Below are 57,671 nucleotides of genomic sequence, written 5' to 3' on the forward strand. Positions count from 1 at the left end.
GTTTGACTGTATTCTTAAGTCCGTGAAGGCCTCCTTGCCTACCTTCAAGGTAGGCAAGGAGGCCTTCACGGACTTCCCGCACCTCGTCGGCGGCCGGCTGTCGCTCGCATCGGGCCTTCACGCGCTTCCCCCGCGAGCCAGGGCCCGCAGGTGACGAGTAGGTACCTGAGAGAGGGTTCGCTCTAGCCCGCATCGCCACTCGAAATCACATTCGACACGCCACCTTTGCCTTACCCCTCACTGATTGCTGGGCCACAGGCGGGTTTTGGGCAGGGGACGGGCGTAGGAGCCGGCCCGGCTGGTCTTGAGGCCGAGGGTCACCAGGGATTCCGCCAGGCGGACGGCGGCCGCGACACCGTCGATCACCGGGATGTCCAGCATCGCGGAGATCCGCCGGTCCAGTCCCGTCATCCCGGCGCAGCCGAGGACGAGCACCTCCGCCCCGGCGTCGCGCGCCCGGCGTCCGGCGGTCAGCAGTGCCGACTCCGTCCGGCGTTCGTCGGTCAGTTCGAGTACACCGAGTCCGGCGCCCAAGACGCCGACGCAGTTCTGCGCGACTCCCGAGGCGTGCAGGCTGTCTTCGATGAGTCCGCACGTCCGGTCCAATGTGGTCACGACGCCGTACCGTCTGCCCAGCAGGCAGGCCAGATGCGCGGCCGCTTCGGTGATGTCGACGACCGGGACGTCGAGCAGTTCACGGGCCCCTTCCCGGCCGTGTTCGCCGAAACCGGCCATCACGAGCGCGTCGAAGGGTTCGTCCATGCCGTTGAGCAGGTCGAGGACGGCCGCCGCGCTCAAGAAGCTGTCCAGCCAGCCTTCCGCGGATTCCGGGCCCCACAGGGGCGTTCTGGCGAGGATCTCGGTGCCGGGACTCGCCGCGAGGCGGGCGCCCGCCTCGATCTCCTTCGTCATCGCCTCGGTGGTGTTGCAGTTGGTGACCAGGATCCGCATCAGGCGACCCGCTGCTTCCGTGACATCACCAGATAGAGCGCGGCGGCCGTCGCGGTGCCGATGAACCACGAGTACGGCGCCGCCGGGGCGAAATACGGCACGAGGGCGATGACCGCGGAAAGAGCCGCCGTGGGCAGGAAGGTGATCATCGCCAGCGGGTTCACGCCGTGTTTGTAGTGATAGGGCGAATCCGCGCCTGCCACGAACAGCTTGCCGACGTCGATCCGGCCCCGTTTCACGAGGTAGTAGTCGACGATCATGATCCCGAACAGCGGGCCGAGGAAGGCGCCGAGGCCGCCGAGGAAGTAGTTGACCACCGCGGGGGAGGAGTACAGCTTCCACGGCAGTACGCACAGCGCCGCGACCGCGCTGATCATCCCGCCGATGGTGAAGGTGATCCGTTTCGGCCAGATGTTGGCCAGGTCGTAGGCGGGGGAGACGAAGTTCGCGACGATGTTCACGCCCATGGTGGCGATGGCGAAGGTCAGCGCGCCGATGATCAGCACCGGGGTGTTGTCGATGCGGGCGAGCAGTTCCGCCGGGTCGGTGATGGCCTCGCCGAACACCTGCAGGCTGCCCGCGGTCACCAGGACCGACAGCAGCGCGAACGCCGTCGAGTTGATCGGCAGGCCCCAGAAGTTGCCGCGCCGCACCGTTTTCTGGTTCGGGGCGAACCGCGAGAAGTCGCAGAAGTTGAGCATCAGCGTGCCGTAGATGGACAGGATGAGACCGACGGCGCCGAACCACTGCCGCACCTGCTCCCCGGTGGACAACGACTTCGGGTTGCTCGTCAGCGAGATGTTCCAGTCCGCCGCGGCCAGGATCCACACCGCGAGCGCGATCATCACGACCCAGATGCCGGGGCCGCACCAGTCCTGGAATTTGCGCACCGCCTCCATCCCGCGCGTGAGCACCAGCGCCTGCGCCAGCCACAGCGCGATGAAACAGATCCAGCCGAGGGCGTGCAGACCGAGGAAACCGACCTCTGTCAACGGTTTCAGGCCTGGATCGATCGCGAGCACCAGCAGCGTGATGGCCACCGAGGCGAGATAGGTCTGAATGCCGTACCAGAAGATCGCGATGATCGCGCGGATCAGCGCCGGCAGGTTCGCGCCGAAGGTGCCGAAACTGATCCGGGCGACGACGGGGAAGGGGACGCCCGTCTTCTGCCCGATCCGGCCCATCAGGTTCATGCCGAAGTAGATGAGCACGAAGCCGGTCAGCAGCGCGGTGAACACCTGCCAGGCCGAGAGCCCGAGCACGAACAGGCCCGCCGCGAACGTGTAGTTGCCGAGGTTGTGCACGTCCGACATCCACAGTGCGAAGATGTCGTAGACCTTCCAGCGACGGTCTTTCGCCGGGGCGAGGTCGGAGTTCCAGAGCCGGGGATCGGGCTCGGCCGCGATGGACTTCGCGGACCGGGTGTCTGGGGCGGCGGTCATGCTGGCCTCCGGATCGACGTGTGACGACAAGCGCTGGTCGATTTGGTATCCCAAAATTTGGTATCCCAAATATCACCCCGCAGTGCCCCGTCGTCAAGGTTTCTGCCGATAAACTCGGGTTACGAGCTGTTACGGCTGTGTTGAGCGAGGGGGACGGAGTGGCCGAGGAAGGACCGCGGCAGCCGCTGGCCGCGACCCGGCAACGGGTCCGGGACGAGCTGCGCGAACGGATCCTCACCGGACGGTTGAAGCCGGGGGACAGGCTCGTCGAGCGGGAACTCGCCGAGGACCTCGGCGTCTCGCGGGTCCCGGTGCGCGAGGCCATCCGCAGCCTGGAGGCCGAAGGCTTCCTCGTCGTCCAATCGCCCCGGCGCATCGTCGTGCGCCAGCTTGCCAGGGCCGACGTCGAGGAGCTGTTCGACGTCAGGGAGGCGCTCGAAGGCCTCGCCGCGGGCCTGGCCGCCGAGCGGGCGGGCAAACCGGGACTCCGGGCGCTCGAACGTCTGCTCGTCGACGCCGCGCGCGCCACCGAAAGCGGCGACCCGGCCCGGATCACCCTGCTCAACACGCGGTTCCACGACGAGATCGTCGCGCTGGCAGGCAACGGCCTCCTGCACGAGATCCTGCGGCCGCTCGAAGGCAGACTGCGCTGGCTCACCAGCCAGAACGAGCACTGGGGCGAACTGCTCGACGAGCACCGCCGCCTCTACGACGCGATCGCTTCGGGCGACGCGGACCGCGCGCGGGCCCACGCCGTCGAACACGTGCGGGTGAATCGCGAAGTCACGCTACGGGCGTTGTTCCCCGAGGACGACGGCGAACGCTCCGCGGGCTGACTCGGACACGGCCTAAAGCATCGCGGTCCAGGCTTCGGCGAACCCGGGGTAGGTCTTCCCGACCGTTTCCGGGTTCTCCACCTCGATCCCTTCCACACGCAGACCCAGTACGGCGGCCGCCATCACCAGCCGGTGGTCGTCGTAGGTGCGGAACTTCCCGCCGTGCAGCGGGGCCGGGGTGATCCGCAGCCCGTCTTCGGTCTCGCGGACGTCGGCGCCGAGCGACGACAGCTCGGTGGCCAGCGCGGTCAGCCTGTCGGTCTCGTGGCCCCGCAGATGCGCCACCCCGGAGATGATCGACGGGCCCTCGGCGAAGCACAGCAGCGCCGCGATCACCGGGGTCAGCTCGCCGACGTCGTGCAGATCCAGTTCGACGCCGGGGATCGTGCCGCTGCCGGTGACCGTCAGCCCTGCCGCGTCGAGTTCGGCTGTCGCGCCGAGGACGGGCAGCAGGCTGCGGAGCCAGTCACCGGGCTGCGTGGTCTGCCGCGGCCAGCCCGCGATCCGCACCGTGCCGCCGGTCACGACCGCCGCGGCGACGAACGGGGCGGCCGTCGAGAGGTCCGGCTCGACGATGTATTCGGGGCAGGAAAGCCGCGTCGGCGCGACGTGGAACTCGGTGCCCTCGCGATCAACGGTGGCCCCGAACCGGCGCAGCATCTCCACGGTCATCGCGATATGCGGTTCGCTCGGCACCGCGCCGCCGACCAGGCGCACGGTGACCCCTTGCTGGAACGACGGCCCGGCGAGCAGCAGCGCGGACAGGAACTGGCTCGACGCCGAAGAGTCCAGATCGACCTTGCCGCCCCTCAGGCCGCCTTCGCCGTGGACGGTGAACGGCGGCGCCTCGCGGCGGTCGTCCTCGATCCGGGCGCCGAGACCGCGCAGTGCCTTCAGCAGCGGCCCGATCGGACGGCGGCGGATGGCCTCGTCGCCGTCGAACAGTGCCGGGCCGGTGCCCAGCGCGGCGAGGGCGGGCGTGAACCGGGCGACCGTGCCCGCGTTGCCCAGTTCCACCCGGACGGTCTCGTCGGGATGCACCCGGCCGTGGCCGAGCGGATGCACGAGGTAGCCGCCGATGCTGCCCTGCGAATGGGCGCCGAGGGTGGAGATGGCGCCGAGCATGAGTCGCGCGTCACGGGAGTCGAGCGGGGTCCGCACCCGCGTCGGCGCGCTGGCGAGCGCGGCGAGCACGTAGGCCCGGTTGGTGATCGACTTCGAGCCGGGGACGCGGATGTCCGCGTCGAGCGGGCCTTCCGCGACCGGTGCGGTCCAGGTGTCGTGCGCGTCTGTCACGTCGCGAGAGTAGCGGTTTTCCACTCCATCGGACGCTTGCGGCGTGGCCACTGAGCGCCCCGGCGGGCGTGCGATAAGGTGGAAGCCCGTGGGACTTCAGTCGCGGGCTACCAAGTATGTCTTTGTCACCGGAGGCGTTGCCTCCTCTCTGGGTAAGGGACTCACGGCTTCCAGCCTGGGTCAGCTCCTTACCGCACGTGGGCTCCGGGTCACGATGCAGAAGCTGGATCCGTACCTCAACGTCGATCCAGGCACGATGAACCCGTTCCAGCACGGTGAGGTGTTCGTCACCGACGACGGCGCCGAAACCGATCTGGACATCGGGCACTACGAGCGTTTTCTCGACCGGTCCCTCGACGGCAAGGCCAACGTCACCACCGGCCAGGTCTACTCCGAGGTCATCGCCAAGGAACGCCGTGGTGAGTACCTCGGCGACACCGTGCAGGTCATCCCGCACATCACCGACGAGATCAAGGCCAGGATCACCGCCGCCGCCGGCGCTGACGAGGACGGGAACAGCCCGGACGTCGTGATCACCGAGGTCGGCGGCACCGTCGGCGACATCGAGTCGCTGCCGTTCCTGGAGGCCTGCCGTCAGGTCCGCCACGACGTCGGCCGCGATCAGTGCTTCTTCCTCCACGTCTCGCTGGTGCCTTACCTCGCCCCTTCGGGTGAGTTGAAGACCAAGCCGACCCAGCACTCGGTCGCCGCGCTGCGCAACATCGGTATCCAGCCCGACGCGCTCGTCTGCCGCGCCGACCGCGAGCTGCCGGAGGATCTCAAGCGCAAGATCGGCCTGATGTGCGACGTCGACACCGAGGCCGTCATCGCCTGCCCCGACGCGCCGTCGATCTACGACATCCCGAAGGTGCTGCACCGTGAGGCGCTCGACGCCTACGTGGTGCGCCGCCTCGGGCTGCCGTTCCGCGACGTCGACTGGACCGTGTGGGGCGACCTGCTCGACCGCGTGCACAACCCGTCGGAGACGGTGCGGGTCGCGGTCGTCGGCAAGTACATCGACCTGCCGGACGCGTACCTGTCGGTGACCGAGGCGCTGCGCGCGGGCGGGTTCGCCCACCGCGCCAAGGTCCAGATCGTCTGGGTCGCCTCCGACAGCTGCGAGACCCCGGCCGGTGCCGCGTCCGCCCTGTCCGATGTGGACGGTGTGCTGATCCCCGGCGGGTTCGGCATCCGCGGTATCGAGGGCAAGGTCGGCGCGATCGCCTACGCCCGCACCCACGGGCTGCCGCTGCTCGGCCTGTGCCTCGGCCTGCAGTGCATGGTGATCGACGCGGCGAGGAACCTGGCCGGGATCAAGGACGCGAACTCGGCCGAGTTCGACGACACGAGCGCGAACCCGGTCATCTCCACGATGGCCGACCAGCGTGACGTCGTCGCGGGCGAGCGCGACATGGGCGGCACGATGCGGCTCGGCGCCTACGTCGCCAAGCTCAAGCCGGGCTCGCAGGTCGCGAAGGCGTACGGCAGCAACGAGGTCTCCGAGCGGCACCGTCACCGCTACGAGGTCAACAACGCCTACCGCAAGCGCCTTTCCGAGGCCGGTCTGGTGTTCTCGGGCACCTCGCCCGACGACCGGCTGGTCGAATTCGTGGAGCTGCCCGCCGACAAGCACCCGTTCTTCGTCGGCACCCAGGCGCACCCGGAGCTCAAGAGCCGCCCGACCCGGCCGCACCCGCTGTTCAGCGCGTTCGTGAAGGCGGTCGTGGACCGCAAGGTCGCCGAGCGGCTCCCGGTCGAGCTGGCCGAAGCACCCGCGGTGGCGAGGTGACCGAGCCCGGTAAGCACGAGTTCACCGTCGCGTCCACAAGGGACGTCCACATCGGACGGGTCGTGGGACTGCGGGTCGACGAGGTCGTGATGCCCGGCGGCGGCACGGCCCGCCGTGAGGTCGTCGAGCACCTCGGCGCGGTCGCCGTCGTCGCGCTCGACGGCGAAGGCGTGGACAGCACGGTCACGCTGATCCACCAGTACCGCCACCCGATCGGGCGGCGGCTGTGGGAACTGCCCGCCGGACTGATCGACAAGGCGGGGGAGGACCCCGTCGGCGCGGCGAAACGCGAGCTGGTCGAGGAGGTCGGGCTCAGCGCCGAGCGCTGGGAGACCCTCGTCGACGTCGCGGCGTCTCCGGGGTTCACCGACGAGGTCGTCCGGGTCTACCTCGCCCGAGGGCTGTCCGAAGTGGACAGGGAGGTCCTCGGTGAGGAGGAGGCGGATCTCGTGATGCGGAAGTTCCCGCTCACCGAGGCCGTCCGGATGGCGCTGGCCGGTGAGCTGGTGAACGGGGCGACCGTCGGCGGCGTGCTGGCCGCGCACGCGGTGCTTTCGGGCGCGGCTTCGGCTCGTCCGGCGGACGCGCCTTGGGAGGACCGGCCGACGAAGTTCGCTTCGCGCGGTCTCTAACGGCTTCGCGCGCTATGAAAGGTCCTTTCCTTGCAAAATTTGCAAGGAAAGGACCTTTCATTGCAGTCTCGGGGGGGCAGAGTGAAGTCGTAACGCGCGTGCTCAGACACATCACCCAGGCCGCCGCCCACCCGAACACGCCACTTTTGCCTTATTTCCGCATGGAACCCGACTTTGCCGGGCCCCTGACCTTGAGGGTAGGGAAGGGGGCCTTCACGGACCTGCCGCTACCGGGCGCACCGCCCTTGCCGCTGACGGGGAGCCAGTTCCGAGGGGCTCAGTCCCGGAGACGGCGGCCTTGCGCGTCGGTGCCGCCGTTCGCCAGCAGCACGATCCCGTCGATCATCGGCCAGACCGCCCCGATGCCGCAGGTGAACACCACGACCGCCAGTTGCCCCAAAGCGAGTCCGACATGCCCGGTGTAGAACCGCCCGATCCCGAACGGCAGCACGATCTGCAGCACCCCGGCCGCGATTTTCGACTTCGGTGAGTACGGCAGGACCGCGACGGGCTGCTGGTACACGGGCACGAACGGCGGCGGGTCGAACCGCGGCGCCAGGTACCGGGGATGCGGGGCGGGCAGGTCCTGGAACAGCGGCCGGAGTTCGCCGAGCGTCACGGCCTCGTACGCGGCGAGGACACGACCCTCGTACTCGTCGGGCGTGATCCTCCCCTGGCTGTAGTGGTCGGCGAGCAGCCTTGCCGCCTCCTCGCGCTCGGCGGTGCCGACGCGCATCTCGTCCGGGTCCGGTTGCTGGGACATGGTCCCAAGGTAGCCCGTTTCACACCCGCGACGCGGCGAGCGCGGCGCCACCAAGAAGTTCTTGGTGGGGCCTAGAGTGGCCGTGTGTCACGGGCTGGGGGTGCCGGAGTCGCCCAGGTGGTCGCCGCTTACCTCGACCATCTGGTGGTCGAGCGCGGAACCGCGAGGAACACCCTCGACAGCTACTCGCGCGATCTGCGCCGGTACACCGCGTACCTCGATGACGCTCACGTCGAACGCTTCGCCGACGTCACCCCGGCGCACATCACCTCGTTCGGCGCGGCTTTGCGCGAAGGCGACGAAGAGCATCGGCCGCTCGCCGCGTCCTCGGCGGCTCGCGCGCTCGTCGCGGTGCGGGGGCTGCACAAGTTCGCGCACGCCGACGGCATCACCGAAAGCGACCCGGCCCGCGACGTCCGGCCGCCCGCGGCGGCGAAGCGGCTGCCCAAGGCACTGCCGGTGCACGAGGTGCTGAAACTCCTGGAAACCCCGCCACCGGAAGGCGAGCGCTCACTCCGGGACCGGGCGTTGCTGGAACTGCTCTACTCGACCGGCGCACGGATCTCCGAGGCCGTCGGACTCGACGTCGACGACATCGACGACGCCGAACGGACCGTGCTGCTCGACGGGAAGGGCGGCAAACAGCGCATCGTCCCGATCGGCCGCCCCGCGCTCGAAGCGGTGCACGCCTACCTCGTCCGCGCGCGGCCGGTGCTCGCCACCCACGGCAGGGGGACACCGGCGATGTTCCTCAACGCCCGCGGCTCCAGGCTTTCCCGGCAGAGCGCGTGGCAGGTTCTCAAGGACACCGCGGAAGCCGCGGGCATCAAGGCGGGTGTCTCCCCGCACACGTTGCGCCATTCCTTCGCCACGCATCTGCTCGAAGGCGGCGCCGACGTCCGCGTCGTACAGGAACTGCTCGGTCACGCTTCGGTGACCACCACTCAGGTGTACACGCTGGTCACGGTCAACACGCTCCGCGAGGTTTACGCGACAGCACATCCCCGCGCGCTGGGTTAATCGACCCGATCGGCCCCGGCGAGCCGCTTTGGCTCGATTCGCGATCCGCGCATAGGCTGCCGGAGACCTAGCCGAAGAGGAGCTTTCGCGCCATGTCGACACCGAACGAGCCGGCGAAGCCGTCCGCGTCCGCCGGTTCGGCTGCGGCGAGCCTCAGCCAGGTGACCATCGCAACCCCCGCCGAACACGACGGCGACGAACCGTCGGAGGACACGATCTCTTCCCGTGGCCGTAAGGCCAAGCGCGCCAAAGAAACCAAGCAACAAGAACTCGAGAGGGAAGGCATCGGCCCGACCGGCCGCCCCCTCCGCGAGATCCCCGAACCGCCGGTTCTGGAACGGCACGGCCCCGCGCTGGTGATGGCCATGTGCAACCAGAAGGGTGGCGTCGGCAAGACCACCTCGACCATCAACCTCGGTGCGGCGCTCGCCGAATGCGGCCGCCGGGTGCTGCTGGTCGACTTCGATCCACAGGGCGCGCTCTCGGTCGGCCTCGGCATTCAGCCGCACGAGCTGGACCAGACGGTCTACAACGTCATCATGGAGCGCTCGGTCAGCATCACCGACGTCATCCGGAAGACCCGGGTGGACGGCGTCGACCTGCTGCCGAGCAACATCGACCTGTCCGCGGCCGAGGTCCAGTTGGTCGCAGAGGTAGGACGCGAACACACTTTGTTACGGGTCCTTCGTCCGGTCATGAACGACTACGACTATGTTCTTGTCGACTGCCAGCCCTCGCTAGGCCTGCTGACGGTGAACGCACTGACCGCCGCGGACGGTGTGATCATCCCGCTGGAGTGCGAGTTCTTCAGTCTGCGAGGCGTAGCGCTCCTGATCGACACCATCGAGAAGGTGCAGGAACGCCTCAACCCCAAACTGGACATCACGGGGATTCTCGCCACCATGTACGACCCGAGAACCCTGCACTCGAAGGAGGTCATGGCGAGAGTGGTGGAGGCATTCGGCGACATCGTGTTCGACACGGTGATCAACCGCACCGTGCGGTTCCCCGAGACGACAGTCGCGGGCGAGCCGATCACGACCTGGGCCCCCAAATCAGCCGGCGCGGCAGCCTATCGCGCGCTGGCCCGCGAGGTGATCGCCCGGTGAGCAGGCGAGCTTCCCTGCCCGGAGCGTCCGAACTTTTCAGGATCACCTCCAGCCCCGCCCTCGATCTCCCGCCCGCGCCCGCGCAGCCCGCCCCCTCGACGGGGAACGGCAACGGGAACGGTTCGGCGGACGGGGACGGGCAGGCCCACAAGGAACAGCTGACCCGTGCCGCGCGCAGCGGTTCGGGGCGGACCAAACACGACGCGAAGATCACCGTCTACGTCTCCGGCGACGAACTGCTGGCGATGGAGCAGGCCAGGCTGAACCTCCGGGCGAAGCACGGGCTCGTGCTCGATCGCGGCAGGCTGGTCCGCGAGGCGGTGGCCGTGCTGCTGGCCGATTTCGACGCGGCCGGTGAGGAGTCGGTCCTCGTCCAGCGCTTGCGGGCGGGCACCGAGGACGGGAAAGAGACCGAGAACTGATGGACGATCCGGCGGCGGCCGCGCACAGCGGCCCGGAGCCGGTCGAGCGGGCGGCAGCGGACGAGACCCCCGTCGTGCACGAGACCGTGCACGGCGGGATGGTCCCCGAAGGACTGGCCAACGAAGAGCTGAGCACGTCCAAGTTCAAGGTGAACCTGGCGAACTTCCAGGGCCCCTTCGATCTGCTGCTCCAGCTGATCTCGCAGCACCAGCTCGACGTCACGGAAGTGGCACTACACCAGGTCACGGACGATTTCATCGCCTACACCCGCGCGCTCGGCACGGAATGGAACCTCGACGAGACGACCGAGTTCCTGGTCATCGCGGCCACCCTGCTCGACCTCAAGGCGGCGCGGCTCCTGCCCGCCGCGGAGGTGGAGAGCGAAGACGACCTCGCCCTGCTCGAGGCACGGGACCTGCTGTTCGCGCGCGTGCTGCAGTACCGGGCGTACAAGCAGGTCGCGGCGCTGTTCGGTGAGCTGGAGGCGGGCGCGCTGCGACGCTATCCGCGGTCGGTCGCGCTCGAAGACCGGTTCATGGGGCTGTTGCCCGAGGTGATGCTCGGCGTCGACCCGGCGAAGTTCGCCGAGATCGCGATCGCGGTCTTCCGGCCGAAACCGCCGCCGACGGTGTCCATCGCGCATATCCACATGGGCCGGGTCTCGGTGCGCGAGCACGCCGCGCTGCTGCGGCTCAAGCTCGCGGAACGAGGCGAAGCGACCTTCAGCGAGCTCGTCGAGGACTGCGAGCACACCGTCGAGATCGTGGCGCGGTTCCTCGCGCTGCTGGAGCTGTACCGCGAGGCGACGGTCCAGTTCGAGCAGCTGGAGGCACTCGCCGAACTGCACGTGCGCTGGACCGGCGGGTCCGTGGCGGAGGCGTCGGTGGCGGCCGAACACGACCGCGCCGTCGCGGAGGACGAGGAGTACGGGTGATTCCCGAAGAGACCGAAAGCCCCGAAGAGAGTGAAGGCGCCGAGGTGAGCGAGAGCGCTGAAGCCTCCGAGACCGAAGCCTCCGAGACCGAAGCCTCCGAGACCGAGGATGGGCTGAAGGCTCCCATCGCCGAGTCCGATGAGGCGAAGGACGCTTTCGGCGCGTCCGATGAGGTGAAGGACGCTTTCAGCACGTCCGAGACCGAAGGGGAGGCGGGAGAGGCGGAGCCGCCCGCCGACGAGGGGCTCGTGGCGGCGGGCGCCGGGGACTATCCCGACCTCACCTCCGACGAGGCGCTCGAAGCCGCCCTCGAAGCGTTGTTGCTGGTCGTGGACTCGCCGATCAACGAGGAATCGCTCGCCGAGACCGTCGGCCAGCCCGAGTCGCGGGTGACCGTCGCGCTGCGCACGATGGCGCAGAAGTTCACCGACCGATCCAGCGGAATCGACCTGCGCCGCGTCGGCGAAGGGTGGCGGTTCTACACTAGGGACGTCTATGCCCCGTTCGTGGAGAAGCTTCTGCTCGACGGCCAGCGTTCCAAGCTGACGCGAGCCGCTCTGGAGAGCCTCGCCGTGATCGCCTATCGGCAGCCGGTGACCAGGGCCAGGGTCGCCGCCGTCCGAGGGGTGAACGTGGACGGGGTGATCAGGACGCTGCTGGCACGCGGCCTGATCGAGGAGATGGGGACCGACCCCGAAACCACTGGCACGCTGTACGTGACGACCGAGCTGTTCCTGGAGCGACTGGGCCTGTCGTCCCTGGCCGACCTTCCGCCCATCGCTCCGTTGCTACCCGAAGTGGACACCATCGATGACATCTGACCCGCATCCCGACGGCATTCGGCTGCAGAAGGTCCTTTCGCAGGCCGGCGTCGCCTCCCGGCGCGCGGCCGAGGACCTGATCGTGCGCGGTCGCGTGAGCGTGGACGGCAAGGTGGTCACCGAACTCGGCCGCCGGGTCGATCCGGACAACTCCGTGATCCACGTGGACGGCACCCGCGTCCAGGTCCGCGAGGACCTCGTCTACCTCGTGCTGAACAAGCCCAAGGGCGTGCACAGCACGATGAGCGACGACCGCGGCCGCCCCTGCGTCGGCGACTACCTGCGCGGCCGGTACGAGGAGACGCCCGGCATCGTGCACGTCGGCAGGCTCGACGAGAACACCGAAGGCCTGCTGCTGCTCACCAACGACGGCGACCTCGGTCACCGGCTGATGCACCCGTCGTTCCAGGTGCTCAAGACCTACTTCGCCGAGGTCGAGGGCATCGTCCCGCGCGGGCTCGGCAAGGAACTACGGGCGGGCTTCGAGCTGCCGGACGGCATCGTCAAGGTCGACCAGTTCCGGGTCAAGGACATGCTGGCCGGACGGACCCAGATCGAACTGGTCATCCACGAGGGCCGCAAGCACATCGTGCGGCGGCTGATGGCGGCCACCGGGCATCCGGTGCGCAAACTGGTCCGGACCGCGCTCGGCGACGTGCAGCTCGGTGCCCAGCGGTCGGGCTCGATCCGGCGGCTCAACCGCGGTGAGGTCGGTTCGCTCTACCGCGCTGTCGATCTGTAAGCCCGGAAGGTAAGACTTTCCGCTCTACTGCCCACGCGATCATCGCGTTTAGCTCTCCTTGACGGGCTTTCAGCCGACGGGGAAGGGCTCAACCGTGAAAACTGTTGTGCTGGCAGGGATTCTGGCGGTCGCCGCGGCCGTGGTCGCGGCGCCGCAGACCGCGGCGAAACCGCGGGGCAGCGAACCGGTCTACGACTTCGCCCAGGCCGTCCGCGAGACGGCCTGGGTGGACATCGGGCTCGACGGCGATGGCGACGGCCGCTCCGACCGGGTCGCAGCCGACATCATCCGGCCGAAGGAACCGGCGGCGCGGGGCACGAAGGTCCCGGTCATCATGGACGCGAGCCCGTACTACTCGTGCTGCGGCCGCGGCAACGAGAGCGAACTGAAGACCTACGACTCAGCGGGCAGGCCGGTCGGGTTCCCGCTCTACTACGACAACTTCTTCGTCCCTCGCGGATACGCCGTGGTGCTGGTGGATCTGGCCGGTACCAACAAATCCCGCGGTTGCACCGACATCGGCGGCCCGTCGGACGTCGATTCGGCCCGCAAGGTCGTCGACTGGCTGAACGGCAGGGCGAACGGGTACACCTCCGCGACCGGCTCCGCCAGGACGAACGCGACCTGGTCGACGGGCGCCGTCGGCATGATCGGGAAGTCCTACGACGGCACGGTCGCCAACGGGGTCGCGGCGACCGGGGTCGACGGGCTCAAGACCATCGTGCCGATCGGCGCGATCAGTTCCTGGTACGACTACTACCGCTCCGACGGCGCGAGCCTGCGGCAGGGCAGCCCGGCTGGGCTGGCGCAGACCGTCTCCCAGCGCAACGGCGGCCAGAACTGCGCCGCGGCCAACCGGAAGCTCACCGAAGGCGCGACCGCCAACGGCGACTACAACTCGTTCTGGCTCGACCGGGACTACGTCCAGAGCGCCTCGAAGGTGAAGGCCAGCGTCCTCGCTTCGCACGGCCTGGGCGACCTCAACGTCAAGACGATCAACTTCGGGCAGTGGTGGGACGCGCTGCGGGTCGAGCGCAAGGTGTGGCTGACCCAAGCCGGTCACGTCGATCCGTTCGACTACCGGCGGTCGGCGTGGGTGGACACCCTGCACAAATGGTTCGACCACTACCTGCTCGGCGTCGACAACGGGATCGAGAAGACCCCGGGCGCGAGTGTGGAACGCGCTCCCGACGTCTGGGTCGATCAGGCGGCGTGGCCCGCGGGGAGCGCGGTGACCCTGCGCCCCTCGGCCGGTGGCACCCCGGGCGTCGGAACGCTCGGCACCACCACGGGGACGGGCACGGCGTCGTTCACGGACTCGTCCGGCCAGTCCTCGAACGGCTGGGCGGCGCGGCCGACGGAGACCTCCAGCGGCCGTGTGCTGTTCAGCACCGGCGCGCTGGCGAAGGACCTGCACGTCTCCGGGACCGCGAAGGTGACGGTGACCGCGACGCCGTCGACGTCCACCGCGCGGCTCTCGGCGATCCTCGTGGACTACGGCCCGGCGACGATCCGGAACTACACCGGGCCGAAGGAGGGCATCAAGAACGAGGTGACGCAGTCGTGCTGGGGTTCGAGCGCTCCCGGCAATGACGCCTGCTATCTGGACACGAGCACCGACTCGGTCTCGGTCGGGCTGAACATCATCAGCCGCGGGTGGGCGGATCTGGCCAACTATCGGTCGCTGAGCCAGGAATCACCGCTGACGCCGGGACAGCCGTACACCATGACGTTCCGGCTGGCGAGTACGGATCACGTTGTCCCGCAAGGACATCAGCTCGCGTTGATCATCGGCGGGACGGACGGTTCGTTCATTTCGGGGCCGGCGCAGTACCCGAAGATCACGGTGGACCTGGGCAAGACCTCGTTGGCTCTGCCTGTCTCGGGTGCGGGACCGGCGGCTGTCGCGGCTCCGTTGCCGGTGGCTCCGGTGCAGATCGCTCCGGCAGGTGTTTCGGGGCTTGAGCGCGGCTAAGCGATGCTATGAAAGGTCCTTTCCTTGCAAAATTTGCAAGGAAAGGACCTTTCATAGCGCGCGGGGCCGGGAACTCAGGCTTCAGCGCCCGGCGGTGACGATCCAAACCCCACCGGGAATCCGGACCCCTCGCGGTGTCTCGAATTCGCCGATCGCGTCCCGTACCCGGTCACGGAGGCCCGCGACGGAGCCTGGGGCCAGGCCCCGCAGGTTGTACTGGATCGGGGCCATCGAGAAGACGAAGTCGGTCGCGTCGGCGGCGTCCGCGCCGAAGTTCATGTCCGCGTCCACCGGAGTGATCTCGATGTCGTGGAACCCCGCGGCCGTGAGGACTTCGGTGATCCGTTCGGGGGCCAGCAGGGAGCCCATCCCGCGTGCGGCGGGTGACGGCTCACGCAGGTAAGGCGTGAGCGCGGCGGTCGCCCTCGCGTAGGCACTGTCGACGTTGCCCGACCGCGGCCCCAGGAAGGCCAGCCTGCCGTGCGGCGCCAGCGCGTCGCGAAGGTGACCGAACGCCGCCACCAGGTCGGCGAAGAACATCACTCCACCCCTGCTCATGATGACGTCGAAGCCGGGCCCTTCGAACAGGTGGACTTGCGCGTCTCCCTGGACGAACTCGACATTGGCGATGTTCTCGGCAGCCGCGTCCAGGCGCGCCCTCTCCACCAAGGGCGCCGAAATGTCGATGCCCAGTGCGTGCCCACTCCCGGCCTTTCTCGCGGCCAGCCGGGTGGTGAGCCCGGCCCCGCAGCCCACATCCAGGACGGCATCGCCGTCGCGGATGTCCGCCGCCGCGAACAGCGGGGCGTTGAAGGCCTCCATCATCCCGTTGTAGCGCTCCGGCTGGTCTGCCCAGAGCCGTCCTTCCCAGCCGTTCCACGCTTCGGCCTGCTGCTGGTTGGCGATCGCTGTCATGCGACACCCCTCTTCGTCGTTACTAGAGTCGAACTCTAGTGGTTGACTCTAGAGATAGACTCCAGACATGAGTGGTGTCAAGGAGACCCGAGCCGGCCGGGCGGCGGAAACACGGCGGCGGATCATCGCGTCCGCCACGGAACTCTTTCTCGCCGACGGCTACGGAGCGACCACGCTTCAGCAGGTCGCCGACCGGGCGGGGGTGGCCGTCCAGACCATCTACTTCACCTTCCGCAACAAGTCGACCCTGCTGAAGGAAGCGGTCGACGTCGCCATCGCCGGCGACGACAGCCCGGTGGCGACGATGGACCGGCCATGGTTCACGGCGGTGGTGGACGCGCCGGACGCGCGGAGTGCCCTCACCGCTCTCGTCGCGGGCAGCCGAGCCGTGCTCGAACGGGTCGCGGCTGTCAACGACATGGTCCGCACCGCGACCGCCGCGCACCCCGAGTTGCGCGACCTCTGGCCGGATCGCGAAGATCCTCGCCACACCGTGCACGCCGCGGCGGCGAAGGCGTTGTCGGAGAAGCCCGGCGCCAAGACCGGTCTCGGCGCCGACCGGGCCGCGGACATTCTCTACGCGCTTCTCAGCCCGGAGATGTTCCTGATCCTCACCCGTGACCGCGCTTGGCCACCGGAGGTGTGGGAGCGCTGGGTGGGAGACACCCTGGCCGCACAGTTGCTTGAGCGCGGCTAGCGTGTCATGAGGGGAGAGGGCGCGTCAGCCGGTCTGTGAAGCGGGACTCTTCGACCCGAACGGCTTCCGCTGCAGAGCGCGTGCCACCGGCTCGACGATCCGCGCGGCCGTCGGGCCGAGGACCGCCATCAGGAGCACGTACGCCGTCGCGAGGGCCGCCAGTTCACCGGTCACGGCTCCCGCGGCCACCGCCAGCCCGGCGATGACGATCGAGAACTCACCCCGGGCGACCAGCGCGGCTCCGGCGCGAGCCCGGCCCATCTTCCCGATGCCCTGTCTGCGCGCGGCCCACCAGCCGGTGCCCACCTTCGTGAGCGTGGTCGCCACCGCCAGCACGACCGCCCAGCCGAGCACCGGCGGGATCGACGCGGGGTTGGTGTTGAGCCCGAACACGACGAAGAACACGGCGGCGAAGAGGTCTCGCAGCGGCTCCAGCATGTGTGTCGCGTTCTCCGCGGTGGAGCCGGAGATCGCGATGCCGAGCAGGAACGCGCCGACCGCGGCCGACACCTGCATCGCCGAAGCGAGACCCGCGACGAGCAGTGCCGCGCCGAGGACCTTGAGCAGGAACACCTCCCGGTCCGGGCTGTCCACCGCGGCGGAGACGTAGCGGCCGAACTTCAGCGCGATCACCAGGACGACGGTGATCACCATGAGCGAGATCCCGACCGCCTTCATCCCGCCGAGGAAGCTCACGCCGCCGAGCACCGCTGTCAGGATCGGCAGGTACAGCGCCATCACCAGGTCTTCGAACACCAGGATCGACAGCACCACCGGCGTTTCCCGGTTACCGAGCCGTCCGAGGTCGCCGAGCACCTTCGCGATGATCCCGGACGACGAGATGTAGGTGACGCCCGCGAGCACGATCGCGCCGATCGGTCCCCAGCCGAGGATGAGCGCGACGATCGCGCCCGGCGCGGCGTTGAGCACGATGTCGACGATGCCGGCCAGCCACGAGCGTTTCAGCCCGGTGAACAGTTCGGCCGCCGAGTACTCCAGCCCCAGCAGCAGAAGCAGGAGGACGACGCCGATCTCGCTGGCGAGGTGGGTGAAGTCGCCGATGTCGCCGAGCGGGATGAACCCGCCCTGCCCGAAACACAGGCCTCCGACCAGATACAGCGGGATCGGGGACATCCCGATCTTCCCGGCGAGGCGGCCCAGCACGCCCAAGCCGAAGAAGACCGCCCCGAGCTCGATCAACGCCAGTGCGGTGTGATCCATCCGCGATCAGCCGTACTTGAGGATCTTGACGGCGGACTCGAGGCCGTCGGACGTGCCGACCGCGACGAGGACGTCGCCCGCGGTGAGGTTGAAGTCCGGCGTGGGGGAAGGGTGGACCTGCCCGGCACGCATCACCGCGACCACCGAGACGCCCGTCCTCGTCCGCATGGCCGTGTCGCCGAGGGTGCGCCCGTCGAACGGCGACGACCCCCTGATCGGCAGCTGCTTGGTGTTGATGCCCGGCAGATCCCGGTGCTCCTCGGTGAGCTGGGCCACCAGCTGGGGCGCGCCGAGCAGGTTCGCCAGCGCGCCCGCTTCGTCGTTGGTGAGCGGAAGTGAGGCCAGGCAGGCGTCGGGATCGTCCGTTTTGGACACGATCAGCTCGACATGTCCATCGCGATGGGTCACCACGCCGACGCGGCGGCCGTTGCGAGTGGCGAAGTCCTTGCGGACACCTATTCCGGGGAGCGGGGTCACTTCGACGTTCACGCCGTCAACAGTAACTCACTGTCCGTTTTGCGCCGGGCGGATCAGGAACAGCGCCGAGATCAGGACCATCAGAGCGCACGTCGCGCCGTGGATGGCGAGCGCGGCGGCCACGGAACCGTTGTGGGTCAACACGATCAGCATGTCGCCGAACGGGATGAACGCCATCGCGAGCATCGCCCAGCCCAGTGCGCGGGCGTTCCGGAACAGCAGCAGCGCGAGCACCACGAGTGCGGTGCCGATGTCGCGGACACCCTTGACCGCGAGGATGGGGTCACCCGCCGACGGCATCACCGGCAGCCCGAAGCCACCCGTCTGGGTCTGCGGGAAGAACACGTAACCGCTGCCGAAGTAGAGGACGAAAAGCACGAGGGCGGCGGACAGGACGTAAGCGATCTTGATTCTGGTCATGGTCTCCGACTCCGAGAGCTAGCAGTGCTAGGAACGCTGCCAACGCTAGCGCTAGCAGTGCTAGCTTGTCTAGCGGTGCTAGGATATTCGTATGGTCATCAACCCCCGGCGCGAGCGGGACCGCTCGCAGCGTGAACAGCTGATCGTCACCGCCGCCCGCGAGATCGCCGAAGAGGAAGGCTGGGACGCGGTCACCACCCGGCGGCTGGCGGCGAAGATCGAATACAGCCAGCCGGTCCTCTACAGCCACTTCTCCGGCAAGGGGGCGATCATGGCCGCCGCGGCGCTCGAGGGCTGCACCGAAATGGCCGCGCACCTGCGGAGGGGAGCCGGGGCGGCGGAGGACTCGCGCGGTGCCCTGCGGCGGCTGGCCGAAAATTACTTCGACTACGCCGACCGTCATCCCGCGCTCTACGACGCGATCTTCACCCTCGCCACCGAACTGAACTTCGCCAGCCCGGACAGCCCCGAGCCGTTGAAGGACGCGTTCGGTGCCCTGTTCGAAACCGTGGGCCCGGTGGCGGGCGAATACGACCCCGCTCTCTACACCGAGACGTTCTGGGCCGCCTTGCACGGCCTGGTCACCCTCGAACGCAGCGGGCGGCTGCCCGCGCCCGCGCGGGCGGAACGTGTCGGCATGCTCGTCGACCGGTTCGCCGTGGGCGGCTGAGGCGGGTCGTTCGCCACCAGGCAGAATGGTCCTCGATCAGGTGAGCGACGAAGAGGCAGAGGAGAGTTTCGGTGGCGGGAGCCCTGCGTGGTGTGGTCGCGATGGACGGCCCGTCCGGAACCGGGAAATCCACGGTCTCGCGGAAGCTCGCGACGAAACTCGGTGCCGGATATCTCGACACGGGGGCGATGTACCGCATGGTCACCCTCGCCGTGCTGCGCGCCGGGGTCGACCCGGCCGACGCGCCTGCCGTGATCGCCGTCGCGGAGAAGGCCGAACTCGGCATCGGGACCAGCCCGGACGAAGCGACCGTGACCCTGGCGGGCGAGGACGTCGCCGCCGAGATCCGCGGCGCGGACGTCACCACCGCGGTGTCACCGGTTTCGGCAGTCCCCGCGGTCCGCGAACTGCTGGTCGCGCGGCAGCGTGAACTCATCGCCGAGGTGCTCGGCCGGGTCGGTGGCATCGTCGTCGAAGGGCGCGACATCGGCACCGTCGTCGCCCCGGACGCCGAACTCAAGGTCTTCCTCACCGCTTCGGCCGAGGTCCGCGCCGCACGCCGCAGCGCGCAGGACTCCGCGGCCGGCCGCGAGTCCACTGTGGACGTCGCGAAGGCGGCGGTGGAACGGCGTGACCGCCTCGACTCCACGCGGGCGACGTCGCCCCTGCGCGCGGCAGACGACGCCGTCGAGGTCGACACCTCCGCGCTGAACATCGACCAGGTGATCGTCGCGCTGGCGGAACTCGCGCTGCACCGCGGTCTGCTCGAAGGCTGCCCTGCGGAGGCGGCCAGGTGAGCGCGAAGGGACTGCCCGAAGGCGCCAGTGGCCCGATGCACACCTTCGGGCGCGGGATCTCGAAGTTCATCGTCCGGCCCGCGTTCCGGGTCCGGCTGCACGGCGGCGACCGGGTACCGGCGTCGGGTCCGGTGGTGTTCATCGCCAACCACAGCTCGATGGTGGAACCGCAGCTGCTGTTCGGAATGTTGTCGCGGCGCACGGCGTTCCTCGTCAAGGAGGAACTCTTCCGTGGGTTCGTCGGCTGGTTCTTCCCGAAACTGGGCCAGATCCCGGTGAAACGGGGCGCGGTGGACCGCAAACCGCTGATGACGGCGGTCAAGGTGCTCGAGGACGGCGGTGCGGTCGGGATCTTCCCCGAAGGCACCCGAGGCCTCGGTGACGCCGAAAACTTCGAGCGCGGCGCGGCCTTCCTGGTCCGCGCCGGGAACGCGACCGTGGTACCGGTCGCCACTCGGGGGACGTACAAACCCGCCGGCGCCAAGAGGCGTTGGCGGCCACGCGTCGACATCATGGTCGGCGAACCTTTCACTCCCGCCATCGGGAAGGGAAGGACAGGGCTGGAGGAGGGAACCGAGCGGCTTCGTGTCGCGCTCGCGGACCTCGTGAAGGCACTGGACGAATGGCGCTTGGAGCACGGGCTCCAAGACACGCGACAGGATTGAGTAGATGACAGAGCTTGACGGAGTCGGCGAAATCGACGGCTCCTGGTCCGACGAGTCCGAATTCACCGCGCTCGACGCGCAGATCGCCGCCGGCGAGGCCGAGGAGGAGGCACAGCTCGCGCAGCCGGTCCTCGCCGTGGTCGGCAGGCCGAACGTGGGCAAGTCGACCCTGGTCAACCGCATTCTCGGCCGCCGCGAGGCGGTCGTGCAGGACGTGCCCGGCGTGACCCGGGACCGCGTCGCCTACGACGCCTTCTGGGCGGGCCGCCGGTTCACCCTGGTCGACACGGGCGGCTGGGAGCCGGACGCGACCGGGCTGCAGGCCGCCGTCGCCGCGCAGGCCGAGATGGCGATGGCCACCGCCGACGCGGTGCTGCTGGTCATCGACGCCAGTGTCGGCGCGACGGCCACCGACGAGGCCGTTTCCAAGGTGCTGCGCCGCTCGAAGAAGCCGGTGCTGCTCGCCGCCAACAAGGTCGACGACGACCGCCTGCTCGCCGACACCGCGTCGCTGTGGTCTCTCGGCCTCGGCGAGCCGTACCCGGTCAGCGCGTTGCACGGCCGTAGCTCCGGCGACCTGCTCGACGCGATCGTCAAGGCACTGCCGTCGATGCCGCGTGACGGCGACCGCGCCACCACCGGCCCGCGCCGCGTCGCGCTGGTCGGCAAGCCGAACGTGGGCAAGTCGAGCCTGCTGAACAAGCTTTCCGGCGAGGTACGGTCCGTCGTGGACTCGGTCGCCGGCACAACGGTCGACCCGGTCGACTCGCTGGTCGAGCTGGACGGCGACACGTGGCGGTTCGTCGACACGGCGGGTCTGCGCAAGCGCGTCAACTCCGCGAACGGCGCGGAGTACTACGCGTCGCTGCGGACGAAGACCGCGATCGACGCGGCCGAGGTCGCGATCGTGCTGCTGGACGCCGCCGAGCCGCTTTCGGAGCAGGACCTGCGGGTGCTGACCATGGTGGTCGAGGCGGGGCGCGCCTGCGTGCTCGCGTTCAACAAATGGGACCTCGTCGACGAGGACCGCCGCCACGCGATGGTCCGCGAACTGGACCGCGGCCTGGTGCGGGTGCCGTGGGCGGAGAAGGTCAACATCTCCGCGCTCACCGGCCGTTCCGTGCGCAAGCTGGCGCCGGCGCTGCGGACCGCGCTGAAGTCCTGGGACCAGCGGGTGCCCACCGGTCAGCTGAACGGCTGGCTCGCCGACCTCATCGCCGCGACCCCGCCGCCGGTGCGTGGTGGCAAGCAGCCGAAGGTGCTGTTCGCGACCCAGGCCGGCATCCGGCCGCCGACGCTGGTCCTGTTCACCACCGGCTTCCTCGAGGCGGGCTACCGCCGGTTCATCGAACGCAAATTCCGCGAGCGCTTCGGCTTCGAAGGCAGCCCCGTCCGGGTGAATGTCCGGGTTCGGGAAAAGAAGCAAAGGCCCAAGGTCGGCGGAAAAGCGGCAGGCGGAAAAACGTCGGGGAAACCGAAAAACCGCTGATTTCTCATGATGTAGGTGAATAGTTCACTGGGTGGACACGTCGATGACCTCGCGTTACGGCGTGTCCACCGGTGAGTTTCGACACTCTGCCGAGACCCTCCCGAGATATGTCGTCGGCCTGCGGTAAAGTCATAGGTCTGTTAGCGGGCGCCTCATTCGGAGAGCGAGCCCGAATGACGCACTTCGCGAAAGGTGTGTGATGGGCTTGAGCGCCCATGGTTCTGTCCTGCCCGTGGTGACCGCCCGATGACCCTGACCGCCGACTCCCGTCCGCCCTCCTGTGTCACCGATGGCACGGTCGCCCCGCCGGAAACCCCGATCGCCGGCAGCGCCCTGTTCTGGTCCGGGCCCGGCGCCGGTGAGCGCACCCTGATCGACATCCTCGCCGAGACCGCCCTCCGCCACCCCAACGCGGGCGCGATCGACGACGGCGAGACCACGCTTTCCTACCGCAAGCTCGTCGAAGAGATCGACGACTACGGCCGCAAGCTGACCGCCAACGGCGTCGGCGTCGGCGACCGGGTCGGCGTCCGGATCTCCTCCGGCACCGCCGAGCTGTACGTCGCCATCCTCGCGATCCTGTCCGTCGGCGCCGCCTACGTGCCGGTCGACGCGGACGACCCCGACGAGCGCGCCGAACTGGTCTTCGGCGAGGCCGACGTCGCCGCCGTCGTCACCGATGGCGGCGCGATCACCGTGCTCGGCTCGCCCGGCGGAGTCGAAGGCTCGCCGTCCCCGGCCGACGACGCGTGGATCATCTTCACCTCGGGTTCGACCGGTAAGCCGAAGGGTGTCGCGGTCTCGCACGCGTCCGCCGCGGCGTTCGTCGACGCCGAAGCCCAGCTGTTCTTGACCGAGGAGCCGATCGGCCCCGGCGACCGGGTGCTCGCCGGCCTGTCCGTCGCCTTCGACGCGTCCTGTGAAGAGATGTGGCTCGCCTGGCGCCACGGCGCCTGCCTGGTCCCGGCGCCGCGTTCGCTGGTGCGCACCGGCGTCGACCTCGGCCCGTGGCTGGTCGCGCAGGGCATCACCGTCGTCTCGACCGTGCCGACGCTGGCCGCGCTGTGGCCGTCCGACGCGCTCGAAGACGTCCGCCTGCTGATCTTCGGTGGCGAAGCCTGCCCGCCGGAACTGGCCGAGCGCGTCGCCGTCGAGGGCCGCGAAGTCTGGAACACCTACGGCCCGACCGAGGCCACCGTCGTCGCCTGCGCCGCGCAGATGACCGGTGAGGGCCCCGTCCGGATCGGCCTGCCGCTGCTGGGCTGGCAGCTCGCCGTCGTCAACGAGGCAGGCGAGCCGGTCGCGATGGGGGAGACCGGCGAACTGGTCATCGGGGGCGTCGGCCTTGCCCGCTACCTCGACCCGGAGAAGGACGCCGAGAAGTTCGCGCCGCTGCCCTCGCTGGGCTGGCGCCGCGCGTACCGCAGCGGTGACATGGTCCGCGCCGAGGCCGAGGGGCTGCTGTTCCTCGGGCGCCTCGACGAACAGGTCAAACTCGGCGGCCGCCGGATCGAACTCGGCGAGGTCGACGCCGCGCTCCAGGCGCTGCCCGGGGTGCAGGGCGCCGCCGCCGCGATCCGCCGCACCAAGGCGGGAAACCAGGTCCTCGTCGGCTATGTCGTGCCTGCCGAAGGCGTCGAATTCGATCACGACGAGGCCGCGACCCGGCTGCGTGAGCAGCTGCCCGCCGCACTCGTCCCGTTGCTGGCACTGGTCGGCGACCTGCCGACGCGGACGTCCGGCAAGGTCGACCGCGACGCCCTGCCCTGGCCGCTGTCCACTGTGGACGCCGCGAAATCCGGGCTGTCGCCGACGGAGAGCTGGCTGGCCGAAGGCTGGGCCGAGATCCTGGGTGTTTCGGTCGACAACCCGAAGGCCGACTTCTTCACCAACGGCGGCGGGAGCCTGACGGCCGCGCAGCTGATCGCACGGATCCGCACCCGGCATCCGCAGGTGTCGGTCAACGACATCTACGCCAACCCGAAGCTCGGCGCACTGGCGTCGCTGCTGGACGCGCTCAGCGGTGAGAGGACCGAACGCCGCGACATCGCGCCGACCCCGCGCAAGGCCGGGATCATCCAGGCCCTGCTGATGGTTCCGCTGATGGGTCTGGTCGGCCTGCGCTGGACGACGATCGCCGCGACGCTGTCGAACGTGCTCTCCCTCGCCGGTTTCGGCTGGGCCCCGACGCTGAACTGGGCGTGGATCGCCGTCGCGTGGGTCGCGTTGTTCAGCCCGGCCGGCCGGATCGCGATCTCGGCGACCGGTTCGCGGCTGTTGCTGCGCGGCGTCCGCCCCGGCAGCTACCCGCGTGGCGGCAATGTCCACTTGCGACTGTGGACGGCCGAGAAGCTCGCCGAGTTCAGCGGCGCGGACAGTGTCGCGGGCGCGTCCTGGATGACGACGTACGCCAAGGCCCTCGGCGCGCGGATCGCCAAGGACGTCGACCTGCACTCGCCGCCGCCGGTCACCGGCATGCTGAAACTGGGCCGTGGTGCCGCCGTCGAACCCGAGGTCGACCTGACCGGGCATTGGGTGGACGGCGATCTCGTGCACATCGGCAAGATCCGGATCGGCGCGGACGCGCGGATCGGCTCACGCAGCACGCTGTTCCCCGGCGCGCGGATCGGCAAGGGCGCGGAGATCGCGGCCGGTTCGACCGTGCGCGGCGTCGTTCCCGCCGGGCAGCGCTGGGCGGGTGCCCCCGCGGCGCGGACCACCAAGGACTCGTTGAAGTGGCCGTCGAGCCGCCCGCCGCGTTCGCGGTTCTGGTCGTCGGTCTACGGCGTGACCTCGGTCGCGCTCGGCCTGCTGCCCGCCGTCGCCGCGCTCCCGGCCGTCGCGGTGCTCGGATACGCGATCGCCGGTGCTCCTTCGCTGGGCGCGGCGCTCGGCCAGGCTCTCCTGTTCACCCCGCTCGCGACCATCGCGTACTTCGTGACCTACGCCCTGCTCGTGCTGGCGGGCGTCCGTTCGCTGAGCATCGGCATGGTCGAGGGTTACCACCCGGTGCACGGCCGGGTCGCGTGGCAGGTCTGGGCGACCGAACGGTTGATGGGCATGGCGCGTGAAGGGCTGTTCCCCTTGTACGCCAGCCTGTTCACCCCGGTGTGGCTCCGGCTGCTCGGCGCGAAGGTCGGCCGCAACGTGGAGGCGTCCACCGTCCTCGCGGTGCCGAAGATGACCCAGGTGGACAGTGGTGCCTTCCTCGCGGACGACACCATGGTCGCCACCTACGAACTCGGCCACGGCTGGCTGCACGTCGCGCCCGCCCGGATCGGCAAGCAGGCGTTCCTCGGCAACTCGGGGATGACCGCGCCCGGCCGTTCCGTGCCCAAACGAGGCCTGGTCGGTGTGCTGTCTTCGACCCCGTTGAAGGCAAAGAAGGGCTCTTCGTACCTCGGGATGCCGCCGCTGCCGGTCCGCCGGTCGGTCGGTGAATCCGACACGAGCCGCACCTTCACGCCGCCGCTGCGGCTGAAGGCGGCTCGCGCGCTGGTCGAACTGTGCCGGATCGTGCCGGTGATGTGCGGTGTCGCGCTCACCGTGCTGGTGGCCGCCGGGATCTTCGCGCTGGCGTCGTCGTTCGGCTTCCTGGTCGCCGTGCTGCTCGGCGGGCCGCTGCTGCTCGCCGCCGGTGCCGTCGCCGCGCTGACCGCCACCGCGATGAAATGGCTGCTGGTGGGCAAGTTCCGCGCCGTCGACCATCCCCTGTGGAGTTCGTTCGTCTGGCGCAACGAACTCGCCGACACCTTCGTCGAGGCGCTCGCCGTGCCCTGGCTGGTCGGTTCACTGGGCGGCACGCCGCTGCTGCCCGCGTGGCTGCGCACCCTGGGCGTCAAGATCGGTCGCGGTGTGTGGCTGGAGACGTACTGGCTGCCCGAATCGGACCTCGTCAGCCTCGGCGACGGCGCCACCATCAACCGCGGTTGTGTCGTGCAGACGCACCTTTTCCACGACCGGATCATGACGATGTCGCCGGTGACCCTGGACGAGGGAGCGACGCTCGGGCCGCACGGTATCGTGTTGCCCGGCGCGAGCATCGGCGCGCGGACGACCGTCGGACCGGGGTCTCTGGTGACCCGGGGCGACGCGGTCCCCGCCGACTCGCGGTGGCTCGGGAATCCCATCTCGGCCTGGACGAAGTAGGAAAGCGGGGTCTTCGCGGGTGATTTCGAAGGCCTCCGCGCAACCCTCACCCGGCGCGGACACCTCCGGCGACTCCTATCTGCCCCAGCACGGCAACGGCGGTTACCGTGTCCGGCACTACGATCTGGAGCTGGACTACAAGATCGGTCCCAACCGGCTTTCGGCCTCCGCGACGATCACCGCGGAGGCCACGCAGGCGCTGTCGCGGTTCACGCTCGACTTCGGCGAATTCCGGATCAACCGGGTGCTGGTCAACGGGAAACCCGCCAAGTACACGCGGCGCGGGCACAAGCTGAACGTGAAGCCGGCGAAGTCGCTGCCCGCCGGTTCGCAGTTCCTCGCCGAGGTCCACTATGTCGGCAACCCGCGCCCGATCCCCGGGCTGTGGGGCGACATCGGCTGGGACGAACTGACCGACGGCTCGCTCGTCGCGAGCCAGCCGGTCGGCGCGCCGTCGTGGTTCCCGTGCAACGACCATCCGGCGGACAAGGCGACCTACCGCGTCGCGCTGACGACGTCGTCGCCGTACCTCGTCGCGGTCACCGGGAACCTGGTGGAGCGGCACAGTCGCGCGAGTACCACCCGGTGGGTCTTCGAACGGCCCGAGCCGACGCCGACGTACCTGATGAGTGTCCAAATCGGACGGTACGACGACATCGAACTGGTCTCGGGCGCCATCCCCGGCTGGTTCTCCCATCCGGAAGCCGCCGCGTACCGGATCAGCCTCGTCGGGGATCAGGTGCTGGCTTCCGTTCCGCAGCGGGCCGCCGTGCCGCCGCGGCTGCGCCGCGCGTTCTCCCGCGATTTCGGGCGACAGGGCCAGATCATGGACGCCCTGCAGCGGCTGTTCGGCCCCTACCCGTTCGGCGAGTACGTCATCGTGGTCACCGACGACGACCTCGACGACCCGATCGAAGCACAAGGCATGTCGATCTTCGGCGCCAACCACGTCGACGGACGGCGCACCCACGAACGGCTCGTCGTGCACGAACTGGCGCATCAGTGGTTCGGCAACAGCCTGACCGTCGCGGACTGGCGGCACATCTGGCTGAACGAGGGCTTCGCGACCTACGCGGAATGGCTCTGGTCCGAGGAATCCGGCGGGCAGAGCGCGCACTCGTGGGCGAAGACGTGGCACGCGCGGATGAAGGTCAAACCGGCGGACCTGCGCCTGTCCGACCCCGGCGTGGCGCGGATGTTCGACGAGCGAGTGTACAAACGCGGCGGCCTTCTGTTGCACGCCTTGCGTTCCACGGTCGGTGACGAGGTGTTCTTCCCGCTGGTGAAGGCCTGGGCGACGGAGAACCGGCACGGTCTGGTGACCACTGCGGCTTTCGTGGCGCTTGCCGAACGCTTTGCGGGGCGCTCTCTCGCCGGCTTCTTTGCGGCTTGGCTGGACGCTCCGGCGCTGCCTCCGCTCCCCGCTCTCTAGGGCTGATGCTCACGCGGGCTGGCTCTGGGATGTCGCAAAGGCCTCCTTTGCGACGATCAACGTCGCAAAGGAGGCCTTTGCGACATCGGGCAGTTGTCCACAGTGGTACTGGTGTGGCGAGTTGTCCACAGGTCGCTGAAACGCACTGGCGAGACCGTCGCTGAGGCGTCGACGATCACTGTGTGAAAACCGGAGACTGGGCCCGGGATCCCGATGGCCTCTACTCGCACAGCCTTGGTGGCGTGATCACCGTCGCCCGGCTCGGGGAACTTGGCGTTCCCTCCAGAACCTGCTATCGCCGTTGTCTCCCGGGGCGGCCCTGGCGACGGTTGCTGCCAGGCGTGGTGTTGCTCGGCGCGGGTGAGCCCACCTACCGGCAGATGATCGATGCCGCGTTGCTCTACGCCGGACAAGACGCGGTGGTGACCGGTGCCGCGGCTTGCCGCCGATGGGGCTTGACCGCGATGCCATCCGGTCCGGCTCGGGTTCACCTCCTCGTCCCGCACGAACAGAAGACCGTGAGCGCCGGCTTTGTGATCGTCGAGCGCACGACGCGGATGCCACGACCGCGCTTCGAGGAAGGCGTTCCGGTGGCGCCGTTCGCCCGGGCTGTTCTCGACCTGTGCCGGAGGCTCGGTTCGCCCAGGGCGGTTTCCGCCTTGCTGACCGAGGCCGTGCAGTCGGGTGGGCTGAGCCCGGCGAAGTTGCTGGAGGAACTCGACGCGGGAAGCAATCGTGGTACGGCTATCCCGCGCGCGGCGCTCCAGCACATCATCGCCGGAGCGCGGTCGGTCGCCGAAATCGACGCGATGAGGGTGTGGCACCTTTCCGGCCTTCCCGAGCCGATCTGGAACCACGAGCTGCGAGACGAAAGCGGCGAGTACATCGCGACACCCGATGGCTACTTCAAGGAAGTCCGCCTGGCCTGGGAAATCGACTCCTACGACTTCCACTTCACAAAGAAGGATTACGCGAGGACCTTGGACAGAAACGCCAGGTACGCCACGGCGGGGATCGCCGTGCTGCAAACCCTCCCCAGTCGGCTTCGCTCAGAACCCGAGGCGGTGGCCGAAGAACTTCGTGTGTCGTACGACGCTCGCCGGTAAATCGGTGGTCGACGGTCCGGCCGTCTCGCTATCGTCTCTTCGCCGACATGGGGGAGAGACATGGGACGGAAGAGTCCGCAGGAGAAGAAGCGCCTGAGCTATGCCAAGGACCGTCGCAACGAATTCGGTGAGAACGACAAATCCTCCCGTAAGAACATCCCTCGGCACAAACGGCGTGTGAACCGGGAGAACCGGCATCGCGATCAGCGGATGCTGACGTCGGCCCGCGGACCGGTGGACGTCGAGCGTGCGGCGACTGCCGAGGAAGACCTGTTGAAGGTCCGGCACAGGCGGTGGCGGAAGTGGCCCGACAGCCCGCTGGGTGACCACGTGCGCGGAAAGCTGGCCCAGGTCGACCTGGGTAGGTCGTTCGAAGCGGCGACGTTGTCGCCCTTGACCGATGGCGAACTCGGCGGATTGCTGGCGGCCGCGGCCCACTTCTTGTCGCCCAAGGACGCGGCGGTCCTGCACTTCTTGAGTCACACCGGGATCCGTGTCACCGAACTCGCCGCCCTGGAGCTGGGAGACGTGTCGAACGACTCGGTCACCGTGCGTGGCGGACGGCGGCGGACGATTCCGCTCCGGCCCGAACTTCGTCCCTTGCTTGAAGCCTATCTCCGGGTACGCGCCGAGCGGCCGGGTGCCGATGAGACAACGGCGTACTTCCTCCACGCTTTGGGTTGCCGGGTGTCACCCGGGTCGGTCAACGGTGTTGTCGCCGGTTTCGGGAAACTGATCGGCCTGCCGGAGCTCTCCGCGCGAACCTTGCGCAAGACGTTCGCCGTCAACCTTCTCCGTGACGGCGCCGACCTCGAAACCGTCTCCGGGTTGCTCGGTCACGCATCGCCTGACGCCACCCGGGCTTACCTCGCCACTGACCGATAGGTCGGATGTATCTGCCGCTTTCCGGGTGAGCACTCTGGTCAAAGCGTGATGTTCTCTGGAAATATGCACGTTGCCAGAGCTTGACTCTGGCGAAACGTAATATGTATCCGGAGGCGACTCATGGCCGAGCTGTCGAGGCGATCCATGCTGAAGGTCACCGCGGGGGCGGCGGCGCTAGGTGGGCTCTGGGTTCAGGGTGCCCCTCCGGCGCTCGCCGGGCAGGACGTTCACCGGCAGATCGTCGACGACGCGCGCATGGTCTGGAAGCGCGTGCCGAAGAGCTGGCAGGACGGGCCCTTCCTCGCCAACGGCTTCCTCGGGATGCAGTTCTACGCGGGCGCGCAGCCGAACGTCCTCAAAGTGATGCTCAGTCATTCCCAGGTCCAGGACCAGCGCGGACAGTGGGAAGCGGGCATCGGGTACTCGCGGCTCCCGATCGGCTACCTCACCCTTGCCTTCGAGGGCGCGATCACGGCGGTGGACTGGCAGCTCGACCTCTACAACGCCGAACTCGGCGGCACGATCACCACCACCCGGGGTTCGGCGCGGTTCTCCGCGCTGGTCCACAACGACCAGGACCTCCTGCTCGTCTCGCTCACCGGGGAGGCGGCCTCGGAGTGGGGGTTCACGCCGCTCAAATCTGCGACGACCCGGACGGTCCGCAAGCCGCCGGACTACACGGCCAATCCTGATCCGAAGCTCGCCAGTGCGGGCGCGGTCCGGTACTGCGAGCAGCCGTTGCACGCGGGCGGCGGGTACACGACGGCGTGGCGTGAGCGGACCGTCGGCACGCGACGGCTGCTGGCGGCGACGGTCGCGTACGGGTTTCCGAAACCGACCCACACCGCCGAGGCGATCACGACGGTCCAGCGCGCGTCGGCGACGAACCCGGATGTGCTCGTCGCCGATCACCGACGTTGGTGGAACGCCTTCTACCGGCGCAGTTTCGTGTCCATTCCGGACAAACGCGTCCAGCGGTTCTACTGGATCCAGTTGTACAAGACCGCGTGCGCCACCCGTGCGAACGGACCGGTGGTCGCCGAGTGGGGGCCGTGGTTCCCGGAGGTCGGCAACAGCTGGACAGCGGTGTGGTGGAACCTCAATGTCCAGGTCACCTACCCGATCGTCAACAGCAGCAACCATCCCGAACTCGACGCCGTCACCGCGACCTTCCGCCGTGACCACGCCAACCTCGAGCTTTCGGTGCCTCCCGCTTACCGCGACGGCGACACCTACGCCCTTTCGCATCCGGGGGACTGGCGGCTGCGGCCAGGCGGCACGCGTGCGGTCGGGATTCCCGGTCCGGCCACGAAGAACGATCAGACCGGCAACCTGATCTGGGGTCTGCACAACGTCTGGCTCGCGTATCGGCACAGCATGGACATCCGCGTCCTTCGGGACGTCCTGTACCCGACGCTCGCCAAGGCGCTCAACTACTACCGCCACTTCCTCGCCGCCGGCACGGACGGCGCCCTGCATCTCCCGATGACCCGATCGCCCGAGTACGCCGACGCGGCCGACTGCACGTACGACCTCTCGCTGATCCGCTGGGCGGCGCGGACCCTGGTCGAATCGGCCGCCAAGCTGCGCATCGACGACCCGCGGGTGCCCGTCTGGCGGGAGGTCGGTGAGAAACTGGTGCCGTACCACCAGGATCCGGCTCAGGGAGTGCTCATCGGCGAAGGTGTGCCGCTCGCCGAATCGCATCGGCACTTCTCGCATCTGCTCTGGCTCTATCCGTTACGTGAGAAGCTCTGGGATCGTCCCGATGATCGGGACATCATGCGCCGCACCTTCGCGCATTGGTCGAGTCTTCAAGCCAAGTGGCACGGTTACAGTTTCGCGGCCGCGTCGTCGATGAGTTCGGTGATGGACGCGCCCGAAGAAGCCTTGCGGTACCTGAAGATCTTCCTCGACGGGACCGTCGTGGCCGATACCCAGCTGACGCCGAACACGATGTACCGGGAGGGCGCGAACCTCGCCATCGAAAGCCCCATCACCGCCGCGCAATCCCTTGTGGACATGCTCTTGCAGGGTGGCCACGGGATACTGAAGGTCTTCCCGTCGGTGTCGTCGACGTGGCGGGAGGCGTCTTTCGAAAGCTTGCGTGCGGAGGGTGCCTTCCTCGTCGACGCGTCTCGCCGGGACGGCGCGACCGAATGGGTTCGCGTGCGCAGTGAGGCGGGGGAGCCGTTGACTCTCCAGCACGGGATCACTGGCCCGATCGAGGTCCGCGACGCGCGTGGACGCCCTTTGCCTTGGCGGGCCGAAGGTCCGGGCACGATCTCGGTCCCGCTCGGCCGAGGCGGGACAGCCGTCATCACTCGACGCGGCGCTCGCCCGGAGCTGGAGCCCCGCGACGTGCCCGGTGATCGTGCGACTCCGGCATGGGGACTCGACCAGGAGGGCTGAAGGATGGACATCACCCGCAGAACGGTGCTCGGGGGAGCGCTCGCCGGTGTGGCCGCGGCCGGATTCACGCCATCCGCCTCGGCGGTGGAGAACGACTTCGCGCTCAGTGACATCGACTGGCCGGCCTTCCTCGCTTCGGCCGACCTCGTCTGGCGAAGGATGCCGAAGGCCTGGTACGAGGGTCCGTTCCTGGGCAACGGATTCCTGGGCTCGGGAATCTACGCGGAACCAGACCGGAACGCCGTCCGGTTCACCGTCCAGCACAGTGAGGTTCAGGACCACCGGCCCGAATTCGGTTCGCTGTTCGGGCTTGCCCGGCTGCCGATCGGGCATTTCACCTTCGAACCGGTCGGTGCCATCACCGGGATCGACTGGCGGATGGATCTCTGGAACGCCGAACTCCGCGGCACGATCACCACGGCCGCGGGAAGCCTCTCGCTGCGGGCGATCGTCCACACCGGACAGTCGCTGCTCGCCGTCGAGATCGAGCCGACCGAAGGGGAACGCGGCTTCCGGTGGGTCTTCCACCCGGCCGAGGCGGTGAGCCCGAGAACGGATCCGAAGTTCGGGAAGCCGCCGCCCGCCGGGTACGTCGCCAACCCGGCCGCGACACTGGAAAGCAGCGGTGACACCACGCTTTCGGTGCAGAGCCTGCTGGCGGGCGGTGAGCATGTCACGGCGTGGCGCGAGATCACGCGGGGTTCCAAGCGCACGCTGTACACGTCGGTCACCTGGTCGCATCCGAAGAGGACGGCCGCGAGAGAGGCACTGAAGACGGTACGCCGCGCCGATTCGTTCGACGTCCTCGCGATCGAGCACCGGCGCTGGTGGCACGACTACTACCGGCACGGTTTCCTGTCCATTCCGGACAGTCGCCTGCAGGGCTTCTACTGGATCCAGCTGTACAAGATCGCCTCCGCCGCGCGCCGGGAAGCGCCGGTGATGGCGACCTGCGGACCGTGGCTCGAACCGACTCCGTGGCCGGCGACGTGGTGGAACCTGAACGTCCAGCTGGAGTATTGGCTCATCCACGGGTCGAACCACCTGGAACTCGACGCCGTCAGTCACGCGCTCGGCAAGTACCGCGCGAACCTGACGAGCCAGGTCGCCGAGCCGTATCAGCACGATTCGGCGGGTATCCCGCGGACGACCGACATGACCCTGCTCAACGGCGCGGTCGGGACGAACTCCGGTTTCCCGGTCGGTGTCCCCGGTAAGGAAACCCCGACGCCGGAGGTCGGCAATCTCACCTGGGCGCTGCACAACGTCTGGCTGTCCTATCGGCACACGATGGACCGGGTTCTTCTGCGGGACACGCTGTTCCCCTTGCTGCGCAAGGCGATCAACTACTATCTGCATTTCCTCGCGCCCGGCGCCGACGGGAAACTGCATCTGCCGCCGACGTTCTCACCGGAGTACGGCGTCAACGCGGCCGACTGTACTTACGACCTCTCGCTGATCCGCTGGGGTTGCAAGACGTTGCTGGATTCGGCGGCCGAGTTGCGCATCGACGACCCGCTGGTGGGGCGGTGGCGGGAGGTCCTGGCGACGCTGGCCCCGTATCCGGTCGACGCCAACGGGTTCATGATCGGTGCGGGGGTGCCGTTCGCGAAGTCGCATCGGCACTACTCGCATCTGCTGCAGGTCTACCCGCTGTACGAGATCACCTGGGAGCGGCCGGAGCACCGGAGTGTCATCGAGACCTCGCTCGACCACTGGGTGGGCTTCGAAGGCGCGCTGCAGGGCTACACGTTCACCGGTGCCGCGTCGATGTCGGCGCAGATGCTGCGCGGGGAGAAGGCGGAGTTCTACCTCGGCGAGCTGCAACGGCGCTACCTCCAGCCGAACACGATGTACAAGGAGTCCGGTCCGGTCATCGAAACGCCGCTTTCGGCAGCGCAGTCGCTGCACGACATGCTGGTGCAGAGCTGGGGCGGGGTCATCCGGCTCTTCCCGGCCGTGCCCACCCGTTGGGCGGACGTCGCGCTGCGGGACTTCCGGACGGAGGGAGCGTTCCTGCTCAGCGCGTCCCGGCAGGGCGGGAAGACACGCTGGGTCAAGGTCGTCAGCGAGGCCGGGGCGCCCTGTGTGCTCCGGGCGGACATGGACGGGGAGTTGACCGTCCGGGACCGGCGGGGGAGGCCGAAGCGATGGCGGCGCCTGGCGAACGGGGACGTCCGGATCGATCTGCGGCGTGGCGAAGAGGCCATCCTGTACCGCGAAGGTGACCGGCCGGACTTCGGGATCCGGCCGGTTCCGGCGAACGGAAACGACGCGCCGTGGGGGATGCCGTGACGCCGTGAGCGGCGATACGCGAGAGTGTTCCTGAACTTCCTCCGGACGACAGGAGCACAGATGTCCCAGCCACCGCAGCCGGGCGAGCCCGAAGGCCAGACGCCCGACGCCGGGGCTCCGCAGGGGCAGCCGTATCAGCCCTATCAACAGCCTTATCCGCAACAGGGCTGGTACGGGGCTCCGCAGCAACCGCCGCCGTCGTCGAACAAGACGGCGTTGTGGATCGGGCTGGGCGTGCTGGGGCTCGTGGTGGTGGTCGCCGTCGTGGCGATCACCGGATTCGTGGCGCCGGGATTCTTCTTGTCGGATTCCAAGGGCAAGAACGCTGTCGCGTCCTCGTCCTCTCCGGCTCCGACTTCGAGTGACCAGGAAACGACGACGGCACAGAGTCCGGTGCAAATCCCGGCAGACCGGGTCGCGCTGCCGAAACGGGCGACGCCGCTGCCGGATCCGGCGAACTGCGTCTACCAGCCGGACACCAGTGGCCCGGTGCCGAAGAAGGTGAACCCGCCCGCGGCGGGACCCACTCCGGCGAGTGGCACGACGGCGGTCACCGTCAAGACGACCGCGGGCGACATCGGGCTCACGCTGGACCGGGCACTCGCCCCGTGCACCGTCGCGAACTTCCTCTCGTTGGCACAGCAGGGTTACTACGACGGGCACTCGTGCCACCGGCTCGGTACGTCGGGACTGCAGATGCTCCAGTGCGGCGACCCGGCGGGCACCGGGACGGGCGGTCCGGGATACACCGTCCCGGACGAGGTCTTCCCCGAGCTCAAGTACGGCCGGGGCATCCTCGCGATGGCGAAGAAGCAGGCGCCGGACTCGGGCGGAAGCCAGTTCTTCATGGTCTTCGGTGAAGCGGAACTGCCGCCGGAGTACACGGTGTTCGGAAGCATTTCCGACGCCGGTTTGCAGACGCTGGACAAGGTCGCGCGCGGCGGGGTGGACGACGCGAAGGGGCCCGGCGATGGAACGGGGCCGCCGAACACCACGGTGACGTTCCAGTCGATCGCGGTGGGCTGAACACGCGGTAGCGGGGAAGGTCTGGCGCCGTATCGGACCCTCGCCTGAGCCGTCTTCGTCCGTCCGGCCCAATCCGCCTCTCCCACCTTGCCGGATACTCCGTATTGGAGTAGGGAAATACTCTGATACGGAGTATCCGCTGCGAGGTGTCCCATGGCTCAGACACCACCTGCTCTCGCCACCGAGTGGACCCGCCTGCGCCGGTCCGCCCTGGCCTTCTCGGCGATCGCCGCCGCGGTGTTCGGCCTGCTGGCCGTCCGCGGCGCGGGGTTACGCGGGTTCAGCCTCGGCGAACCCGTCCATTTCGGTGAGTGGTTCATCGCCCTGGCCTGGATATCCGCCGTCCTCGCACCAGTGCTGGCCTGGATTTTCGTCGGCCTGGCCGTGGTCGTGGGCGGCATCGTCCTCCTGACCAGGAACTCCCGGTCGGGCCCCCGGTTCCTCGAGTCCGGCTTCCATGCCGTTCTGGTCATCGCGTTCTACACGCTGGTCCCCGTCGTGCTGTTGTCCATCGGGCCGTTCGTACTCTGGACGGTCTTCTGGGTCGGGGCAGGATTCGGCACCTGTGTCCCTCCTGGCTGCGAGGCGGTCCCGGCTGTCCCCTGACGCGCGAGAGTCTCAGAGCGGGTTGTGCGCTCCCAGCGGGGCGGTGCAGAACGGCCCGCCGACGTACTCCGCCGCAGCACCGGTCGGCGCGGGCTTGTCGGCCAGCTGGTCCGCGTAGGTTTCCGCGTTGTCGAGCGATTTGTAGCCCAGCTCTTCGGCTTCGGCGAGCGAGTAGATCCGGCGCGTGTTGTCGGAGACGCCCCAGATCAGCCGGTAGCCGGGCGAGGGGTAGCTCAGGCACGCCTCGAACAGGCGGGCGCCGTCGTCGGGGGAGAGCCAGGTCGTCAGGCCGCGGGGGCCGAGCACGAGCGGGTTCTCGAAGCACGAGCCGATCCGGATGACGATCACGTCCATGCCGAACCGCGAGTGGTACAGGCTGCCCAGCGATTCGATGGCGGCCTTGCTGACGCCGTAGTAGGTGTCGGGCCGAGGTGTCGAGTCGGCGGGGAGGCCGTTCTCGCCTGCTTCGTCGTTGCGGCGGAAACCGACGGCGTGGTTGCTGGAGGCCAGGATCACGCGCGGCACACCGGCCGCGCGCGCGGCTTCGAGGACGGTGTGGGTGCCGTTGATGTTGACGTCGAGCGTCGCTTCCCACGAGTTCTCGCGGCTGTGCCCGCCGAGGTGGATCAGCGCGTCGACGCCTTCGCACGCCTTCGCCATCGCTTCCGGGTCGGTCACCGACGCGGTGATCAGCTCGACGCTCTCACCGGATTCCGGCTCGGGCTGCGGAGCCAGGTCGAGCAGGCGCAACACCCGTCCGGAACGGCGCAGCCGCGGCCGCATCAGGGTGCCGACGATGCCCGCCGAGCCGGTGATCAGGACGCGCTGGTCTGCCATGGGAGCCCCTTGTCTGTCGGAGAAGAACGGGAATGATCAGCGGATACCGGCGCGGCGCAGCTGCTGGCCGAGCTCGGCGGTGATTTCGGCGAGGAGTTCGCCGACGCGCTGAGCGTCGGCGTCGGTGACTTCGGTGACCGGCATGGAGCAGCTGATCGCGTCCGTGCCGGGGATGCGGTAGGGAATCACGGCCGCCACGCAGCGGACGCCGAGGCTGCCTTCCTCGATTTCCGCCGCGTAGCCGCGCTCGCGGGTCTTCGCGCATTCGGCGTGCAGCGCCTCGACCGTGGTGATGGTGTTCGGGGTCAGCGCCGGCAGCTCTCCGGTCAGGAGTCCGTCGATCTCGTCGTGCGTCAGCTCGGCCAGCAACGCCTTCCCGAGCGCTGTCGCGTGCGTGGGCAGGGTGCGGCCGACGCGGGAGACGAGATGTGTCGAGTGCCGTGACTCCCGCGTCTCCAGGTAGACGACGTCGGTGCCCTCGCGGCGCGCGAAGTGCGCGGTGAAGCCGGTCTTCTCCCGGATCCGCTCCAGCGCCTCGGTCGCGAACGGGACGACCGGGTCGCGGTCCAGGTAGGCCGTGCCGCAGATCAGCGCGCGCACGCCGAGGCGGTAGCGGGCGGTGTTGGTGTCCACTTCCAGCCAGCCGGCTTCGAGCAGGGTGCGCAGCAATCCGTGCAGGCTCGACCTCGGGAAACCCGTGCGCGCGTGGAGATCCGAGAGGGACAGCCAGACGTCGTTGGCGGCGAAGGTTTCGATCAGGTCGATCGCCCGCCGCGCGGATTTCACCCCGGCCGGTTCGGCGGCGGACGAGCCGTTCGCCACGGTGACAGCGGCTTCCTGCTGTGGCATCCGCACTCCTCCATCCGGCCGTTGACTTGTGACTCCGGCCATATTAGCGTCCCGAACAGCGTTCTTATGGATGAACATAATCACTATAACAGACTCCGTTCATGGATGTGAACAGCACTAGACCGCATCATCGTGGACGCGGAAAGGAGTCAGCGGTGCATTTGCTGGACTGGATCATGGTGTCCGCGTATTTCGTGCTGATGGTGGTGATCGGCCTGTGGTCACACAGCCGGGTCAGCACGGTCAGTGACTTCTTCACCGCCGGCGGCAAGATGCCGTGGTGGCTGGCCGGGATCTCCCACCACATGTCCGGCTACAGCGCGGTGCTCTTCGTCGCGTACGCCGGCGTCGCGTACACCGACGGCATCACGGTCTACTTCTGGGGCATGGCCAGCATCGGTATCGGCGTCGGCATCGGCAGCTGGCTGTTCGCCGCACGATGGAACCGCCTGCGCTCGAAGCTGGGTGTCTCCTCGCCGCTGGAGTACCTGGCGAAACGCTTCAACGTGCCCACCCAGCAGGCACTGGCCTGGAGCGGCAGCCTGCTGAAGATCTTCGACATCGCGGCCAAGTGGTTCGCGGTCGCGACGATCCTCAACGTCTTCGCGGGCGTGCCCTACACCTGGGGCATCATCATCACCGGTTCGATCACGCTGATCTACTGCACCGTCGGCGGCCTCTGGGCCGACGCGCTCACCGACTTCGGCCAGTTCGTCATCCAGGCCATCGCCGCGATCGTGATGCTGTGGGTCGTGCTGGACAAGCTCGGCGGCGTCTCCGGACTGTGGACCGTGTGGGGCGACCTCCCGCCGAGTCACCTCAACCCGACGACGTCGAAGTTCACCACCGTGGTGTTGCTCGTCTACGTGCTGGTGAAGACCCTGGAGTACAACGGCGGTATGTGGAACCTGGCGCAGCGCTACATGGCCGCGCCGAACACCTTCGAAGCCCGGCGTGGTGCGCGGCTCTCCTCGATCCTGTACCTGGTGTGGCCGCTGGTGATGATGTTCCCGATGTTCGCCGCCCCGCTGCTGATCCCGAACATCTCCAACCCCAACAACGCCTACGCGATCATGACCACGACGTTCCTCCCGCCGGGTCTGGTCGGGCTGGTGCTGGCGGGCATCTTCTCGCACACCATGGCGATGGTCTCCTCCGACGCCAACGCGATCTCCGCCGTCATCACCCGCGACATGATGCCGGTGCTGTGGAAGAAGGCGAAGAACTTCACCGAATCCCAGGGGCTGCTCGCCGCCCGGGTTTCGACGGTGATCTTCGTCGTGCTGACCATGGCGGTCGCCACGCAGGCCGAGAAACTCGGTGGGGTGCTGGGTATCGTGGTGCTCTGGGTCGCGGCGCTGATGGGCCCGATCTCGGTGCCGCTGCTGCTGGGCATGCTGCCGGCGTTCCGCCGGTCCGGTTCCCGTGCGGCGCTGATCTCCTGGGCGGGCGGTCTCATCGCCTACGCGATCGCTTACTACGGCTACAAAGCCACCCTCGCGGTCACCGTCTCCACGCCGATCCTGGTCTCGCTGGCGCTGTTCATCGGGCTCGGCTATCTCATGCCCGAGCGCAAGGCCAGCACGGACGCGATCATCGACACCATCGACCGTGACGACGACGTCGCGGTCAGCAAATCCCAGGACGGCACCACCGTGCCGGCCTGACCGGGCCCGAACCCGGGATCAACCGACAAAGAACGAAAGAGAAATCCATGGTACAGCCCAAGATCGAGCTCGACGGCCTACTGGCGTTCCCGCTGACCCCCTTCACCGAGGGGCTGGAACTCAACCTCGACGCGTTCGCGGAAAACGTCGAGAGCCACGTGGCCGCCGGAGCCGGCGCGCTGTTCGTCGCCTGCGGTACGGGCGAATTCAGCTCGCTGTCCCCGGACGAGCACGCGGCGATCCTGCGCAAGGCTCGTGAGGTCGTCGCCGGGCGCGTACCTGTGTGGGTGGGGGCGGGCGGCGGTGCGTCGTCGGCCCGTGCCGGGATCGCGGCGGCGGAGGCGGACGGCGCGGACGGCGTCCTCCTCCTGCCGCCCTACCTGGTCACCGGCCCGCCGTCGGGGCTGGTCGACCACGTTCGTTACGCCGTCGGCGATTCCTCGATCCCGGTGATCGTCTACCACCGTTCCACCGGGGTCTTCACCCCGGACTCCGCGGCCGCCCTCCTCGACATCCCCTCGGTGGTGGGTCTCAAGGACGGCTTCGGCGACGTCGAACTGATGAGCCGGATCATCACCACGATCCGCTCCGCCGGCACCGACCGCGCGCGGGACTTCCTGTTCTTCAACGGTCTCCCGACCGCGGAGGTCTCCGCGCGCGCCTACTCCGCGATCGGCGTGGCGCGGTACTCCTCGGCCGTGCACTGCTTCGCGCCCGAGATCGCGGCCCGGTTCCACCGCGCGCTCGCCGAGAACGACGACGCGGTGATGGAGGCGCTGCTCGCCGGTTTCTACCTGCCGCTGGTGGCGTTGCGGGACGAGGGGCAGGGCTTCGCCGTGTCGCTGGTCAAGGCCGCCGCGCGGCTGCGCGGCGACAAGGTCGGTTCGGTCCGTCCCCCGCTGGTCGAACCGACGGCCGACCAGATCGCCCGGCTGGAGAAGATCGTCGACGACGGATTCGCCGCCCTCAAGTCCGTCGAGGCCGGTGCCTGAAGATGAAGGTTCTCGACGTCGTCCTGACCCCGGTCGCCTTCGCCGACCCGCCGCTGCTCAACGCGATGGGCGTGCACGAGCCCTTCGCGTTGCGCGGCGTCGTCCAGCTGATCTGCGAAGACGGTGTGGTCGGCCTTGGTGAGTCCTACGGGGACCTCGCCTTCCTCGACCAGGTCCGGAAGGTGCTGCCGGAACTCAAGGGACAGGACGTGTTCGACCTGCCCGGCCTGCGCCGGAAGGTCGCCACCACGCTCGGCGAGGTCGTCTTCGCCGACGCGCACGGGCTCACCGGCGGATTCTCCGTCAGCAAGACCGTCGCCAGCGTGTACTCGCTGTTCGAGGTGGCCGCGCTCGACGCGCAGGGCCACTACCTCGGCAGGCCCGTCGTGGATCTGCTCGGCGGCAAGGCGCGTGACGCCGTCGACTTCTCCGCCTACCTGTTCTACAAGTTCGGTGCCCACCTGGGCGCCGAGGAGGACTCGTGGGGCGAGGTGACCACGCCGGAGGCACTCGTCGGCGAGGCGCGGCGCATGGTCGAGGAGTACGGCTTCGGCTCCATCAAGCTCAAGGGCGGCGCCTTCGATCCCGACCAGGAGATGGACGGTATCCGCGCGCTCGCGGAGGCGTTCCCGGACCACCCGCTGCGGATCGACCCCAACGCGGCGTGGACGGTGGACACCGGCATCCGGGTCGCCGAGGAACTCGACGGCGTCCTGGAGTACCTCGAAGACCCGACCCCGGGCATCGAGGGGATGGCGCGCGTCGCCGAGAGGGCGAGCATGCCGCTGGCCACCAACATGTGCGTCGTGCGCTTCGCGGACATCGAGCCCGCCTTCCGGCAGCGAGCGGTCGGCGTAATACTTTCGGACCATCATTACTGGGGTGGCCTGCGGGACACGCAAGCCCTCTCCACCACGGCGGAATGCTTCGACGTGGGGCTTTCCATGCATTCGAACAGTCATCTCGGGATCAGCCTGGCCGCTATGGTGCACGTGGCCGCGGCGACGCCGCACCTGACCTACGCCTGCGACACCCACTGGCCGTGGAAGACGGCCGACGTCATCGCCCCGGGTGCGCTGGAGTTCGTCGACGGTGCGGTCGCGGTGCCCGACAAACCGGGGCTGGGGGTCGAACTCGACCCCGACGCGCTGGCACGGGCCCATGAAGACTATGTCCGATGTGGACAGACCAAACGGGATGACGTGACCTATATGCGGAAGTTCGTCGGAGACTTCGAACCGAATACGGCGCGGTGGTGACAGGGTGAAGGTCACCGGATACGCCTACCCCTGGGACGTCGACGGCGATCCCGGGTTCGTCGAGCGCGTACGGGAACTCGGCGTCGACGAGGTCGCCGTCGCCGTGTCTTACCACAGCGCCCGCGCGGCGACTCCCTGGTCGCCGGATCGCACCTCGGTCGTCGCGCGCCACGCGGCGCTGTACCGGCCGGTGCGCGAGGAGGCCTGGGGAGAGCTGCGGCCCGCCGAACCGGACTGGGTGGAGAGCCGGGACAGCGCGGGCGACGCCGTCCGAGCGTTGAACGAGGCGGGCATCCCGGCGGCGGCTTGGCTCGTGCTGACCCACAACTCCCGGCTGGGCACGGAGTTCCCCGATTTCACCGTGCGCAACTGTTTCGGTGAGCGGTACCCGTGGGCGCTGTGCCCCGGACAGCCGGCGGTCCGCGAATACGCCGCGAACGTGACGGCGGAGAGTCTCGCGGGGCTCGACTTCGCCTCGGTGATCCTCGAGGCGTGCGGGCCGCTCGGCGCCGTGCACCAGCACCAGCACGAGAAGACCGACGGCGTCTGGTCGCCCGCGGTGGCGCGGCTGCTGTCGATCTGCTGCTGTGACGCTTGCCTGGAGGAGTGGGCCAAGGCGGGCCAAGACCCGGCGAAGGCGCTGGGCAAGCTGCGCGCCGAGGTCCGTCGGCTGATCGACGGCGGTGACCTCCGTGCCACCGAGGACAAGATCCTGCCGACCCTGCGGCAGGTCCTGCTCGACACCCGGCAGAAGGCCACGGACGCGCTCCGGCGCGAAGTGCTCGCGAAGATCCCGTCCGGGCCCAGGATCGTGCTCCACGGCGCGATGGACCCGTGGGTCACCGGCGCGCTGCCCGGGCTGACGCCGTCGGCCCCGGACGACGTCGACGCGGTGGTGCTGCAGAACTGGGCACCCGGACGGCCCAGCGTGGGCGCCGTCGCGGCCGCGCGGGCGAAGCTGCCGGAGAAGGTCGCCGTCGGCAGTTACATCACCGCGGTGGCGGCGAGCCCGGTGCCCGGCATCGAGGCCTACACCACCGAACTCGGCAAGGCAGGCGCCACCGAACTGCACCTGTACCACCTCGGCCTCGCCGGCCCGGGGCGCTGGGCGGATCTCATCGCCGCCGTCAGCGCCGCGCAAGAACTCTAGGAGACGCAGAACCCATGAGCCAGGCAACAGATCCCGCCACGCTCGACCAGATCCTCGCGGCCGCCGCCGATGCGGCAGGCACGGCGGCGGCCGCGACCCCAGCCCAGCGCGCCGGCTGGCTGAACGCCGCCGCGGACGCCCTCGACGCGGCCGCCGACGAGCTGATCGCGCTCGCCGCCGAGGAGACGCACCTCCCGGCTTCCCCTCGGCTGCAGGGAGAACTGAAGCGCACGACGTTCCAGCTGCGCCTGTTCGGCGAGGTGCTGGCCGACGGTGCGTTCCTCGGCGCCACCGTCGACCACGCGGACGCCGCGTGGCCGATGGGCCCGCGTCCGGACATCCGGCGGCTGCTCACGCCGATCGGCCCGGTGCTGGTGTTCGCCGCCAGCAACTTCCCGTTCGCCTTCAGCGTCGCGGGCGGTGACACCGCTTCGGCGCTCGCCGCGGGCTGCCCCGTGGTGCTCAAGGCGCACTCCGGGCACCCCGAGTTGTCCGCCCGCACCGGGGAGGTCCTCCGTGAGGCGCTGGTCAAGGCGGGCGCGCCGGAGGGGATCTTCGCGGTCATCTACGGCCAGCAGAACGGCGTGACGGCACTGAAGGACCCGCGGATCCAAGCGGCGTCGTTCACCGGCTCGGTCCCGGGCGGGCGCGCGTTGTTCGACATCGCGACCTCGCGGCCGTCGCCGATCCCGTTCTACGGCGAACTGGGTAGCGTCAACCCCGTGGTCGTCACGCGCGCGGCGATCGACGCCCGTGGCGAGGCGATCGCCAAGGGCTACGCGGGTTCGTTCAGCCTCGGTGCCGGGCAGTTCTGCACCAAACCGGGTCTGCTGTTCCTGCCCGAAGGACACGGACTGGAAGACACGCTGCGCGAGGCGGTCTCGGCGATCCCGGCCCAGCCGATGCTCAACGAGCGCATCGCGGCCGGATTCGCCGAAGGGCTGGCGAAGCTGAGTGAGGTCGAGGGTGTCGAGGTGCTGTCCGAGTCCGGTGGCGCGGAAGGGATCTCGCACGGCGCGACCCTGCTCGCCACCACCGCCAAGGCCTTCCTCGCCGATGCCGACACCGTCCGCGAGGAATGCTTCGGTCCGGCGTCGCTGATCGTCACCTACGCCGACCAGGCCGAACTGATCAGCCTGCTCGGCGTGATGGAACCGGGGCTCACCGCGACCATCCAGGGCGAAGAGTCCGATGTGGACTGGATCCGCCCGGTGCTGCCGTCGCTGACCCGGGTCGCGGGACGTCTACTGTGGAATGACTGGCCGACCGGCGTCACGGTCACCTGGGCACAGGAACACGGTGGTCCCTACCCGGCGACCACCGCGCCGACCAGTACCTCGGTCGGCACCGCCGCGATCGAGCGGTTCCTGCGACCGATCGCCTGGCAGGGCTTCCCCGACGCGTTGCTGCCGGAACCGCTGCAGGAGAACAACCCGTGGGGACTGCCCCGCAGGACCGACGGGAAACGCTAGAAGACTCGTGAGTGGTAATGACGGTTAGAACCGTCATTACCACTCACGAGGCCCACTACACGCCGCCGCCCCTTGTTGTTGTCTTCGACCTCTTGGGAGGCCTCGTCATGCCCGGATTCGGTTACATCGACCGGAGAACCGCCTTGCGTTCAGGTGCGGCGGCGGCCGCCACGGTCGCGCTCACGACCACTCTCGTGACCCCTTCGTCGGCCCTGCCCGTGTCGGGCACGGCCGCCATCGTGACCGGTTATCGCGAACTGCAGACCGGCATCAACCGGCCGTCGGCGGAACGCGCGGCCGCGCTGGCGAACCTGGACAGGGTCGCGAAGTCCTACCACGACAGCATGACGGTCGGCGGCGGTCCACTGTGGAAGGATCTGCCGCTCGGACCGGGCAGCGAGTTCACCACGTCGATGTACGCGCGGCTGCGCGCGATCGCGGTCAACTGGGGCACGCCGGGCGGTGCGCTGGCCGGTGATCCCGCCGTGCTCGGCCGGATCAAGGCGGCGCTGGAACTGCTGTACACCAGCGATCAGTACAGCGAGAAGACCGCCGAGATCGGCAACTGGTACACCTATGAGATCGGCATCCCGCTCTACCTGCTGCACATCCTCGCGACGGTGGCGGACGAGCTGACCCAGGACGAAATCGCCAGGTATCTGAAGCCGGTGCTGAAATTCTCCGGCAACCCGAACCTTCGCACGAACAACCCGAACGTCGTCGAGACCGGCGCCAACCGCGCGGACAAGTCGACGATCGCCATCGTGTCCGGGGCGATGCTGGGTGACACCGAGCGGATCCGGCGCGGCGTCGGGGCGTTCACCGACGTCGAAGGCGGGGGAGCGGCGAGCGTCATCGCCAAACTCCACCGGGCCGCGGGCGACGGTTTCCACACCGACGGCTCCTTCATCCAGCACGATTCGGTGCCCTATCCCGGGCACTACGGGATCGTCCTGCTCACCGCGGTCGCGGCCGCCGTCCACGTCACCAAGGGCACGGAGTTCGAACTGTCCGCCGACCTCAGGGACGCGGCGTACGCGTTGGTGTCCGACACCTTCGCGCCGTTCGTCTACGCGGGCGCGCTCATGGAATCGGTCCGCGGCCGGTTCCTGTCCCGGCAAGGGGAATCCGCGCACGACATCGGGCACCAGCTCACCGGCGCGGTCGTCCTGCTGGCGCGGTCGGCGAGCGGGAAGCGCAAGGAAGAACTCGGCGGGCTCGCCGCGAAGTGGATCACCGAGGACACTTTCGCGCCGTATCTGAAGATCCCCGATCCCGAGCGGTTCGCACCAGGACCGGACCTCGTCGGTGTGCCCGGCATCGAGTTCGCGCAGGAGTTGCTGGCGACCGGGATCCGGCCGGCCCCGACGGTCGCGACCCACCGCGTCTTCGGCCAGCAGGACCGGATGGTGCACGTCACCGAAGGCTGGTCGGCCTCGCTCGGCGTCGCTTCGACGCGGATCTCGCGGTACGAGTCGGTCAACGCGATGAACCTGCACGGCTGGTACACCGGCGACGGTTCGCTGTATCTGTTCGTGCCCAAGGCCAAGGGACACTTCACCGACGCCTACTGGCCGACGGTCGATCCGCTGCTGCTTCCGGGCACCACGACCAAGACCGGGCCGACGCCGACCCTGGAACAGGTGCCGCTGACCAGCAAGGCCCACTGCGGTGGCGTCCGCTGGGACGCGCGGCACGGTGCGCACGCCCTCGACTTCGTCTCGCAGGACGGCACGCTGACCGCGAAGAAGTCGTGGTTCTTCACGCCGTCGGGGGTGGTCTGCCTCGGCGCCGGGATCACCGACGGCTCCGGTGAGCGGATCCGTACCACGATCGAGAACCGCAACCTCGGCGAGAACGGCTCGGGGGTGCTGCTGGCGGACGGTCGTCTCGTCGGCGGCTCGGAGTCCTTGCGGCGCAAGCGATGGCTGCATCTGGAGAAGGTCGGCGGGTACATCCTGCTCGACGACGCGGAGGTGACCGCGCTGCGCGAGGACCGGACGGGAACCTGGCGTGACGTCGACAAGGGAGCCAACACCAAGGGCACCACGGTGCCCTACACCCGGCGTTACCAGAAACTGGTGATCGAGCACGGGGCGAAACCCGTGGACGCGAGTTACGCCTACGCCGTCCTGCCGACGGCGTCGGTGCTGGAGACGGTCGCGTCGGCCTGGGCGTGGCGTGTGCGGTCCAACACCGCGGCCGTGCAGGCCGTCCGGCTGTGGGACGCGACGCTGCTGGCGAACTTCTTCGCCGCCGGCTCGGTCGACGAGGTGTCGGTGTCCGGTCCGGCGTCGGTGGCGCTGGGCCGCGGAAAGAACGGCTGGCGGCTGGCCGTGTCCGATCCGACGCAACGGCAGGACGTCGTCCGGGTGACGGTGCGACGCAAGACCGTCGAGGTGCCGGTGAAGGACACCTTCGGTGCGACGCAGGTGGTTTCACTCGGTCGATGACCGCCGGTCTTCCTGCACTGTCGCGGGACCGCATGTGCCGTTGGCGGAGCTTGATCAACGGAAGATCAGGGACGAGCCGAGGTAGGCAGGCCTGATTCTGGACGCCTGCTGGGCTTCAGTGTCCACAAAAGACATGCGGGGGGTCGTGAGTGACGATTCGGGTTAGAACCCTCATTGCCACTCACGACCCCCTCCCGAAACCGAGTATCTTGCCCGAACCGGGCACATTTGTCCCGCAAAGTGTCCCTTATGGACAGTCAAGAGCCGGGTGAGGCCCCTTGCGCGAGCCCACTTCCTCCGGAGCCACACGACACGTTCGCCGTGGCCCGCTCTAGCGATGGCGAGTTATACGACTCTGCCTTCCCGGACACCGAGGGAGCCATATAGGACACATCCTGTCCTGTATAGCTCCTACGGTCCTCTCATGACCGACATCGAGCAGTTCCGCATCGACATCCCGCAGTCCGATCTGGACGACCTCACCGACCGCCTCGGCCGTACCCGCTGGCCGTCGGCACTGCCCGGTGCCGAATGGAGCCGGGGCGTTCCGGTCGCCTATCTCAAGGATCTGGCCGAGTACTGGCGCGACGGCTACGACTGGCGCGCGTGGGAGAAGCGGCTCAACGAGTTCCCGCAGTACACCACGGTCATCGATGGTCAACGGTTGCATTTCCTGCATGTCCGCTCGCCGGAACCGGACGCGATCCCGCTGATCATGACGCACAGCTGGCCGAACTCGATCGCCGAGTTCCTGAACGTCCTCGGCCCGCTCACGGACCCGCGCGCCCACGGTCTCGACCCTTCCCGGGCGTTCCACGTCGTCGCGCCGTCCTTGCCCGGTTTCGGCTTCTCGCCCTTCCCGGAACCGGCCGATGAGCGGGCCGTGGGACATCGCGCGGGTGGCGCGGATCTGGGCGGAGCTGATGAGCCGCCTCGGCTACGAACGCTATGGCGCACACGGGAACGACGCCGGCGCGCTGGTGACGCCGTGTCTGGCGGCGTACGCGCCCGAGCACGTCATCGGCTCGCACATCACCTCCGGGCTCGGCGTGCCGATGGGCGACCCGGCCGACTTCGAAGGGCTCACGGAACAGGATCAGGCCGATCTCGCGGGTCTGATGGAACGCTTCGCGGGCGGTAGCGGGTATGCGCCTTATCTGACGAACAGGCCCCAGACGCTGAGCTTCGGCTTCCTCGATTCGCCGGTCGCGCAGCTGGCCTACCTGGTCGAACGGTTCAAGGAGTTCGACGGCTGGCCCGACGGCGCCGGTCCCGCCGAGCCGATCGACCGCGACCTGCTGCTCACCAACGTGACGCTGTACTGGCTGACCGGGACCGGTGGCACTTCGCTGTGGCCGTACTACGAAGGCGCGGCCGCGATGCCGACCGACCAGACCGTGGTTCCGACCGGCGTCTCGCACGGCGGCCCGGCCGCGTTGCGCAAGATCGCCTCGCGCAAGAACGACATCGTGCGCTGGGCCGACCACGAGAGCCCGAGCCACATGGTCGCGATGGCCGTCCCGGAAGACGTGGTGACCGAGATCCGCGAATTCTTCGGAGAACTTCGGCGGTGATGTCGAGCGGTGGTCGTCGGCTCCGACCCATGGGCGAAGATAGCGACGCGAGATCCCCGCGGGAGGAACCGATGACCACCACACTCGAGACCGTGACCTCGGCAGACGGCACCCCGATCGCCTTCGAGCGGTCCGGGGAAGGCACGCCGGTGATCCTGGTCGGCGGCGCGTTCAACGACCGGACGACCGTCGCCGGGCTGGCCACGACGCTGGCCCCGGACTTCACCGCGATCGCCTACGACCGGCGTGGCCGGGGCGACAGCGGCGCGGGCGCGGTCTATTCGGTGGAACGCGAGGTCGAGGACCTCGCCGCGCTGATCGACCACGTGGGCGGTTCGGCGGCGGTCTTCGGGCACTCGTCGGGAGCCGTGCTGGCGCTGGAAGCGGCCGCCCGTGGTGTCCCCATGACAAGCCTCGCGGTGTACGAGCCGCCGTACATCGTCGACGACAGCCGTCCGAAGCCCGCGTCCGACCTTTTCGACCGCGTCCGGGCGCTGATCGCCGACGGCGATCGCGACGACGCGGCGGAACTGTTCCTGACCGAAGCGGCGGGCACTCCGGCCGAGGTCGTCAAGGGGATGCGGGACGACCCGTTCTGGGCCTGGTTCTCCGGGCTCGCCCACACCTTGCCCTACGACATCGCGCTGTGTGGTCCCGGCAGCGCCCTCCCCGCGGGCAGGCTCGCGAAGATCACCGCACCGACGCTGGTCATGGACGGCGGGGAGAGCGACGCGTGGATGCGGGCCGCCGCCCGCGCCGTCGCCGAGACCGTCCCCGGTGCCCGGCAGGTCACCGTCGAAGGCCAGGACCACGGCGTCCTCCAGCAGCCGGACGTCCTGCGCGGACCGCTCACCGAATTCCTTCGGTGACGACCAGCAGCGGTTCGGACAGGCCCATCGCGGCGTAGTGGTCCCGCGCCGCCCGGAACTCGGCGCCTGCCTCCTCGCCGAGCGCGGCGCGGGCCTGCCCGATCCCGGCCAGCGCGCGGGCCTCCTGCAGCCGGTAGCCGATCCGCTTCGCCGTTTCGAGCGCGAGGCGGTGCCGCGCGAGGCTCGCCGAAGCTTCGCCGAGGGCGAGACAGGCGGTGCCCAGGCTGTTGGCCGCCATGGTCAGCAGCAGCGGATGGTTGAGCCGGGCGAGCACGCCGCACGCGCGTTCGGCGTGCTCGCGCGCCTCGGCGGGCCGACGGGCGAGGAGGAGGGCGTCGGCGTGGTCGATCAGGCTCCACGCCTCGCCGAACAGGTACCCGAGTTCCCGTGACGAGCTTATCGAGCGTTCGGTGACCTCGAACGCTTCCTCGAACCGGCCGAGCCGGGCGAGGACCAGGCCGAGCTGGGCCGAACTGAGGACCGTGTTCCGGGGGTCTTCGCGCAGCTCCACCGACCGCCGGGCGGAGGCCAGCGCCTCGTCGAGCAGGCCGAGGGTCTCCTGAACGTTGCTGAGGTTGCTCCAGAGCGTGGCGGTGGTTTCGGGGTCGACGGTCCTTTCCGCCGCCGCGAGGCCGTCGCGATAGAACCGGATCGCCTCGGGGTAGCGGCCGAGCATGCCGTGCAAAGCACCCGCTCTGGAGAGGGCCATCGCTTCGGCGGCGCGGTCTCCGGACGCGCGGACGACCTCCAGCCGCTCAATGGCGCAGCGCATCCCCTCGGCGAGCCGCCCGTTCTCCCAAAAGGCCAAGGTGAGGCTCGCGAGGCTCCGCTGGATCGTGTGCGGGTCACCGGTCCGGCGGGCGGCGGCGACCCCGGTTCGCGCCACGGCGAGCAGTTCGTCGAGATGCCCGCTCTCCCGGAGGTGTTCCGCGGTGTTCTCGGCGATCCGGCAGGCGTGGTCATCGAGGCCTGCGTCGAACGCGTGGCGGGTCACCGCGACCAGATTGGCCCGTTCCGCCACATACCAGCCATCACCCCCGCCGTCGCGGTAGTGATCGAGCAGCCTGCCCAACGCCGGAGCCGATTCCTCGTCATTCCCGGCGTTGCGGGCATGCTCGGCGATGAGGTCGTGGAACGAGTACCGGCCTAGCGACGGCTGCCTGAGCAGATGGGCGTCGAGCAGATCTTCCAGCAACCGCTCGGCTTCGGGCTCGCTGACCCCGGCCAGCGCGGCGGCCGCGGGTATGCCGATGTCGGTACCCGGATTCCTGCCCAGCAGCCGGAACATACGCTGCCGATCGGGGTCGAGTTCCTGATAGGACAGTGCGAACGCGGCGGCGACGTCGCGTCCGGCGACCTTCAGTTCGGCCAGTCTGTCGTGTTCGGAACCCAGCCGTTCGGCGAGGGTCTCCACGGTCCATTGTGGACGATGTTGCAGCCGGGCCGCCGCGATCCGGATCGCCAGCGGCAGGTTCCCGCACAACGCGGCCACGCCCGAGTCCGGCCGTCCCGACGCCGCGGCGAACAGGGCACCCGCCTGTTCGTCCGGCAGGACTTCGAGGCTGATCGACGCGGCGCCGTCGATGGCGGCCAGCCGCCGCCTGCCGGTGACCACGAGGGCGACCGTGGCCGAGCCGGGCAGGAGCGGCCGCAACTGGTCGGCGCTCGCGGCGTTGTCGAGCACCACGAGCAGGGAGCGGCCCGCGGTTCTGGTCCGCCACAGTTCGGCCCGCCGGTCCACGCCGCCAGGGAGCCTGCTCGCCGGGACGTCCAGCTGCCCGAGCAGGGCTTCGAGCGCGGCCTCGGGCGGAAGCGGTTCGCGGCCGGGGGAATGGCCGTGCAGGTCCACGAACAGTTGCCCGTCGGGGAAATCGGCGGCGAGCCGGTGTGCGGCGTGGACGGCGAGCGAGGTCTTGCCGACGCCCGCCATCCCGTCGAGCACCACGGGTCTGCCGAGGCGGACGGCGTCGGTAAGGCGGCGGATCTCGGCTTCCCGGCCGGTGAAATCCGGGACGTCGTAAGGGAGGAAGCAGCGAGCCTTGCCGTACTCCGGCTCGTCGCGGAGAATCCGCTCGTAGAGTCCGCGCAGCTTCGGGCCCGGGTCGATCCCGAGTTCGTCCACCAGCCGTGTCTGTGCCTGCCGATAGGCGTTCAGCGCGTCGGCCTGTCTGCCCTGCTGATGGAGCGCGCGCATGAGCAGCCCGGCGAACGCCTCGCGGAACGGATGCTCGGCGACCAGTGCCTTCAGCTCGGCGACGCGGTCTTCACCGGCGGAAATCTCTTCGTCGAGACAACGTTCCACAACGGACAGTCGGCGTTCGTCGAGCTCATCGGCTTCACCGCGCAGCACAGGACTGTCCACACCGGACAGTGCTGGGCCGTTCCAGCACGCGAGTGCCTCGCGGAACTCGCCGCGTGAGACGTGGTCCTCGAACGAGCGCAGATCGAACGCGGGCGGGCGCAGGACGAAGCCGGGTCCCTCGGCGGTCAGGACGTCTTCGCCGGCGCCCTCGGCGAGGAGGGTGCGCTTCAGCGCGGTGGTGAGGTTGCGGATCTGCCGGGTGGCCGTGGCGGGCGGGTCCTCGTCCCAGACGACGTCCACCAGCCGCGAAACCGAAACGACACGATCGGCGCCGAGCAGCAGCGCGGCCAGGATCCGCTCCTGCCGTGGACCCGCCAGCTTCAGCGGCCGTGCGCCTGCGCGGCACTGCACCGGCCCCAGTACCCGGAACTCCATCACACCCCCTCCCGCGAGGTTAACCGGCCATGAGCCCGCGCCGGTGCGGAAGTGATGCAGCTGTGATGCGCCGTCCGGCGAACCTGCCGGTGGACGAAGTATCGGACGTGATGAGGAGAACCCTATGCGCAAGCGGTATTACGCGGCGTTGGCCGGGCTGGTCGTGGCGGCGGCGGGAATCGGCGTGCCCGCCGCGGCGACCGCGGGCGAGCAGCAGGCCGAGAGCGAGCGGCAGGCCTGCCAGCGCTCGTTCGACCGCGCCGTTTGGGAGGACATGGACAGCTACAACAAGCGTGACGAGGCCCGCTACCGCGCGATCATCCACCAGAACATGGTGACCGTCGGGCGCAAGGGGCAGCTGATCATCGGCTACAAGGACAACGTGGAGCCGGTGGTCGACATCCAGTTCAAGCTCCCGTACGAGTGGAGCATGCCGTGGACGGTCACGCACACCGTCGTCGAGGACTGCAAGATGGGTTTCGCGCTCCTGGACGCCTACTACAAGGCACCGTCACAGAACGTCGACCGGCACTACACGATCAGCCTGACGCTGGTGCGCGAACACGGTAAGTGGCAGGTCATCAAGGACACCGTGACCGACGTCCTGCCCTGATGAGGTCGTGAGCGGTCGGGTTGTGAAGGCCTCCTTGAGGGAATCAGATTCCCTCAAGGAGGCCTTCACAACCCGGACCACCACAGGTGGGCGCCGTGACTGTGTGGATTTCGCTTCATCTAACGCAGCAAAATCCACACGGCCGGTCAGCACTGCCACGCACGCGGCCGAACACCGCGCCTGGGGCGCAGTCGAAGCCGTTGATCCCACCGCCCGGCCGTGGGGCGACAGCCCGCGCGCCTCGGCCAGGCCCAGCAGGCGCTCGACCGCCGCCGGGCGCAGCGTGCACGACCAGTCCGAGCCCATGGCACGCCTCATCACCACGCGCGAGGCTTGCCCCTACGCCTTCCGGCCGACCCCCGCATACGGGAGCGCGTTGATCCCCGGGTCGTCGGACATGTCGCCGGCACCCTGCGGGTTCCACATCGCGCAACCGACGACACCGGGCTCGACGACTTCGAAACCGTCGAAGAACGACAGCACCTGGTCGTGTGTGCGGGGGATGGGATTGTTCTGCGTGCTCCGGTACGCCTCGATGGCCTCGTCGAGACCGCTCGAGTCCGCGTCGGCGGCGACGTGCGAGATGGCGAGGAAGCTGCCGGGCGCGATGCGTTCGCGGTAGCGGGCGAGGATCGCATGCGGTTCCCACGAGTCCGGCACGAAATGCAGCAGCAGCAACATGAACACACCGACCGGCTGGTCGAGGTCCAGTAGTTCCTTCGCTTCGGGCGCGTCGAGGATGTCGTTGACGTCGCGCAGGTCGGCTTGGATGGCGGCGCAGCGGTCGTTGTCGCCCAGCAGCAGTTTGGCGTGCGCCACGGCGACCGATTCACGGTCGACGTAGACCACCCGGCAGTCCGGATCGGCCTGCTGGACGATCTCGTGCAGGTTGCCGACGGTCGGGATACCGGAGCCGATGTCGAGGAACTGCCGCACGCCCGCTTCCACCATGTGCAGCGCGGCACGGCGCAGGAAGGCGCGGTTGAGCCTGGCCGCGTCGCGGATTCCCGGCATGATCCGCAGGATCTGTTCGCCGAGTTCACGGTCGGCCTGGAAGTTGTGGTCGCCGTCGAGCCAGTAGTCGTAGACCCGGGCGGGATTCGGCACGGTCGTGTCGACCTCGGGGGGCACCCAGTTCGGGTTCGCAGTCACCGTCGTCGCCGCCGTTTCCGTGGGAATCCGTTGGGGCACAGGATTCTAGCGGGTCACGGGGAGCGGACCGCCATCGTCCGATCGTGTGGACATGCGGCGGTGGAACCCCGTCCGCCCTCCGGCGGTCCTAAGGTGACCGGGTTCAGCGTCCAGGCACCGGGAGAAGAGCACGATGGCACCACCTCCGGACGTCGCCGTCGCACCGGGCCGCTGGCCGCTGCTGGGACATACCGTCGCGATGCTCCGTGACCCGCTGAAACTGCTGTCGTCACTGGGATCGCACGGCGACGTCGTCCGGCTCGACTTCGGCCCGATGCCCGTTTACCTGGTCACGACACCGGAACTGGCCTGGCGGCTGCTCGCCGTCGACTCGGCAAAGTTCGACAAAGGCCTTGTGTTCGACAAAATGCGGCCGTTGTTCGGCGACGGGCTCGCCACTTCCAACGGCGCGTTCAACCAGCGGCAACGGCGGATGATGCTGCCCGCCTTCCAACGAAGCCGTATCGAGCTCTACGCCGAGACGACGATGACAAAGCTCGCTGTAGAGCTTGCCGACTCGTGGAAACCGGGCGAGGTGGTGGAATTCGACCGGCGGATGCAGGATCTCGCGCTGACCATCTCCGGGCGCACGCTGTTCTCCGCGGAACTCGGCGACGAGGCACTCGCCGAGATCCAGCGGTCGATCCCGATCATGCTGAAGTACGTCATGGTCCGGGCCTTTTCGCCGAAGTTCGTGGAGCGGCTGCCCATTCCGGCGAACCGCGAGTTCGACGCCGCGGCGGTGCGCCTGCGACGGGTCATCGGCGAGGCCGTCCTCGAGGCGCGCGAGAAGGGCGGCGACCGGGGCGATCTGCTGTCGATGTTGTTGCTGGCCAGGGACGACGAGACCGGCGAGAAGATGACCGACCGTCAGGTCGAGGACGAGGTCATCACCATCCTCACCACCGGCGCCGAGACCACCGCCGTCGCGCTGGCCTGGTTCTTCCACGAGATCGGGGCGCGGCCGGACATCGAGCGCCGGTTCCACGCCGAGGTCGACGAAGTACTGGCCGGCGGTCCCGCCCGCTTCGACCATCTGCCCCGGCTGGTCTACACGCAGCGGATCATCAACGAGGTCGTCCGCCGGACCCCGCCGGTGATCCTGATGCGGCGCGCACGCGAGGACGTCGAACTCGGCGGGGTGCGCATTCCCGCCGGTACCGAGGTCGCCGTCAGCCAGCACACCCTGCACCGCGATCCGCGCTGGTTCCCCGAACCCGACCGTTTCGACCCGGACCGCTGGGAGCCGGAGCGGACAGCCGCCTTGCCGAAGGGCGCGTTCATCCCGTTCGGCGCCGGCGCCCGGCTGTGCCCCGGCCACCAGTTCGCTCCCACGGAGATCGCCTTGGTCGCGGCGACGATCGGCGCGCGGTGGCGGCTGGAGCCGCTACCAGGGGTGAAGGTCTTTCCCAAGATCAAAGCGACCATGCAGCCGAACCGGCTGCCGATGACCGTGGTGGCCCGGGAATCGGGCTGACGGTGAGCGTCCGGTCACCAGGTGTAGGGTTCGTGCTCCTTCCGAGCGTTCCCATTCCGGAGAGGATTTGTGAGAATGCCGCTCAAACTGGCCACGGCGGTGGCCGCCTGCTGCGTGCTCCTCGGTGGTTTCCTGATCGCCGCCCCGGCCCCGGCCGATGAACTCCCGGCCGCTGAAATCCGTTGCACGGACATGGATCTGCCGGTCACCGGCCCGCTCGGCGAACCGGCGACGGTGCACGGCCGGTTCTGCCTGCCGGAGGGGCCGGCGCCCGAGGCGGTCCAGCTCCTGGTGCACGGCGGCACCTACAACAGCGCCTACTGGGACCTGCCCTACGACCCGGATCGCTACTCGTATCAGCGCGACATGGCCAAGCACGGCTACGCGACCTTCGCCGCGGATCAGCTCGGTTCGGGCCGGAGCAGCAAACCGCTCAGCCTTCCGCTGCTGCTGCCGGTGCTGGCGCGGTCGATGCACGAGGTGGTCGGGCATCTGCGCGCCGGCCGGGTCGGCGGGACGCCGTTCGGAAAGGTCGTGATCGTCGGGCATTCGGTCGGTTCGGGCATCGTCGCGGCCGAGGCGTCGACGTATCAGGACGTCGACGGCGTCATCCTCACCGGCATCACGCATCTCCCGTCGGTACCAGCCTTGACCTTCGGTGTGCTTTTCGGCCTGCAGCCCGCGTTCATGGACGATCGGCTCGGTTCACTCGGCAGCGATCCGCTCTATTTCGCGACGAAACCGGGAGCGCGTGCCGGACTGTTCTACGCGACGGAAAATGCCGACCCGCGCGTCATCGAGGCGGATGAAGCGACCAAGGATCAGGTTTCGGTTCCGGGAATGGGAACCGTCGCCGTGTTCGGGATCGTGCTGCCCGCGACGAAAGCGATCAGGGTGCCGGTTTTCCAGGTGGTCGGGGAGAAGGACATCCTGTTCTGCGGTTTTTTCGCCCTTCGGGACTGTTCGAGCGCGGAGACGCTGCGTCCGGCGGAAGCGCCGTACTACCGGCCCGAAGCGGAGCTTTCCACGTATGTTCTGTCCGGTGCCGGACATTCGGTGGCGTTACACCGCAACGCGTCGGAGTATCGGGATGCCACTCGCCTATGGTTGAGGGATAAGGTCGGTGTTGCACTACCGTAGGGTTACCACCCGTTCGGGTGATCAGTAAACCGTGAGTACGACCCGAGAATCGTGGAGGATGTTCCTCCACGACGGAATGCGAAAACGACCCCAGGACCGGCAGACGTGACTGCCCCATTTCCGAACGGCGATGAGAATCCCGTATCGCCTGAAGCCCCACAGAGAACTTCGTCGTCCGCGGCGCCCAAGAGGAAGAGCGCCGCGCCGACCCGCGCCACGCTGGCCAGGAAGTGGGCCTATCTGGTCACCGGTACGGCGTATCTTCCGTATACCCACGCCCAGATAGAACAGCATTTCGCCGCTCTGCTGGACGAGGTGTTCGCGGCGGTGCTGAGTGATGACGCCGAGCCCGCGCAGGCCACCGAAGTCGGTGCGCGGCTCGTCGCGCTCAGATGTGTCGGCCCGGACAGCCTGCGTCGCACGATGGAGGTACTCGGCAAGGGGCTTTTGCACGAACCGGAATTGCGGGGTGTGAAGTCGTTACCCGAACGGGTGTTACAGGTGCTCGGCGCACTCGCGTCCGGCTACGGAGAGGCTTTGCGCGAAAGCGTCCAGACCCAGCAAGAGGATCTGAGCCGCACGCTGGTCACGCTCGAACGCGAGACCCGGCGTGAGCTGGTGCTCTCGCAGGCGCGCTTCGAGCAGTTGTTCGCCGGTTCGGCGACCGGGGTGGCCGTCACCAGGGTGGACGGCCGCGTCCAGCGGGTGAACCCGGCGTTCGCCGAAATGCTGAACCGGCCCGTCGCGGACCTCATCGGCCTCAACCTCTACGACCTCGTCCATCCGGAGGACGGCGACGGCCTGCGCGAGGGGTACCGGAAGCTGCTCGAAGGCGAGCGCCAGCGGCTCGAACTGTCACGAAGACTCGTCGTCGACGAAGAGGAATCGACGTGGGCGAGGTTCACCGGCGCCGTGATCCGCGATCCGGCGGGTGAAGCCCGGCAGCTGATCACCCTGGTCGACGGGGACACCGACGTCTCGCTGCTCCAACGGCAGCTGAGCCGCCAGGCTCTGCACGATCCGCTGACCGGCCTGCCGAACCGGCAGTTCTTCGGCACCCGTCTGGAACGGGCACTGCGGCACGCCGACCCGGCCTTCGGCGTCACGGTCTACCATCTCGACCTCGACGGGTTCTCCCTGATCTCGGGCGGGCTCGGCCAGAAGCAGAGCGACGACCTGCTGAAGAGCGTCGCCGCGAAACTCCGTGCCGTCGTCGGCGGCGAGGACGCGCTGGTCGCCAGGCTCGGCGGCGACGAGTTCGGCATCTTCATCCAGAACACCGCCGCCAGCCCGGACGTCGCCACCGTCATCGGCATGATCAACCAGGAACTCTCCGAACCGGTCTACCTCGAAGGCGGGAGCGGGGTCGCGGTCTCGGCGTGTATCGGGGTCGTGC

At 68.7% G+C, this 57,671-nt stretch carries 47 protein-coding genes and 1 pseudogene (1 of these 48 running past the window's edge); 36 read left to right on the plus strand and 12 right to left on the minus strand.

Annotated features, from left to right (window positions below):
• Window positions 1–237: 237 nt before the first annotated feature.
• Window positions 238–951 (minus strand): aspartate/glutamate racemase family protein, encoded by a 714-nt coding sequence (locus tag ACZ5ZX_RS33590; RefSeq protein WP_465506013.1) that lies wholly within the window; start codon window positions 949–951, stop codon window positions 238–240.
• Window positions 951–2,393 (minus strand): NCS1 family nucleobase:cation symporter-1, encoded by a 1,443-nt coding sequence (locus ACZ5ZX_RS33595; RefSeq protein ID WP_465506014.1) that lies wholly within the window; start codon window positions 2,391–2,393, stop codon window positions 951–953. The genes ACZ5ZX_RS33590 and ACZ5ZX_RS33595 overlap by 1 nt, the downstream gene beginning before the upstream one ends.
• 158 nt (window positions 2,394–2,551) lie before the next feature.
• Between ACZ5ZX_RS33595 and ACZ5ZX_RS33600 the strand changes: the two genes are divergently transcribed.
• Entirely contained in the window at window positions 2,552–3,229 is a 678-nt protein-coding gene (locus ACZ5ZX_RS33600) for a GntR family transcriptional regulator (protein WP_465506015.1), read from the plus strand.
• Window positions 3,230–3,241: 12 nt separating this feature from the next.
• Here ACZ5ZX_RS33600 and aroA read toward each other — a convergent pair whose 3' ends face one another.
• Entirely contained in the window at window positions 3,242–4,525 is a 1,284-nt protein-coding gene (aroA, locus tag ACZ5ZX_RS33605; RefSeq protein ID WP_465506016.1) for a 3-phosphoshikimate 1-carboxyvinyltransferase, read from the minus strand.
• Between the two features lie 88 nt (window positions 4,526–4,613).
• On the opposite strand from aroA, the gene ACZ5ZX_RS33610 reads away from it, so the two are divergent.
• Both ACZ5ZX_RS33610 and ACZ5ZX_RS33615 read left to right on the plus strand, forming a co-directional pair.
• On the plus strand, window positions 4,614–6,314 hold the full coding sequence (locus ACZ5ZX_RS33610; RefSeq protein ID WP_465506017.1) for a CTP synthase: 1,701 nt from the start codon (window positions 4,614–4,616) through the stop codon (window positions 6,312–6,314).
• Window positions 6,311–6,946 (plus strand): NUDIX domain-containing protein, encoded by a 636-nt coding sequence (locus ACZ5ZX_RS33615; protein ID WP_465506018.1) that lies wholly within the window; start codon window positions 6,311–6,313, stop codon window positions 6,944–6,946. Before ACZ5ZX_RS33610 ends, ACZ5ZX_RS33615 begins: the two co-directional genes overlap by 4 nt.
• 277 nt (window positions 6,947–7,223) lie before the next feature.
• Here ACZ5ZX_RS33615 and ACZ5ZX_RS33620 read toward each other — a convergent pair whose 3' ends face one another.
• Window positions 7,224–7,709 (minus strand): DUF1707 domain-containing protein, encoded by a 486-nt coding sequence (locus tag ACZ5ZX_RS33620; protein WP_465506019.1) that lies wholly within the window; start codon window positions 7,707–7,709, stop codon window positions 7,224–7,226.
• 117 nt (window positions 7,710–7,826) lie between these two features.
• Between ACZ5ZX_RS33620 and xerD the strand changes: the two genes are divergently transcribed.
• From xerD to ACZ5ZX_RS33655, 7 genes are all read left to right on the plus strand, one after another.
• The gene (gene xerD / locus ACZ5ZX_RS33625; RefSeq protein WP_465506132.1) at window positions 7,827–8,729 is read left to right on the plus strand and encodes a site-specific tyrosine recombinase XerD; all 903 of its coding nucleotides are present in this window, start codon (window positions 7,827–7,829) and stop codon (window positions 8,727–8,729) included.
• A 161-nt stretch (window positions 8,730–8,890) separates the two neighbouring features.
• Entirely contained in the window at window positions 8,891–9,838 is a 948-nt protein-coding gene (locus tag ACZ5ZX_RS33630; protein ID WP_244162326.1) for a ParA family protein, read from the plus strand.
• Window positions 9,835–10,260, plus strand: coding sequence for a cobyrinic acid a,c-diamide synthase (locus ACZ5ZX_RS33635; RefSeq protein ID WP_465506020.1), 426 nt, complete (start codon window positions 9,835–9,837; stop codon window positions 10,258–10,260). The genes ACZ5ZX_RS33630 and ACZ5ZX_RS33635 overlap by 4 nt, the downstream gene beginning before the upstream one ends.
• Entirely contained in the window at window positions 10,260–11,195 is a 936-nt protein-coding gene (locus ACZ5ZX_RS33640; RefSeq protein ID WP_465506021.1) for a segregation and condensation protein A, read from the plus strand. Before ACZ5ZX_RS33635 ends, ACZ5ZX_RS33640 begins: the two co-directional genes overlap by 1 nt.
• Window positions 11,192–12,016: an SMC-Scp complex subunit ScpB gene (scpB, locus tag ACZ5ZX_RS33645; RefSeq protein WP_465506022.1), complete on the plus strand. Its 825-nt coding sequence runs from the start codon at window positions 11,192–11,194 to the stop codon at window positions 12,014–12,016. Before ACZ5ZX_RS33640 ends, scpB begins: the two co-directional genes overlap by 4 nt.
• Window positions 12,006–12,758, plus strand: coding sequence for a pseudouridine synthase (locus ACZ5ZX_RS33650; protein WP_037303202.1), 753 nt, complete (start codon window positions 12,006–12,008; stop codon window positions 12,756–12,758). The genes scpB and ACZ5ZX_RS33650 overlap by 11 nt, the downstream gene beginning before the upstream one ends.
• A 106-nt stretch (window positions 12,759–12,864) precedes the next feature.
• Window positions 12,865–14,733: a Xaa-Pro dipeptidyl-peptidase gene (locus ACZ5ZX_RS33655; RefSeq protein WP_465506133.1), complete on the plus strand. Its 1,869-nt coding sequence runs from the start codon at window positions 12,865–12,867 to the stop codon at window positions 14,731–14,733.
• Window positions 14,734–14,814: 81 nt separating this feature from the next.
• Here the strand turns inward: ACZ5ZX_RS33655 and ACZ5ZX_RS33660 are convergent, their stop codons facing one another.
• On the minus strand, window positions 14,815–15,648 hold the full coding sequence (locus ACZ5ZX_RS33660) for a class I SAM-dependent methyltransferase (RefSeq protein WP_465506023.1): 834 nt from the start codon (window positions 15,646–15,648) through the stop codon (window positions 14,815–14,817).
• Window positions 15,649–15,715: 67 nt separating this feature from the next.
• On the opposite strand from ACZ5ZX_RS33660, the gene ACZ5ZX_RS33665 reads away from it, so the two are divergent.
• A complete protein-coding gene (locus ACZ5ZX_RS33665; RefSeq protein WP_465506024.1) occupies window positions 15,716–16,345 on the plus strand; it encodes a TetR/AcrR family transcriptional regulator in 630 nt (209 codons plus the stop codon).
• A 24-nt stretch (window positions 16,346–16,369) separates the two neighbouring features.
• Here the strand turns inward: ACZ5ZX_RS33665 and ACZ5ZX_RS33670 are convergent, their stop codons facing one another.
• The 3 genes from ACZ5ZX_RS33670 to ACZ5ZX_RS33680 are packed head-to-tail and all read right to left on the minus strand — an operon-like array spanning window position 16,370 to window position 18,463.
• A complete protein-coding gene (locus ACZ5ZX_RS33670; RefSeq protein WP_465506025.1) occupies window positions 16,370–17,566 on the minus strand; it encodes a cation:proton antiporter in 1,197 nt (398 codons plus the stop codon).
• 6 nt (window positions 17,567–17,572) lie between these two features.
• Window positions 17,573–18,055: a cation:proton antiporter regulatory subunit gene (locus ACZ5ZX_RS33675; protein WP_465506026.1), complete on the minus strand. Its 483-nt coding sequence runs from the start codon at window positions 18,053–18,055 to the stop codon at window positions 17,573–17,575.
• A 15-nt stretch (window positions 18,056–18,070) separates the two neighbouring features.
• On the minus strand, window positions 18,071–18,463 hold the full coding sequence (locus ACZ5ZX_RS33680) for a DUF4267 domain-containing protein (protein ID WP_465506027.1): 393 nt from the start codon (window positions 18,461–18,463) through the stop codon (window positions 18,071–18,073).
• Between the two features lie 91 nt (window positions 18,464–18,554).
• Between ACZ5ZX_RS33680 and ACZ5ZX_RS33685 the strand changes: the two genes are divergently transcribed.
• The 12 genes from ACZ5ZX_RS33685 (at window position 18,555) to ACZ5ZX_RS33740 (ending at window position 35,995) form a co-directional block, all read left to right on the plus strand.
• On the plus strand, window positions 18,555–19,133 hold the full coding sequence (locus ACZ5ZX_RS33685) for a TetR/AcrR family transcriptional regulator (protein ID WP_465506028.1): 579 nt from the start codon (window positions 18,555–18,557) through the stop codon (window positions 19,131–19,133).
• A 92-nt stretch (window positions 19,134–19,225) separates the two neighbouring features.
• Window positions 19,226–19,930: a (d)CMP kinase gene (cmk, locus tag ACZ5ZX_RS33690; protein ID WP_465506134.1), complete on the plus strand. Its 705-nt coding sequence runs from the start codon at window positions 19,226–19,228 to the stop codon at window positions 19,928–19,930.
• Window positions 19,927–20,595, plus strand: coding sequence for a lysophospholipid acyltransferase family protein (locus ACZ5ZX_RS33695; RefSeq protein ID WP_465506029.1), 669 nt, complete (start codon window positions 19,927–19,929; stop codon window positions 20,593–20,595). The genes cmk and ACZ5ZX_RS33695 overlap by 4 nt, the downstream gene beginning before the upstream one ends.
• 4 nt (window positions 20,596–20,599) lie before the next feature.
• Window positions 20,600–22,084: a ribosome biogenesis GTPase Der gene (gene der / locus ACZ5ZX_RS33700; RefSeq protein ID WP_465506030.1), complete on the plus strand. Its 1,485-nt coding sequence runs from the start codon at window positions 20,600–20,602 to the stop codon at window positions 22,082–22,084.
• A gap of 246 nt (window positions 22,085–22,330) precedes the next feature.
• Window positions 22,331–26,233 carry a Pls/PosA family non-ribosomal peptide synthetase gene (locus ACZ5ZX_RS33705; protein ID WP_465506031.1) on the plus strand — a complete coding sequence of 1,301 codons (3,903 nt, stop codon included), beginning with the start codon at window positions 22,331–22,333 and terminating at the stop codon, window positions 26,231–26,233.
• A 19-nt stretch (window positions 26,234–26,252) separates the two neighbouring features.
• A complete protein-coding gene (locus ACZ5ZX_RS33710) occupies window positions 26,253–27,665 on the plus strand; it encodes a M1 family metallopeptidase (protein WP_465506032.1) in 1,413 nt (470 codons plus the stop codon).
• A 182-nt stretch (window positions 27,666–27,847) separates the two neighbouring features.
• Window positions 27,848–28,771 (plus strand): hypothetical protein, encoded by a 924-nt coding sequence (locus ACZ5ZX_RS33715; RefSeq protein ID WP_465506033.1) that lies wholly within the window; start codon window positions 27,848–27,850, stop codon window positions 28,769–28,771.
• Window positions 28,772–28,831: 60 nt separating this feature from the next.
• On the plus strand, window positions 28,832–29,656 hold the full coding sequence (locus ACZ5ZX_RS33720) for a tyrosine-type recombinase/integrase (RefSeq protein ID WP_465506034.1): 825 nt from the start codon (window positions 28,832–28,834) through the stop codon (window positions 29,654–29,656).
• Between the two features lie 120 nt (window positions 29,657–29,776).
• A complete protein-coding gene (locus ACZ5ZX_RS33725; RefSeq protein WP_465506035.1) occupies window positions 29,777–32,068 on the plus strand; it encodes a glycosyl hydrolase family 95 catalytic domain-containing protein in 2,292 nt (763 codons plus the stop codon).
• Between the two features lie 3 nt (window positions 32,069–32,071).
• A complete protein-coding gene (locus tag ACZ5ZX_RS33730; RefSeq protein ID WP_465506036.1) occupies window positions 32,072–34,363 on the plus strand; it encodes a glycosyl hydrolase family 95 catalytic domain-containing protein in 2,292 nt (763 codons plus the stop codon).
• A gap of 60 nt (window positions 34,364–34,423) precedes the next feature.
• The gene (locus tag ACZ5ZX_RS33735) at window positions 34,424–35,389 is read left to right on the plus strand and encodes a peptidylprolyl isomerase (RefSeq protein WP_465506037.1); all 966 of its coding nucleotides are present in this window, start codon (window positions 34,424–34,426) and stop codon (window positions 35,387–35,389) included.
• Between the two features lie 153 nt (window positions 35,390–35,542).
• Window positions 35,543–35,995, plus strand: coding sequence for a hypothetical protein (locus tag ACZ5ZX_RS33740; RefSeq protein ID WP_465506038.1), 453 nt, complete (start codon window positions 35,543–35,545; stop codon window positions 35,993–35,995).
• Between the two features lie 12 nt (window positions 35,996–36,007).
• Here ACZ5ZX_RS33740 and ACZ5ZX_RS33745 read toward each other — a convergent pair whose 3' ends face one another.
• The gene (locus ACZ5ZX_RS33745; RefSeq protein ID WP_465506039.1) at window positions 36,008–36,832 is read right to left on the minus strand and encodes an NAD-dependent epimerase/dehydratase family protein; all 825 of its coding nucleotides are present in this window, start codon (window positions 36,830–36,832) and stop codon (window positions 36,008–36,010) included.
• 36 nt (window positions 36,833–36,868) lie between these two features.
• On the minus strand, window positions 36,869–37,681 hold the full coding sequence (locus ACZ5ZX_RS33750; protein WP_465506040.1) for an IclR family transcriptional regulator: 813 nt from the start codon (window positions 37,679–37,681) through the stop codon (window positions 36,869–36,871).
• 155 nt (window positions 37,682–37,836) lie between these two features.
• Between ACZ5ZX_RS33750 and ACZ5ZX_RS33755 the strand changes: the two genes are divergently transcribed.
• The 9 genes and pseudogenes from ACZ5ZX_RS33755 (at window position 37,837) to ACZ5ZX_RS33795 (ending at window position 49,117) form a co-directional block, all read left to right on the plus strand.
• A complete protein-coding gene (locus ACZ5ZX_RS33755) occupies window positions 37,837–39,348 on the plus strand; it encodes a sodium:solute symporter family protein (protein WP_465506041.1) in 1,512 nt (503 codons plus the stop codon).
• Window positions 39,349–39,395: 47 nt separating this feature from the next.
• Window positions 39,396–40,340, plus strand: a complete 945-nt coding sequence (locus ACZ5ZX_RS33760; RefSeq protein ID WP_465506042.1) for a 5-dehydro-4-deoxyglucarate dehydratase — start codon at window positions 39,396–39,398, stop codon at window positions 40,338–40,340.
• A gap of 2 nt (window positions 40,341–40,342) precedes the next feature.
• A complete protein-coding gene (locus ACZ5ZX_RS33765; RefSeq protein WP_465506043.1) occupies window positions 40,343–41,599 on the plus strand; it encodes a glucarate dehydratase family protein in 1,257 nt (418 codons plus the stop codon).
• 4 nt (window positions 41,600–41,603) lie between these two features.
• Window positions 41,604–42,749 (plus strand): hypothetical protein, encoded by a 1,146-nt coding sequence (locus ACZ5ZX_RS33770; protein ID WP_465506044.1) that lies wholly within the window; start codon window positions 41,604–41,606, stop codon window positions 42,747–42,749.
• Window positions 42,750–42,763: 14 nt separating this feature from the next.
• Complete coding sequence (locus tag ACZ5ZX_RS33775; RefSeq protein WP_465506045.1) at window positions 42,764–44,221, plus strand: aldehyde dehydrogenase (NADP(+)); 1,458 nt, start codon at window positions 42,764–42,766, stop codon at window positions 44,219–44,221.
• 107 nt (window positions 44,222–44,328) lie between these two features.
• A complete protein-coding gene (locus tag ACZ5ZX_RS33780) occupies window positions 44,329–46,674 on the plus strand; it encodes a polysaccharide lyase 8 family protein (protein ID WP_465506046.1) in 2,346 nt (781 codons plus the stop codon).
• A gap of 424 nt (window positions 46,675–47,098) precedes the next feature.
• Window positions 47,099–47,365, plus strand: a pseudogene (locus ACZ5ZX_RS33785) (epoxide hydrolase N-terminal domain-containing protein); the annotation flags it as partial.
• 181 nt (window positions 47,366–47,546) lie between these two features.
• A complete protein-coding gene (locus ACZ5ZX_RS33790) occupies window positions 47,547–48,248 on the plus strand; it encodes an alpha/beta fold hydrolase (protein ID WP_465506143.1) in 702 nt (233 codons plus the stop codon).
• 71 nt (window positions 48,249–48,319) lie between these two features.
• Window positions 48,320–49,117: an alpha/beta fold hydrolase gene (locus ACZ5ZX_RS33795; protein ID WP_465506047.1), complete on the plus strand. Its 798-nt coding sequence runs from the start codon at window positions 48,320–48,322 to the stop codon at window positions 49,115–49,117.
• Here ACZ5ZX_RS33795 and ACZ5ZX_RS33800 read toward each other — a convergent pair.
• Entirely contained in the window at window positions 49,098–51,854 is a 2,757-nt protein-coding gene (locus tag ACZ5ZX_RS33800; RefSeq protein WP_465506048.1) for an AfsR/SARP family transcriptional regulator, read from the minus strand. The genes ACZ5ZX_RS33795 and ACZ5ZX_RS33800 overlap by 20 nt on opposite strands.
• Before the next feature lie 124 nt (window positions 51,855–51,978).
• Between ACZ5ZX_RS33800 and ACZ5ZX_RS33805 the strand changes: the two genes are divergently transcribed.
• Window positions 51,979–52,467 (plus strand): hypothetical protein, encoded by a 489-nt coding sequence (locus ACZ5ZX_RS33805; protein ID WP_465506049.1) that lies wholly within the window; start codon window positions 51,979–51,981, stop codon window positions 52,465–52,467.
• Between the two features lie 339 nt (window positions 52,468–52,806).
• Here the strand turns inward: ACZ5ZX_RS33805 and ACZ5ZX_RS33810 are convergent, their stop codons facing one another.
• Window positions 52,807–53,619, minus strand: a complete 813-nt coding sequence (locus ACZ5ZX_RS33810) for an SAM-dependent methyltransferase (protein WP_465506050.1) — start codon at window positions 53,617–53,619, stop codon at window positions 52,807–52,809.
• Window positions 53,620–53,791: 172 nt separating this feature from the next.
• On the opposite strand from ACZ5ZX_RS33810, the gene ACZ5ZX_RS33815 reads away from it, so the two are divergent.
• The 3 genes from ACZ5ZX_RS33815 to ACZ5ZX_RS33825 form a co-directional block, all read left to right on the plus strand.
• Window positions 53,792–55,135 (plus strand): cytochrome P450, encoded by a 1,344-nt coding sequence (locus ACZ5ZX_RS33815; protein ID WP_465506051.1) that lies wholly within the window; start codon window positions 53,792–53,794, stop codon window positions 55,133–55,135.
• Between the two features lie 75 nt (window positions 55,136–55,210).
• A complete protein-coding gene (locus ACZ5ZX_RS33820) occupies window positions 55,211–56,275 on the plus strand; it encodes an alpha/beta hydrolase (RefSeq protein WP_465506052.1) in 1,065 nt (354 codons plus the stop codon).
• A gap of 105 nt (window positions 56,276–56,380) precedes the next feature.
• On the plus strand, window positions 56,381–57,671 hold the 5' portion of the coding sequence (locus tag ACZ5ZX_RS33825; protein ID WP_465506053.1) for a putative bifunctional diguanylate cyclase/phosphodiesterase. It continues 824 nt past the right edge of the window; 1,291 of the gene's 2,115 nt are visible here — the first part of the coding sequence; its start codon is at window positions 56,381–56,383; its stop codon lies off the right edge, out of view.

Source organism: Amycolatopsis sp. NPDC033938 (genome assembly GCF_055575975.1).

Coding starts and splice junctions, on each gene's coding strand:
- ACZ5ZX_RS33590 (WP_465506013.1), bottom strand. CDS start 951: ATGCGGATCCTGGTCACCAACTGCAACACCACCGAGGCGATGACGAAG.
- ACZ5ZX_RS33595 (WP_465506014.1), bottom strand. CDS start 2,393: ATGACCGCCGCCCCAGACACCCGGTCCGCGAAGTCCATCGCGGCCGAG.
- ACZ5ZX_RS33620 (WP_465506019.1), bottom strand. CDS start 7,709: ATGTCCCAGCAACCGGACCCGGACGAGATGCGCGTCGGCACCGCCGAG.
- ACZ5ZX_RS33640 (WP_465506021.1), top strand. CDS start 10,260: ATGGACGATCCGGCGGCGGCCGCGCACAGCGGCCCGGAGCCGGTCGAG.
- ACZ5ZX_RS33650 (WP_037303202.1), top strand. CDS start 12,006: ATGACATCTGACCCGCATCCCGACGGCATTCGGCTGCAGAAGGTCCTT.
- ACZ5ZX_RS33660 (WP_465506023.1), bottom strand. CDS start 15,648: ATGACAGCGATCGCCAACCAGCAGCAGGCCGAAGCGTGGAACGGCTGG.
- ACZ5ZX_RS33665 (WP_465506024.1), top strand. CDS start 15,716: ATGAGTGGTGTCAAGGAGACCCGAGCCGGCCGGGCGGCGGAAACACGG.
- ACZ5ZX_RS33670 (WP_465506025.1), bottom strand. CDS start 17,566: ATGGATCACACCGCACTGGCGTTGATCGAGCTCGGGGCGGTCTTCTTC.
- ACZ5ZX_RS33680 (WP_465506027.1), bottom strand. CDS start 18,463: ATGACCAGAATCAAGATCGCTTACGTCCTGTCCGCCGCCCTCGTGCTT.
- ACZ5ZX_RS33685 (WP_465506028.1), top strand. CDS start 18,555: ATGGTCATCAACCCCCGGCGCGAGCGGGACCGCTCGCAGCGTGAACAG.
- der (WP_465506030.1), top strand. CDS start 20,600: ATGACAGAGCTTGACGGAGTCGGCGAAATCGACGGCTCCTGGTCCGAC.
- ACZ5ZX_RS33705 (WP_465506031.1), top strand. CDS start 22,331: ATGACCCTGACCGCCGACTCCCGTCCGCCCTCCTGTGTCACCGATGGC.
- ACZ5ZX_RS33720 (WP_465506034.1), top strand. CDS start 28,832: ATGGGACGGAAGAGTCCGCAGGAGAAGAAGCGCCTGAGCTATGCCAAG.
- ACZ5ZX_RS33725 (WP_465506035.1), top strand. CDS start 29,777: ATGGCCGAGCTGTCGAGGCGATCCATGCTGAAGGTCACCGCGGGGGCG.
- ACZ5ZX_RS33730 (WP_465506036.1), top strand. CDS start 32,072: ATGGACATCACCCGCAGAACGGTGCTCGGGGGAGCGCTCGCCGGTGTG.
- ACZ5ZX_RS33735 (WP_465506037.1), top strand. CDS start 34,424: ATGTCCCAGCCACCGCAGCCGGGCGAGCCCGAAGGCCAGACGCCCGAC.
- ACZ5ZX_RS33740 (WP_465506038.1), top strand. CDS start 35,543: ATGGCTCAGACACCACCTGCTCTCGCCACCGAGTGGACCCGCCTGCGC.
- ACZ5ZX_RS33745 (WP_465506039.1), bottom strand. CDS start 36,832: ATGGCAGACCAGCGCGTCCTGATCACCGGCTCGGCGGGCATCGTCGGC.
- ACZ5ZX_RS33750 (WP_465506040.1), bottom strand. CDS start 37,681: ATGCCACAGCAGGAAGCCGCTGTCACCGTGGCGAACGGCTCGTCCGCC.
- ACZ5ZX_RS33760 (WP_465506042.1), top strand. CDS start 39,396: ATGGTACAGCCCAAGATCGAGCTCGACGGCCTACTGGCGTTCCCGCTG.
- ACZ5ZX_RS33765 (WP_465506043.1), top strand. CDS start 40,343: ATGAAGGTTCTCGACGTCGTCCTGACCCCGGTCGCCTTCGCCGACCCG.
- ACZ5ZX_RS33775 (WP_465506045.1), top strand. CDS start 42,764: ATGAGCCAGGCAACAGATCCCGCCACGCTCGACCAGATCCTCGCGGCC.
- ACZ5ZX_RS33780 (WP_465506046.1), top strand. CDS start 44,329: ATGCCCGGATTCGGTTACATCGACCGGAGAACCGCCTTGCGTTCAGGT.
- ACZ5ZX_RS33790 (WP_465506143.1), top strand. CDS start 47,547: ATGAGCGGGCCGTGGGACATCGCGCGGGTGGCGCGGATCTGGGCGGAG.
- ACZ5ZX_RS33795 (WP_465506047.1), top strand. CDS start 48,320: ATGACCACCACACTCGAGACCGTGACCTCGGCAGACGGCACCCCGATC.
- ACZ5ZX_RS33800 (WP_465506048.1), bottom strand. CDS start 51,854: ATGGAGTTCCGGGTACTGGGGCCGGTGCAGTGCCGCGCAGGCGCACGG.
- ACZ5ZX_RS33805 (WP_465506049.1), top strand. CDS start 51,979: ATGCGCAAGCGGTATTACGCGGCGTTGGCCGGGCTGGTCGTGGCGGCG.
- ACZ5ZX_RS33815 (WP_465506051.1), top strand. CDS start 53,792: ATGGCACCACCTCCGGACGTCGCCGTCGCACCGGGCCGCTGGCCGCTG.
- ACZ5ZX_RS33820 (WP_465506052.1), top strand. CDS start 55,211: ATGCCGCTCAAACTGGCCACGGCGGTGGCCGCCTGCTGCGTGCTCCTC.